Source organism: Micromonospora sp. NPDC048935 (assembly GCF_043197875.1).
Lineage (GTDB): Bacteria > Actinomycetota > Actinomycetes > Mycobacteriales > Micromonosporaceae > Micromonospora.
Genome location: NZ_JBICTZ010000001.1, coordinates 114,103 through 171,452, shown reverse-complemented (window position 1 = coordinate 171,452; position 57,350 = coordinate 114,103). Strand labels below are relative to the sequence as shown.

General features: G+C 71.3%; 49 protein-coding genes and 3 tRNA genes (2 of these 52 only partly in view). 18 read left to right on the top strand and 34 right to left on the bottom strand.

Features of this window, described 5'->3' with window-relative positions; all coding sequences use genetic code 11:
- Together ACGFIW_RS00780 and ACGFIW_RS00775 are read left to right on the top strand one after the other, a co-directional pair.
- Window positions 1-1,208, top strand: partial view of a CHAD domain-containing protein gene (locus ACGFIW_RS00780; protein ID WP_393310221.1) — the 3' portion only. The gene continues 313 nt to the left of window position 1, outside the view; 1,208 of the gene's 1,521 nt are visible here — the last part of the coding sequence; the start codon falls outside the window, past its left edge; its stop codon occupies window positions 1,206-1,208.
- Window positions 1,196-2,074, top strand: coding sequence for an NUDIX domain-containing protein (locus ACGFIW_RS00775; protein ID WP_393310219.1), 879 nt, complete (start codon window positions 1,196-1,198; stop codon window positions 2,072-2,074). The genes ACGFIW_RS00780 and ACGFIW_RS00775 overlap by 13 nt, the downstream gene beginning before the upstream one ends.
- A 21-nt stretch (window positions 2,075-2,095) precedes the next feature.
- Here ACGFIW_RS00775 and ACGFIW_RS00770 read toward each other — a convergent pair whose 3' ends face one another.
- From ACGFIW_RS00770 to leuC, 4 genes are all read right to left on the bottom strand, one after another.
- Window positions 2,096-4,072 carry an endonuclease/exonuclease/phosphatase family protein gene (locus ACGFIW_RS00770; protein ID WP_393310217.1) on the bottom strand — a complete coding sequence of 659 codons (1,977 nt, stop codon included), beginning with the start codon at window positions 4,070-4,072 and terminating at the stop codon, window positions 2,096-2,098.
- 141 nt (window positions 4,073-4,213) lie between these two features.
- Window positions 4,214-4,912, bottom strand: a complete 699-nt coding sequence (locus tag ACGFIW_RS00765) for an HU family DNA-binding protein (protein ID WP_393310215.1) — start codon at window positions 4,910-4,912, stop codon at window positions 4,214-4,216.
- A 172-nt stretch (window positions 4,913-5,084) separates the two neighbouring features.
- Window positions 5,085-5,672: a 3-isopropylmalate dehydratase small subunit gene (gene leuD / locus ACGFIW_RS00760; RefSeq protein WP_393310213.1), complete on the bottom strand. Its 588-nt coding sequence runs from the start codon at window positions 5,670-5,672 to the stop codon at window positions 5,085-5,087.
- Window positions 5,673-5,686: 14 nt separating this feature from the next.
- Window positions 5,687-7,132 (bottom strand): 3-isopropylmalate dehydratase large subunit, encoded by a 1,446-nt coding sequence (gene leuC / locus ACGFIW_RS00755; protein ID WP_393310211.1) that lies wholly within the window; start codon window positions 7,130-7,132, stop codon window positions 5,687-5,689.
- 49 nt (window positions 7,133-7,181) lie between these two features.
- On the opposite strand from leuC, the gene ACGFIW_RS00750 reads away from it, so the two are divergent.
- On the top strand, window positions 7,182-7,868 hold the full coding sequence (locus ACGFIW_RS00750; RefSeq protein WP_110562481.1) for an IclR family transcriptional regulator: 687 nt from the start codon (window positions 7,182-7,184) through the stop codon (window positions 7,866-7,868).
- Between the two features lie 176 nt (window positions 7,869-8,044).
- Here ACGFIW_RS00750 and ACGFIW_RS00745 read toward each other — a convergent pair.
- From ACGFIW_RS00745 to ACGFIW_RS00730, 4 genes are all read right to left on the bottom strand, one after another.
- A tRNA-Glu gene (locus tag ACGFIW_RS00745) sits at window positions 8,045-8,117 on the bottom strand.
- Between the two features lie 197 nt (window positions 8,118-8,314).
- A tRNA-Glu gene (locus tag ACGFIW_RS00740) sits at window positions 8,315-8,387 on the bottom strand.
- Between the two features lie 136 nt (window positions 8,388-8,523).
- Window positions 8,524-8,595: transfer RNA gene (locus ACGFIW_RS00735), tRNA-Gln, on the bottom strand.
- A 108-nt stretch (window positions 8,596-8,703) separates the two neighbouring features.
- Window positions 8,704-9,507, bottom strand: coding sequence for a fumarylacetoacetate hydrolase family protein (locus tag ACGFIW_RS00730; protein WP_393310209.1), 804 nt, complete (start codon window positions 9,505-9,507; stop codon window positions 8,704-8,706).
- Window positions 9,508-9,681: 174 nt separating this feature from the next.
- On the opposite strand from ACGFIW_RS00730, the gene ACGFIW_RS00725 reads away from it, so the two are divergent.
- Both ACGFIW_RS00725 and ACGFIW_RS00720 read left to right on the top strand, forming a co-directional pair.
- Complete coding sequence (locus tag ACGFIW_RS00725; protein WP_393310207.1) at window positions 9,682-11,184, top strand: hypothetical protein; 1,503 nt, start codon at window positions 9,682-9,684, stop codon at window positions 11,182-11,184.
- Window positions 11,185-11,218: 34 nt separating this feature from the next.
- Entirely contained in the window at window positions 11,219-12,085 is an 867-nt protein-coding gene (locus ACGFIW_RS00720) for a 3-methyladenine DNA glycosylase (protein WP_393310205.1), read from the top strand.
- A gap of 13 nt (window positions 12,086-12,098) precedes the next feature.
- Here the strand turns inward: ACGFIW_RS00720 and ACGFIW_RS00715 are convergent, their stop codons facing one another.
- From ACGFIW_RS00715 to ACGFIW_RS00675, 9 genes are all read right to left on the bottom strand, one after another.
- Window positions 12,099-12,695, bottom strand: a complete 597-nt coding sequence (locus tag ACGFIW_RS00715) for a TetR family transcriptional regulator (protein WP_393310203.1) — start codon at window positions 12,693-12,695, stop codon at window positions 12,099-12,101.
- A 73-nt stretch (window positions 12,696-12,768) separates the two neighbouring features.
- Window positions 12,769-13,758 carry an aldo/keto reductase gene (locus ACGFIW_RS00710; protein WP_393310201.1) on the bottom strand — a complete coding sequence of 330 codons (990 nt, stop codon included), beginning with the start codon at window positions 13,756-13,758 and terminating at the stop codon, window positions 12,769-12,771.
- 110 nt (window positions 13,759-13,868) lie between these two features.
- Window positions 13,869-14,294: an alternative ribosome rescue aminoacyl-tRNA hydrolase ArfB gene (gene arfB / locus ACGFIW_RS00705; RefSeq protein WP_393310199.1), complete on the bottom strand. Its 426-nt coding sequence runs from the start codon at window positions 14,292-14,294 to the stop codon at window positions 13,869-13,871.
- A 34-nt stretch (window positions 14,295-14,328) separates the two neighbouring features.
- Entirely contained in the window at window positions 14,329-14,625 is a 297-nt protein-coding gene (locus tag ACGFIW_RS00700) for a hypothetical protein (RefSeq protein ID WP_393310197.1), read from the bottom strand.
- Between the two features lie 99 nt (window positions 14,626-14,724).
- Complete coding sequence (locus tag ACGFIW_RS00695) at window positions 14,725-15,579, bottom strand: S1C family serine protease (protein WP_393310195.1); 855 nt, start codon at window positions 15,577-15,579, stop codon at window positions 14,725-14,727.
- Between the two features lie 38 nt (window positions 15,580-15,617).
- On the bottom strand, window positions 15,618-16,577 hold the full coding sequence (locus tag ACGFIW_RS00690; protein WP_393310193.1) for a VWA domain-containing protein: 960 nt from the start codon (window positions 16,575-16,577) through the stop codon (window positions 15,618-15,620).
- Entirely contained in the window at window positions 16,574-17,584 is a 1,011-nt protein-coding gene (locus ACGFIW_RS00685; RefSeq protein WP_393310191.1) for a DUF58 domain-containing protein, read from the bottom strand. The genes ACGFIW_RS00690 and ACGFIW_RS00685 overlap by 4 nt, the downstream gene beginning before the upstream one ends.
- Window positions 17,581-18,630 carry a MoxR family ATPase gene (locus ACGFIW_RS00680; RefSeq protein ID WP_357522202.1) on the bottom strand — a complete coding sequence of 350 codons (1,050 nt, stop codon included), beginning with the start codon at window positions 18,628-18,630 and terminating at the stop codon, window positions 17,581-17,583. The genes ACGFIW_RS00685 and ACGFIW_RS00680 overlap by 4 nt, the downstream gene beginning before the upstream one ends.
- 658 nt (window positions 18,631-19,288) lie before the next feature.
- Window positions 19,289-19,798, bottom strand: a complete 510-nt coding sequence (locus ACGFIW_RS00675) for a hypothetical protein (RefSeq protein WP_393310189.1) — start codon at window positions 19,796-19,798, stop codon at window positions 19,289-19,291.
- 411 nt (window positions 19,799-20,209) lie between these two features.
- On the opposite strand from ACGFIW_RS00675, the gene ACGFIW_RS00670 reads away from it, so the two are divergent.
- Window positions 20,210-21,148: an endonuclease/exonuclease/phosphatase family protein gene (locus ACGFIW_RS00670; protein ID WP_393311206.1), complete on the top strand. Its 939-nt coding sequence runs from the start codon at window positions 20,210-20,212 to the stop codon at window positions 21,146-21,148.
- A gap of 106 nt (window positions 21,149-21,254) precedes the next feature.
- Here the strand turns inward: ACGFIW_RS00670 and cimA are convergent, their stop codons facing one another.
- Window positions 21,255-22,838, bottom strand: a complete 1,584-nt coding sequence (gene cimA / locus ACGFIW_RS00665) for a citramalate synthase (protein WP_393310187.1) — start codon at window positions 22,836-22,838, stop codon at window positions 21,255-21,257.
- Between the two features lie 330 nt (window positions 22,839-23,168).
- On the opposite strand from cimA, the gene ACGFIW_RS00660 reads away from it, so the two are divergent.
- The 3 genes from ACGFIW_RS00660 (at window position 23,169) to ACGFIW_RS00650 (ending at window position 25,127) form a co-directional block, all read left to right on the top strand.
- Window positions 23,169-23,699 carry a carboxymuconolactone decarboxylase family protein gene (locus ACGFIW_RS00660; protein ID WP_393310185.1) on the top strand — a complete coding sequence of 177 codons (531 nt, stop codon included), beginning with the start codon at window positions 23,169-23,171 and terminating at the stop codon, window positions 23,697-23,699.
- A 158-nt stretch (window positions 23,700-23,857) separates the two neighbouring features.
- The gene (locus ACGFIW_RS00655; protein ID WP_357071545.1) at window positions 23,858-24,316 is read left to right on the top strand and encodes a PRC-barrel domain containing protein; all 459 of its coding nucleotides are present in this window, start codon (window positions 23,858-23,860) and stop codon (window positions 24,314-24,316) included.
- Between the two features lie 55 nt (window positions 24,317-24,371).
- On the top strand, window positions 24,372-25,127 hold the full coding sequence (locus ACGFIW_RS00650) for a tyrosine-protein phosphatase (RefSeq protein WP_393310183.1): 756 nt from the start codon (window positions 24,372-24,374) through the stop codon (window positions 25,125-25,127).
- Between the two features lie 64 nt (window positions 25,128-25,191).
- Here the strand turns inward: ACGFIW_RS00650 and ACGFIW_RS00645 are convergent, their stop codons facing one another.
- Together ACGFIW_RS00645 and ACGFIW_RS00640 are read right to left on the bottom strand one after the other, a co-directional pair.
- Window positions 25,192-26,289, bottom strand: coding sequence for a branched-chain amino acid aminotransferase (locus ACGFIW_RS00645; protein ID WP_393310181.1), 1,098 nt, complete (start codon window positions 26,287-26,289; stop codon window positions 25,192-25,194).
- Between the two features lie 141 nt (window positions 26,290-26,430).
- Window positions 26,431-27,462: a 3-isopropylmalate dehydrogenase gene (locus ACGFIW_RS00640; RefSeq protein WP_393310179.1), complete on the bottom strand. Its 1,032-nt coding sequence runs from the start codon at window positions 27,460-27,462 to the stop codon at window positions 26,431-26,433.
- Window positions 27,463-27,689: 227 nt separating this feature from the next.
- Between ACGFIW_RS00640 and ACGFIW_RS00635 the strand changes: the two genes are divergently transcribed.
- Entirely contained in the window at window positions 27,690-28,532 is an 843-nt protein-coding gene (locus ACGFIW_RS00635; protein WP_393310177.1) for an FAD:protein FMN transferase, read from the top strand.
- 424 nt (window positions 28,533-28,956) lie between these two features.
- Entirely contained in the window at window positions 28,957-29,313 is a 357-nt protein-coding gene (locus tag ACGFIW_RS00630) for a hypothetical protein (RefSeq protein ID WP_357553867.1), read from the top strand.
- A gap of 114 nt (window positions 29,314-29,427) precedes the next feature.
- On the opposite strand, the gene serA is transcribed toward ACGFIW_RS00630, so the two are convergent.
- The 5 genes from serA to ACGFIW_RS00605 form a co-directional block, all read right to left on the bottom strand.
- A complete protein-coding gene (gene serA, locus ACGFIW_RS00625) occupies window positions 29,428-31,026 on the bottom strand; it encodes a phosphoglycerate dehydrogenase (protein WP_393310175.1) in 1,599 nt (532 codons plus the stop codon).
- Between the two features lie 539 nt (window positions 31,027-31,565).
- Complete coding sequence (gene ilvC, locus ACGFIW_RS00620; RefSeq protein ID WP_393310173.1) at window positions 31,566-32,579, bottom strand: ketol-acid reductoisomerase; 1,014 nt, start codon at window positions 32,577-32,579, stop codon at window positions 31,566-31,568.
- Window positions 32,580-32,671: 92 nt separating this feature from the next.
- Window positions 32,672-33,187: an acetolactate synthase small subunit gene (gene ilvN / locus ACGFIW_RS00615; RefSeq protein WP_088946549.1), complete on the bottom strand. Its 516-nt coding sequence runs from the start codon at window positions 33,185-33,187 to the stop codon at window positions 32,672-32,674.
- A complete protein-coding gene (locus tag ACGFIW_RS00610) occupies window positions 33,187-35,070 on the bottom strand; it encodes an acetolactate synthase large subunit (RefSeq protein ID WP_393310171.1) in 1,884 nt (627 codons plus the stop codon). The genes ilvN and ACGFIW_RS00610 overlap by 1 nt, the downstream gene beginning before the upstream one ends.
- 188 nt (window positions 35,071-35,258) lie before the next feature.
- Window positions 35,259-37,610: a putative bifunctional diguanylate cyclase/phosphodiesterase gene (locus tag ACGFIW_RS00605; RefSeq protein ID WP_393311205.1), complete on the bottom strand. Its 2,352-nt coding sequence runs from the start codon at window positions 37,608-37,610 to the stop codon at window positions 35,259-35,261.
- 129 nt (window positions 37,611-37,739) lie between these two features.
- On the opposite strand from ACGFIW_RS00605, the gene ilvD reads away from it, so the two are divergent.
- The 6 genes from ilvD to ACGFIW_RS00575 all read left to right on the top strand — a co-directional run bounded on the left by ilvD (window position 37,740) and on the right by ACGFIW_RS00575 (window position 42,290).
- Window positions 37,740-39,587, top strand: coding sequence for a dihydroxy-acid dehydratase (gene ilvD, locus ACGFIW_RS00600; RefSeq protein ID WP_393310169.1), 1,848 nt, complete (start codon window positions 37,740-37,742; stop codon window positions 39,585-39,587).
- 645 nt (window positions 39,588-40,232) lie between these two features.
- Window positions 40,233-40,661: a hypothetical protein gene (locus ACGFIW_RS00595; protein WP_393310167.1), complete on the top strand. Its 429-nt coding sequence runs from the start codon at window positions 40,233-40,235 to the stop codon at window positions 40,659-40,661.
- A gap of 33 nt (window positions 40,662-40,694) precedes the next feature.
- Window positions 40,695-40,958 carry a hypothetical protein gene (locus ACGFIW_RS00590; protein ID WP_393310165.1) on the top strand — a complete coding sequence of 88 codons (264 nt, stop codon included), beginning with the start codon at window positions 40,695-40,697 and terminating at the stop codon, window positions 40,956-40,958.
- Between the two features lie 15 nt (window positions 40,959-40,973).
- On the top strand, window positions 40,974-41,234 hold the full coding sequence (locus tag ACGFIW_RS00585; RefSeq protein WP_393310163.1) for a hypothetical protein: 261 nt from the start codon (window positions 40,974-40,976) through the stop codon (window positions 41,232-41,234).
- Window positions 41,231-41,878: a hypothetical protein gene (locus tag ACGFIW_RS00580; RefSeq protein WP_393310161.1), complete on the top strand. Its 648-nt coding sequence runs from the start codon at window positions 41,231-41,233 to the stop codon at window positions 41,876-41,878. Before ACGFIW_RS00585 ends, ACGFIW_RS00580 begins: the two co-directional genes overlap by 4 nt.
- The gene (locus ACGFIW_RS00575) at window positions 41,862-42,290 is read left to right on the top strand and encodes a hypothetical protein (RefSeq protein ID WP_393310159.1); all 429 of its coding nucleotides are present in this window, start codon (window positions 41,862-41,864) and stop codon (window positions 42,288-42,290) included. The genes ACGFIW_RS00580 and ACGFIW_RS00575 overlap by 17 nt, the downstream gene beginning before the upstream one ends.
- Before the next feature lie 111 nt (window positions 42,291-42,401).
- On the opposite strand, the gene ACGFIW_RS00570 is transcribed toward ACGFIW_RS00575, so the two are convergent.
- The 8 genes from ACGFIW_RS00570 to ACGFIW_RS00535 all read right to left on the bottom strand — a co-directional run bounded on the left by ACGFIW_RS00570 (window position 42,402) and on the right by ACGFIW_RS00535 (window position 54,879).
- Entirely contained in the window at window positions 42,402-43,907 is a 1,506-nt protein-coding gene (locus ACGFIW_RS00570; protein WP_393311204.1) for an HNH endonuclease, read from the bottom strand.
- Window positions 43,908-44,096: 189 nt separating this feature from the next.
- Complete coding sequence (locus ACGFIW_RS00565; protein WP_393310157.1) at window positions 44,097-46,097, bottom strand: DNA/RNA helicase domain-containing protein; 2,001 nt, start codon at window positions 46,095-46,097, stop codon at window positions 44,097-44,099.
- Window positions 46,098-46,208: 111 nt separating this feature from the next.
- Complete coding sequence (locus ACGFIW_RS00560; protein ID WP_393310155.1) at window positions 46,209-48,047, bottom strand: DNA/RNA helicase domain-containing protein; 1,839 nt, start codon at window positions 48,045-48,047, stop codon at window positions 46,209-46,211.
- 182 nt (window positions 48,048-48,229) lie between these two features.
- Window positions 48,230-48,610: a nucleotide pyrophosphohydrolase gene (locus ACGFIW_RS00555; protein ID WP_393310153.1), complete on the bottom strand. Its 381-nt coding sequence runs from the start codon at window positions 48,608-48,610 to the stop codon at window positions 48,230-48,232.
- Window positions 48,611-48,703: 93 nt separating this feature from the next.
- The gene (locus ACGFIW_RS00550) at window positions 48,704-49,522 is read right to left on the bottom strand and encodes a DUF3152 domain-containing protein (protein WP_393310151.1); all 819 of its coding nucleotides are present in this window, start codon (window positions 49,520-49,522) and stop codon (window positions 48,704-48,706) included.
- 794 nt (window positions 49,523-50,316) lie between these two features.
- Window positions 50,317-52,005, bottom strand: a complete 1,689-nt coding sequence (locus tag ACGFIW_RS00545) for a SulP family inorganic anion transporter (RefSeq protein ID WP_393310149.1) — start codon at window positions 52,003-52,005, stop codon at window positions 50,317-50,319.
- On the bottom strand, window positions 52,002-52,340 hold the full coding sequence (locus ACGFIW_RS00540; protein WP_357553879.1) for a metalloregulator ArsR/SmtB family transcription factor: 339 nt from the start codon (window positions 52,338-52,340) through the stop codon (window positions 52,002-52,004). Before ACGFIW_RS00540 ends, ACGFIW_RS00545 begins: the two co-directional genes overlap by 4 nt.
- Before the next feature lie 94 nt (window positions 52,341-52,434).
- Window positions 52,435-54,879 carry a glycoside hydrolase family 2 protein gene (locus tag ACGFIW_RS00535; protein ID WP_393310147.1) on the bottom strand — a complete coding sequence of 815 codons (2,445 nt, stop codon included), beginning with the start codon at window positions 54,877-54,879 and terminating at the stop codon, window positions 52,435-52,437.
- Window positions 54,880-54,984: 105 nt separating this feature from the next.
- On the opposite strand from ACGFIW_RS00535, the gene ACGFIW_RS00530 reads away from it, so the two are divergent.
- Complete coding sequence (locus ACGFIW_RS00530) at window positions 54,985-56,010, top strand: LacI family DNA-binding transcriptional regulator (RefSeq protein WP_393310145.1); 1,026 nt, start codon at window positions 54,985-54,987, stop codon at window positions 56,008-56,010.
- A gap of 6 nt (window positions 56,011-56,016) precedes the next feature.
- Here the strand turns inward: ACGFIW_RS00530 and ACGFIW_RS00525 are convergent, their stop codons facing one another.
- Window positions 56,017-57,350 carry the 3' portion of an EAL domain-containing protein gene (locus ACGFIW_RS00525; protein WP_393310143.1) on the bottom strand. The gene runs 1,057 nt beyond the window's last position, so only the last 1,334 of its 2,391 coding nucleotides appear in the window; its start codon lies beyond the right edge, outside the window; it ends in the stop codon at window positions 56,017-56,019.

Genomic DNA, 57,350 nt, shown 5'->3' with positions numbered 1-57,350 from the left:
CACCGCTGGCCCCGGTGACGGTGGTCCGGACGGTCCGGCACGCGTACGAGGTGTGTGACCGCGCCGGCACGGTGCTCGCCGAGGTGGTGGACGACCGGGTGACAGTGCTCGACGACGCCGGCACCGCCACCGGCACGTTCCGCGAGTTGGAGGTGGAGTTCAAGTCCGGCGACCGGGCGCTGCTCGACCGGGTCGGCGCGGTGCTGCGCGAGGCGGGCGCCCAGAGCGGCACGTTCACCCCGAAGCACGTACGGGCGTTGGGCGCGCCGGCGCAGGCAGAGCCGGACCTGGTCGCGCCGGCCGGGTTGGCCGCCGAGCCGAGCGCCGGCGACGTGGTGACCGAGGCGCTCCGCAAGGAGATCCGCCGACTGTTGGCGCACGACCCGCTGGTCCGGCTGCGCGCCCCGGCGGGCGGTGGCGACACCGCCGTGCACCAGATGCGGGTGGCCTGCCGACGACTGCGCAGCGATCTGCGTACCTTCAAGCCGTTGCTCCGCAGGGCCTGGTCCCGCCCGCTGCGCGACGAGCTGCGCTGGTTGGCCGGTGTCCTCGGCGCGGCCCGCGACGCCGAGGTGCTGCGCGAGCGGCTGCGCGACACCGCGAGCGCCGACCCGCTCGGCCCGCTCGACCAGGGCGCGGTGGACCGGCTGGACGAGGTGCTCGCCCAACGGCAGCGGCGGGCGCAGGCCGGCATCGACGAGGCGCTGCGCTCCCCGCGCTACCTGGCCCTGGTGGACTCGCTGGTGTTGGCCGCCGCCGCGCCCCGGCTCACCCGCGGGGCGGCTGCCCCTGCCGCGCAGGTGCTGCCCGCGCTGGTGGCCCGGCCCTGGCGGCGGCTGACCGGGCCGGACGGCGTCGACGGGCTCGACGCCCAGTCACCCGACGACCGCTGGCACGCCGTCCGCAAGGAGGGCAAACAGGCCCGGTACGCGGTGAACGCGGTGGCCTCGACCGTCGGCAAGGGTGCGCGCCGGCTGTCCCGGGCCCTCGCCGGCGTGCAGGACGTGCTCGGCGAGCACCAGGATGCGGCGGTGGCGGCGGACACCTGGCTGGAGATCGCCGCCGAGCGGCCGGACGACCACGACCTGGCGGTCACCGCCGGGCGGCTGGCCGAGCGCGAACGCCAGTCGGTACGCCGGATGCGGGCCCGGTTCCCGGACGTCTGGCACCGGGCCACCCGACGGCGGCGGACCAGTTGGCTGCCGTGACCGGCATCCGGGCGGCGGGCGGGGTGCCCTGGCGGCCGTCGGCCGACGGTGTGCGCGTCTGCGTGGTGCACCGCCCCCGCTACGGCGACTGGACGCTGCCGAAGGGCAAGCTGGAGCCGGGTGAGCACGCACTCGCCGCCGCGGTCCGCGAGGTGGCCGAGGAGGCGGACGTGCGGGGCGTACCGCAGGTCCGGCTGCCGTCGGTGCGGTACCGCAGCGAGGGGCAGGCCAAGCTCGTCGACTACTGGTCGATGCTCGCGGTGGCCAGCGGCGGCTTCCAACCGGACACCGAGGTGGACGACATGCGCTGGCTCGCCGTGGACGACGCGATCCAGTTGGTCAGCTACCCGCACGACGCCGAGGTGTTGGCGGCGTTCGCCGCGCTGCCGGCGGTGACGGCGACTGTCGCGCTGGTCCGGCACGCGCACGCCGGGAAACGGGCCACCTGGTCCGGCCCGGACGTCGGCCGGCCCCTGGACGCCGAGGGGTGGGCCCAGGCGAGCGTGCTGGCCGGCCTGATCGCCCTGATCCGACCGGCCCGGCTGGTGTCGGCGTCGCCGCGACGCTGCGTGCAGACCCTGGGCCCGGCCGCCACGCTGCTCGACCTGCCGATCGAGGTCTGCGGCGACCTGGACGAGCCACAGCCCGGCCAGCAGCCCGACGAGCAGATCCTCGCCACCGCCGCCACGGTGCTGGGCTTGGCCAGCGCCGGTGGGCAGGTGGCGGTGTGCAGCCAGGGCAAGGTGCTGCCGGGTGCCCTGCAACGGTTGACCGGCCGCACCGACGAGGACTTCACCACCCCCAAGGGCGGCGGTTGGCTGCTCGCCTTCAGCGGCGACCGGTTGCTCGCCGCCGACCGCCTCTAGCGCCGCCGCGCTGGCGCACGGTCAGCGGGGCGGGAGGGTCAGGGTCACCGCGACCGGCAGGTGGTCGCTGGCCGTGCCGCGGGGCGCGACCGGGTTGGTGGCGGTGAGGCCGGGCGAGACGAAGACGTGGTCGATCTGCTCGCGCGGGTCGTCGGCGGGGCTCGTCGCCAGCGGCCGGGCGGCTGCCAACGCGTCGACCAGGCCGGCCGAGGTGAACTGTTCGAACGCCTCGTCACCCGGCTCCGTGTTCAGGTCGCCCGCCACCACCAGGGGCCGGCCGGCCGCGTACTCGGTGGCGAAGGTGGCGACCGCGCGGGCCTGGACCACCGGACCCTGCCCGGGTGGAGGTTGCAGGTGGGTGCTGACCACGGCGGTACGGACGCCGGCGCCGAGGTCCAGCGTGACGGCGAGTGCCTGCGCGCCGGTGGGTGCCCCGACGGCCGGCAGGGCACGGGTACGCAGGTCGGTGACCGGCCAACGGCTGAGCACCGCGTCGCCCCAGACCGGGTCCGCGGCCGGCCCGAAGACGTACGCCATGCCCAGCCGGTCGGCCAGCAGGTCCAGGGTGTCGTGCCCGCCATTAAGAAGCCAGGCCCGGTCCACCTCGCTGAGCACCACCACGTCGGGCCGTTGCCTGTCGACGGCCTCGGTGAGCCCGGTCAGGTCGAACCGTCCGTCCAGCCCGAAACCCATCCGGATGTTGTACGCCACCACGGTCAGCCGCTCCGGCGGACCTTCGCGGTTGCTGGCCACCGGCACGTCGTCGGCGAGCACCGGCGCGAGCAGGGCCAGCGCGGTGACCGCGGCCGTGGCCCGCAGCGGCGGAAACGGCCCGGGGAGGCGGTGCGCGACGGGACGGGCGGCGAACGCCACGACGGCGACCAGCACCGCCGCCAGCACGGGCACCGCCGCGTTGGGGTACCCGAGGTCGTAGGCGGAGTAGTACCCGACCGCCCCCAGCGCGAAGACGAGCATGCCGGTGGCGACCGCGTACCCCCGCCGGGCCGCCCACCGCCGGTCATCCCCGGCGGCGTCAGCGGTGCCGGCAGCGTCAGCGGTGCCGCCGTTCGGGTCGGTGGCGTCGTCGGTGCGGGCGAGGCAGGCGCCGAGACCGACGGCGGCCAGGAGGATGGCCGGGAGGAGCAGGTCACCCTGGTCGAGGGCGAACAGCACGGCGCCAGCCAACAGTGCCGCCGGCCCGTACGCTCGGCCCCACCGCTCGGGTGGCCGGGTCAGGGCGGTGTACAGGAACCCCGCGACCGCCACCGGCACCGGTGCCATGCCGAGCAGCGGCGAGCGCGCCACACCGTCACCGGCGACCAGGTACGACATCCCGGTCCGGGCCAGCGCCGGGGAGAGCGCCACCATCCCGGCCAGCAGCAGCGCCGGCCCGGCCAACAGCCAGGCCCGGACGCCACCAGCGCCCGCCCGCCCGCCGACCCCGGCCACGTCGGCCCGCGGCTCGTCGGCCCGCTCTGCCTCCGCCCGAGGGCCGGGTCGGATCGTGCCGAAGAGGAAGAGCGCCACGGCGACGCAGCTGAGCAGCCAGGCCACCCAGTCGCCCCGCCAGACCAGGTCGACGGTGTCCAGCACCGCGTGCAGGGCCGCGTTGACCGCCAACCCCAACGCCAGCCCCGGGACCGGGCGGTCGGTGTCGGCGGCGACACCGACCAGCCAGACCAGCCCGGCGAGCAGCCCGGCGGTGGCCAGCCAGAGCTGCGTACGCCCGCCGGGGGCGGTGGTGAGCACGAGCCGGGCGAGGGCGAGCACGACGGCGGCGACGACCGTGACCGGGCGGGCGCCCACCCGACGGACCACCGCGGGTGCGCCCAGCGCGAGCACGAACCAGCCGAGGGCGAACGCGCCCATCAGCTCGGCCGGGGTGGAGGCCGCCTGACCGAAGATGGTGATGATGCCGGGCAGCCAGACGCGCAGCACGTCGACGAGGAGCAGGACGCCCAGCGCGAGCGTCCCGGTGGTGACCTGGCGGTAGCGCACCGGCGCCCCATTTCCCGTCGGCGGACCGGCGGAGGGGGGCCGGCACGGCGATTCTGCGCGAGCGGGCCGATCGGGTCAACGGCTACCCGTACGCCGAAAGGGCGTCCACCAACGGGTGGACGCCCTTTCGGAGAAGGTCGGTCAGCGCTTGCTGGCCGCCTTCTTCGCCGGGGCCTTCTTGGCCGCCGTGCTCTTGCTCGCCGCCGCGGTGGTCTTCTTCGCCGCTGCCGACTTGGTCGCCGCGGTGGTCTTCTTCGCCGCGGTGGTCTTCTTGCTGGCGGCCGTCTTGGTCGCCGTGGTGCTCTTGCTCGCCTTGGCCGGGGCGGTCTTCTTGCTGGCGGCCGTCTTGGTCGCCGTGGCGGTCTTGCTCGCCTTGGCCGGGGCGGTCTTCTTGCTGGCCGCCTTGGCCGTGGTGGCCTTGGCGCCCGTGGCCTTGGCGCTTGTCGCCTTGGCGCTTGTCGCCTTGCTGCCGGTCGTCTTGGTGCCCGCCGCCTTGGTGCCGGCCGTCTTGGCCGCGGCGGTGGTGGTGGCGGTCTTCTTCGCCGCCACCGTGGCCTTCGGCACCTTGCCGCTGGCCACCATCTCCTTGAAACCGGCGCCGGGGCGGAAGGTCGGGACGGATGTCTTCTTGACCTTCACCGCCTCGCCGGTCCGCGGGTTGCGCGCTGTTCGCGCGCCACGCACACGCTTTTCGAACGCTCCGAATCCGGTGATCGCCACCTTCTCGCCCTTGGTGACCGCCGCCTGGACCTCGGTGAGGACCGCCTCGAGGGCGTTCGTCGCCGTCTTCCGGTCCCCCAGGCGAACGGCGAGCGCCTCGATGAGCTCGGCCTTGTTCACGACTTCCTCCCGATTGTGCAACTGACTCGTCGCGAGCCATTCTGCGCGCACGTTATGCCCTGTGCTGCCGGGACACAAACATTCGGTAGAAAAAAGCCCTTGTGTCGTAACGGATTCACCCCCACCGGTCGGACCGGTGGGGGTGAAATCCGCTGTGCGGCCGGGCGTACGGCTATGCCACGGAGGGCAGGAACGGCAGTCGCCGGGCCTCGTAGGAGGCGATGTCGTCGACGTTGCGGAGGGTGAGTCCAATGTCGTCGAGGCCCTCCAGCAGCCGCCAGCGGCTGAAGTCGTCAAGCGGGAACGACCAGGTGGCGTCGCCGGCCCGGAGCTGGCGGGCGGTCAGGTCGACGGTCACCGGGGTGGTCGGATCCGCCTCGACCAGGTCCCACAGCTCTTCGACGGCTTTCAATTCCAGCTCGACCGGCAACAGACCTTCCTTGAGGGCGTTGCCCCGGAAGATGTCGCCGAAGCGTGGTGCCACCACCGCGCGGAAGCCCCAGTCCCGCAGGGCCCAGACGGCGTGCTCCCGAGAGGAGCCGGTGCCGAACTCCGGGCCGGCGAGCAGGATCGACGCACCGGAATAGCGTTCATCGTTGAGAACGAATGTCGGATCTTCCCGCCACGCGCTGAACAACCCGTCGGCGAAGCCCGTGCGGGTCACCCGCTTGAGGTACACGGCGGGGATGATCTGGTCGGTGTCCACGTTGGACCGCCGCAGCGGCACGGCCGTGCCGGTGTGGGTGGTGAACTTGTCCATCTCCTCGGTCCCTTCTACAGGTCGGCGGGGGCGGCCAGCCGGCCGACCACGGCGGTGGCGGCGGCGACCGGCGGGGAGACCAGGTGGGTGCGCCCACCCCGGCCCTGACGGCCCTCGAAGTTGCGGTTCGAGGTGGAGGCGGAGCGTTGGCCCGGCTTCAGCGTGTCGGGGTTCATCCCCAGGCACATGGAGCAGCCGGCGAACCGCCACTCGGCCCCGGCGTCGGCGAAGACCTTGTCCAGCCCCTCGGCCTCGGCGGCCTCCCGGACGGCTGCGGAACCGGGCACCACGAGCATCCGGACCCCGTCGGCGACCCGGTGGCCGCGCAGCACGTCGGCGGCGGCCCGCAGGTCCTCCAGTCGACCGTTGGTGCAGGACCCGACGAAGACCACGTCGATGGGCAGCTCCCGCAGCGGCGTGCCGGGGCGCAGGTCCATGTATTCCAGGGCGCGGCGGGCGGCGGTGCGCTCCGAGTCGGTGACGAAGTCCTCCGGGTCCGGCACCGGCGCGCTCAGCGGCGCCCCCTGCCCCGGGTTGGTGCCCCAGGTGACGAACGGGGTGATCCGGCTGGCGTCCAGTGTCACCTCGGCGTCGAAGCGGGCGCCCTCGTCGGTGGGCAGCGTCCGCCACCAGGCCAGCGCCGCGTCCCAGTCCGCGCCCTGCGGCGCGTTCGGCCGACCCTTGAGGTACGCGAAGGTGGTCTCGTCCGGCGCGATCATGCCGGCCTTGGCACCCCACTCGATGGACATGTTGGCGATCGTCATCCGCCCCTCCATGGAGAGGGCCTCGATCGCCTCGCCGCGGTACTCGACGATGTGCCCGCGCCCCCCGCCGGTGCCGACCTGGGTGATCAGCGCGAGCACCAGGTCCTTGGCGGTGACGCCGGGGGCGAGGCGGCCGGTGACGTTCACGGCCATCGTCTTCGGTCGGCTCTGCGGCAGCGTCTGGGTGGCCAGCACGTGCTCCACCTCGCTGGTGCCGATGCCGAAGGCAAGCGCGCCGAACGCGCCGTGCGTGGCGGTGTGCGAGTCGCCGCAGACGATCGTCATGCCCGGCTGGGTGACACCGAGCTGCGGGCCGATCACGTGCACGATGCCCTGGTTGTCGTCACCGAGCGGGTGCAGCCGCACCCCGAACTCGGCGCAGTTGCGGCGCAGCGTCTCGATCTGCGTACGCGACGTGGGGTCCTCGATGGTGAGCAGGTCACCACGGCGGAGGCGAAACGCCGGGTCGGCGTACCCGGTCGGGGTGTTGTGGTCCTCGGTCGCGAGGGTCAGGTCGGTACGACGCACCCGGCGCCCGGCGAGACGCAATCCGTCGAACGCCTGCGGGCTGGTCACCTCGTGCAGCAGGTGCAGGTCGATGAAGAGCAGGTCCGGCTCACCAGCGGCGGATCGTACGACGTGTGCGTCCCAGACCTTCTCGGCCAGGGTCCTCGGCTCAGGAGTGACTCCCACCATCTGGACATCCTAAATTCTGGGAGGTAAGTTTCGGCTTGTGGGACACAGTATGAGCGGTGTCGGCGTTCTCGACAAGGCGGTGGTCATCCTGGCCGCCTGTGTCGACGGCGCCAGCCTGGCCGAACTCGTTGATCGCACCAAGCTGCCCCGAGCCACCGCACATCGGCTGGCCCAGGCCCTGGAGATACACCGGATGCTGGTCCGGGACACCCAGGGCAGGTGGCGCCCCGGGCCTCGCCTGGGCGAGCTGGCGAACGCCGCACCGGACGTTCTGCTGACCGCTGCCGAGCCGTTGCTGGCCGCGCTGCGGGACGCCACCGGGGAGAGCGCCCAGCTCTATCTGCGCCGTGCCGACGAACGGATCTGCGTGGCGGCGGCGGAACGCGCCAGCGGCCTGCGGGACACCGTCCCGGTCGGCTCGGTGCTGCCGATGACCGCCGGCTCCGCGGCCCAGATCCTGCTCGCCTGGGAGCCACCGGAGGCGGTGATGCCGCTGCTGCCGCGCAGCAAGTTCACCGGGCGAACCCTCGCCGAGGTACGCCGCCGTGGCTGGGCGCAGAGCGTCGCCGAACGGGAGGCCGGTGTGGCGAGCGTCTCCGCCCCGATCCGTGACCGCACCGGCCGGGTGATCGCCTCGGTCAGCATCTCCGGCCCGATCGAACGCCTGGGCCGCCGCCCCGGCGAACGCCACGCCATGGCCGTAGTACGGGCCGGCCAACGCCTATCCGGCCTCTAACCCCACCCCCACCCCCACCCCCACCCACCCCACCCCACCCCCACCGGTCCGCGTTGATCATGGGGTTAGCGTGACGCGTGACGGCGTGTCGCGCCCGCTAACCCCATGATCACCCGGGCTGGGAGGCGTGGGAACGGGAAAGGCTCACCTCGCGGAGCGAGATGAGCCTTTGGGTGTAGCCCCGACCGGATTCGAACCGGCGCTACCGCCTTGAGAGGGCGGCGTCCTGGGCCGCTAGACGACGGGGCCAGAACTTCCTGTTCACCGCCCTCGCGAGCGGTGCGGATGTAGTCTAGCGGCACCGCCGGTTGCGGCGAGCGCGGGGTGCAGGCCCCGGCAGCCGGGGTTACCGGCCCGCGGCAGCGAGGCACGGGGAGCACGGCAGCTCCCGGGCCCATACCGCGAAAACAGCCCGCCTCACCAGGTGAGACGGGCTGTGCACGATGTAGCCCCGACCGGATTCGAACCGGCGCTACCGCCTTGAGAGGGCGGCGTCCTGGGCCGCTAGACGACGGGGCCAGAACCACTTTTCGCTCCCCCACCCCTGCGGGCGGAGGAGCTGCACTCTGCCGGAGACCACTCTCCGCCCCCCGGAGGGGCGGAGTCGAACTCCGTCAGAATCCAGCGTCCGGAATTCTCGCGAACTCCGGTAGCGCTGGGGTACCAGGACTCGAACCTAGACTAACTGAACCAGAATCAGTCGGGCTGCCAATTACCCCATACCCCATTGGCCCCTTGCGGCGCCGGGGGTGAACTTTACCCTCCCCGTGCCGGCAGGCCAAATCGGATCCCCCCGAACCGCCCGTGAGCTGCGGAAACAGGGGCATCCGACCGATCAGGCGACCGGAACCACCGGGTTGCTGAGCTCCCCGATGCCCTCGATCCGCACGGTGACCGTATCCCCCTCGACAAGCGGGCTAACCCCTGCCGGAGTGCCGGTGAGGACGACGTCACCGGGCAGCAGAGTCATCACGTGCGAGATGTACGACACGAGGCCCGGCACGTCGAAGACCATGTCCTTCGTGCGGCCGAGCTGGCGTACCTCCATCTCCTCCGGGTTGCGACCCACCTCACACCGGATCTCCAGGTCGGAGACGTCCAGGCCGGTGGTGATCCACGGGCCGATCGGGCAGAACGAGTCGAAGCCCTTGGCCCGGGTCCACTGCCCGTCGGAGCGCTGAAGGTCCCGAGCGGTGACGTCGTTGGCGCAGGTGTAGCCGAAGATGGCGCGTTCGGCGGCAGCCCGGTCGGCGCGGCGCGCGCCCGGCGCCCCGATCACCACCGCCAGCTCCGCCTCGTGCTCGACCTGCTTGGAGAAGATCGGCAGTCGGATGGCGTCCCGGGGGCCGATCACCGAGGTGGACGGCTTGAGGAAGAGCAGCGGCTCCCTGGGCACCTCGTTGCCGAGTTCGGCGGCGTGGTCGGCGTAGTTGCGACCGACACAGACCACCTTGCTGGGCAGGATCGGCGAGAGCAACCGAACGTCGGAAAGGGCCCACCGGGCCCCGCTGAAGGACAGATTGCCGAACGGGTGGCCCTCGATCTCGGCGATGGTCAGGCTCTCCGGCCCGGCCTCCGCTTCGCCTTCGACGGCACCGAACGACATTCCCTTGGCATGGGCGAAACGAGCGATACGCACCCGGCCAATCTAGCCCCGCCGGCACCTCCACCGGCCAGGACCGGCCGTGGGGTGTGCTCAACCCGTCAGCGGGCGGCAGCCTACCGGTGCGGGAGGTGACCGGGGCGGGGTTCCCGACTTCGTACCCGCACGGAGCCGGCGCGCCCCTAGCGTCGGCTCCGGAGGTTCGTTCGTATGCCTGCATCGACACGACACCACAGAGCCCTCGCAGTGGTCGTCCACTGCCTCGGCATCCTCGCCGCCGTGCCGGCCCTGCCGGCGGTGGCCCCGGAGGCGCCGCCCGCGCACGCACCACCGGCCGCGCCGCGACCACCTGCCACACCGACACCACCCGCCGCGCCAGTGCCGGTGAACGCGCACGCAGCACCGGCCACGCCCACACCACCACCGGGCGTCGCGACGCGACCGGGCGCCGTGCCGGCCGGGGTGGCGACGGTCGCGCCGGCGACGACCACGCGGCCACCTGTCGCGGTGGTCGCGCCGGTGGCCGTCGAACCCACCCCGCCCTCGGCGCCACCGGCGATGGGGCCTCCGTCCCGGGCACCGGCGTCGGCACCCCCGCAGCAGGTCACGGTGGCGGTCGCGCCGGAGACCAGCCCCGCACCGAGGTACCGGATCCAGGTGCGCAACGTGGGCAACGCACCTGTGGACACCACGGTGCGCCAGGAGTTGCCGGCCGGGTCGTCGCCGACCGCGATCAGCGCAGGCGGACGGTCCACCCGGGCTGGCGGGTCGACCACCGAGGTGACCTGGCGGTTGAGGCTGCCGGCGCACAGCAGCACCACGCTGGGCACCGCGCTCGCCGCGACCGCGCCCGGTCAGCCGCTGACCGCGCCGGCCTGCGCGTTCACCAGTGACGGCACCCGTCCGTACGACTGCGCCACGGCAACCTGGAAGGCGGCGGCGGCCCCGGCGGCCGAGGTCACCGAGGCGCCGCCCTGGCGGCGGTACCCGGTGCTGCTCGCCGGCCTGGCGGTCCTGCTGCTGATCGGCGCCGCCCTGGCGTGGGTGTGGCGACGGCGGCGCGCGGGCCGGGTCAGGGCCGCCGCACTGGCCAGCGGGGGCGGGCCCGACGGTGGTCGCGGGACGATCTATCCGCGCCCGGCAGCCCCGGGTGCGCCGCGGCGTCGGCGTACCCCGCCGGTCTGGTTGGTGGTGGGCGCGGCCGTGGTGCTCCTCGCGGGCATCGTCGGCACCGCGGGTTGGACGGCGACCCGGCGGGTCTCGGCGATCGACACGCAGAAGCAGCCCACCAGCGGCGCGTGGATGGGCAACGGGGTCACCGGGCCGGTGGGTGTGCCACTTCGCGAGTCGGCGTTCGAGTTCACCGTGTACCGGATGTCCTGCGGCACGGCCGGGACGGCCGGCGGCGGTGCCGCCCCGGCCAACGGCCGACGTTGCCAGGCCACCGTGGGCGTGCGCAACGTCACAGGTGACCAGCAGCCCTGGCACGGTCAGTTGCAACGGGCGTACCTGCCCGGCGGGCGCTGGGTGAGCACCGACGAGTCGGCCACCCGGGCGGCCAACCTGGGTCGGGACATCTTCGCCGACCCGATGGCGGCGGGCAGCCGGATGGTGCTGCCGCTGGTGTTCCCGGTCGACGGACGGGACGCGCCCCAGCAGTTGGAGCTGCGCAGCGGGGTGTTCTCCGCCGGCGTGCGGGTGCACATGCCCTGACCGGGTGCGCGGGCGGCGGTCGTACCCTGGGTGCGTGACCGCCGCCCTCGCCCCCGCCGTGCTCGACGCGGCGGCGTGGCAGGCCCGCCGGCGTGCCCACGAGGAGCGGGTGGACGTCTGGTTGACCCCGCACCTGGCCCGCCGGCGCCGCGGTGAGCGGCATCCGGTGGCCGACTTCCTGTTCACCTACTACTCGCACCGCCCGGCCCAGCTCCGTCGCTGGCACCCGGGCGCCGGGGTCGAGCTGCGCGACGCCGATCCGGCCGGGTTCGGCCGGGACTACCGCGCCACCACCGCCGGGGTCACCCTCGACACCGATGGGGTACGCGGGCGGCGAAGCGAGTCGATCGCCTGGATCCGTTCCCTGCTGACGGCCACCGCCGGGCGGGCGCCACACTTCGGCTGCTTCGGCATGCACGAGTGGGCGATGGTCTACCGGCAGACCCACGAGGAGCTGCGGCACAACGCCTGGCCGCTGCGGCTGACCCCGGAACGGACCGCCGCGGTGGTCGAGGAGCGGGGCGTGCGGTGCAGCCACTTCGACGCGTTCCGGTTCTTCACACCGCCGGCCCGTTCGTTGAATCTGCTCACCCCGACCCGGGAGACGCAGCACGCACTCGACCAGCCGGGCTGCCTGCACGCCAACATGGATCTGTACAAGTGGGCGTACAAGTTGTCGCCGCTGGTGCCGTCCGAGCTGGTCGCGGACTGCTTCGAGCTGGCTCGGGAGATCCGCACCCTGGACATGCGGGCCAGCCCGTACGACCTGGCCGCGCTGGGTTACCCGGCGGTGCGGGTGGAGACCGCCGACGGGCGGGCGGAGTACGCCGCCGCGCAGCGCGGGTTCGCCGAGCGCGCCGCCGTGCTGCGCGACCGACTGCTCGCCGCCGTCCCGCTCTGATCGAGGGTTCGGCTCACCCGGCCGTGCGGGTACGCAGCCCGTCGACGAGCAGGTCGACAACTGCCGACAGGTCGTCGTCGAGGCCGGGGTCGGTCCACTCGGTGCGGTGGGACGGGTGGTGGAACCGAGCCGTGGCCTGGAGCAGCGCCCGCCCGGCCACCGCCGCGTCGGGCACGCTGAACTCTCCGGCCGCCACCCCGTCCGCGACGATCAGGCTGAGCTGACCGGCGAGCACCTCCAGGTGGTTGGCGACGGCACCCTCGGAGAGCGTGGCGAGCTGGTGGAAGTTGTCGAACAGCTCCGGGTCCTCCCGGGCCATCCGGCGTTTGGTGCCGCTCAGCTCGGCCAGCCACCGACGCAGCCGCTGGGCGGCCGGCTCGGGGCCGGTGCCCACGTCGATCAGTGGGGTGGAGACCCGGGCCAGCCAACGTTCGGCGACCGCCTCGCGCAGGGCCGCCTTGCTGGCGAAGTGCCGGTAGACGCTGCCGTGGCTGACGCCCAGCGCACGTGCGACGTCCAGCACCGTGGCCTTCGCCGGCCCGTACCGGCGCAGCACCTCCTCGGCGGTGTCGAGGATGCGGTCGGCGGTCAGGGCGGTGGCGTCGCTCATCAGCCCAGCCTCCCTGACCGCGCGGGCAACCGTGGCGCGGCCCCCCGACCTGCGGTCGCGCCACGGCCTGCGGTCATGCGCGCTCGCTGTCCAGGAAGGCCATCTGCGCCTCGTCGTAACGGGAGCCGGCCGCCGCGCCGGCCGGGACGGCGGCCTCGATGGCGGCCAGGTCCGCCTCGGTCAGGGTGACGGTCGCGGCGCCCAGCGCCTCGGTGAGCCGCTCCCGGGTGCGGGCGCCGATCACCGGCACGATTGTCGCGCCGCGGGACAGCACCCAGGCGATGGCGATCTGCGCCACGGTGACGCCGCGCGCCTCGGCGATGGCGCGCAGCGCGTCCACCAGGGCGAGGTTGCGGTCCAGGTTCGCACCGGCGAACCTGGGCAGGTGGTTACGGAAGTCGATGCCCTTGGTCTGCCGTCCGGGCTGCCAGTGGCCACTGATCAGGCCACGGGAGAGCACCCCGTACGCGGTGATCCCCACGCCCAGTTCGCGGGCCGTCGGCAGGATCGCGGCCTCCGGGTCGCGGGAGATCAGGGAGTACTCGATCTGGAGGTCGCTGATCGGGTGCACCGCGTGTGCCCGGCGCAGCGTCTCCGCACCCACCTCGGACAGGCCGATGTGCCGGACGTGGCCGGCCTCGACCAGCTCGGCCAGAGTGCCCACCACCTCCTCCACCGGGACGTCCGGGGAGAGCCGGGCGGGCCGGTAGATGTCCACGTGGTCGGTGCCGAGCCGGCGCAGCGTGTACGCCAGGAAGTTCTTGATCGCGACCGGCCGGACGTCGATGCCGTTCCAACCGCCCTCGGCGTCGCGAAGCGCACCGAATTTGACGCTGATCACCGCGTTGTCCCGGTTTCGGCCGCGCAGCGCGTCGCGCAGCAGCATCTCGTTGTGGCCCATGCCATAGAAGTCGCCGGTGTCCAGCAGGGTGATGCCGGCGTCCAGGGCGGCGTGGATGGTGGCGATGCCCTCGGCCTCGTCGGCGGCGCCGTACAGGTCGGACATGCCCATCAGGCCGAGCCCGAGGGCGGAGACGGTGGGGCCGAGGGAGCGGGTGTCCATGGGGGTGTCCTCTCATCGTGGATTACCCGACGACCGTACAGCATCTGGATGACAGATTCCATATTTTGTCACTGACGGGTGTGGTGCTCCGCCGACGTCAGAACGGATCGTCAGTCGTCGTCGGCGCGGCGGTCCCGTTTGCGCTGGGACTGACGCTTCTTCTCGGCCAGCCGGCGCTCCTTGGCCCCACGGGACGGGCGGGTCGCCCGGCGGGCCGGCGGTGGGGGTGCGGCGGCCTCCCGCAGCAGCGCGGTCATCCGCTCCCGGGCCGCCTCCCGATTGGCCAGCTGGGCTCGATGCTCGCTGGCGGCGATCGTCAGCACCCCGTCGACCAGGCGGTTCGCCAGCCGGTCGAGTGCCCGCGACCGCAGCCACTCGGGCACGGCCGGTGAGTTGGCCACGTCGTAGCTCAACTCGACCCGGGAGTCGGCGGTGTTCACACCCTGCCCACCCGGCCCCGACGAGCGGGAGAAGCGTTCCCGCAGCTCCCCGGCGGGAACGATCCACCGATCGGTCACCCGCAGTCCGTCGTCCACGCCCCGAGGCTAACCCGCGACGACCCGCCAGGGCTCATCGGTGCGGGGTCCTGCTCTGCGTCGGCGACTGGCTGGGCGCCGGCCCGGCGGCTTCCTCGTCGGAGCCGACCGCCGCGTACGCCACCGCGCCGAAGAGCAGCAGCGCGATCACCCCGGCCTTCACGGCGACCCCACGGATCAGTGACCAGGCGCCGCGACGGGCGCCCGGCACCGACTTCCGGACCGTCTGGTAGTCGTTCCACCCGCGGCGGGCCCGGGCGTATGCCGATCCCACCGCACATCCGATGACCAGGCCCACCACCAGGAGGACCGCGAGAAGAGGACGCTCCACCTCCGCCAGTATCCATACCGACAGTAGTATTTCCATGGCCCGATGCCGTCCCGCCGGATATCTGACAGTGGCAGCGTGTCGCCGGGCTCTCTGCGCAGGTCAGCCGCCCTTGCCGATGATCGTGTCGGCGGTCTGCTGCACCTGTTCGATCGGGATGGCGAACCCGATGCCGATCGAACCGTTCCCGTCGATTGTCGCGATGGCGGTGTTCACGCCGACCACCTCCCCACGGGCGTTGACAAGCGGCCCACCCGAGTTGCCCGGGTTGATGGATGCGTCGGTCTGCACCGCGCGGTGCCGATTGTTGCCCAGCCGCACCTGGCGGTCCAGGGCGCTGACAATCCCCGCGGTGACCGTTCCGGCCAGGCCGAGTGGCGAGCCCACCGCGAGCACCGGCTCGCCGACCCGGGTCGCGCCCGGCTTGGCCAGGGGCAGTGGGGTGAGACCGGCCGCCGCCGGCACCTTCAACACCGCCAGGTCGCTGCGTGGCTCCCGCCCGACCACGTCGGCGGCGAACCGGCGGCCGTCGGGCAACTCCACGGTCACCGGGCCGCCACCGCCCTTGGCCAGGATGTGATCGTTGGTGATCAGGTGCTGCTGGTCGTCCACCGCGAAGCCGGAGCCGGTCGCCGACCCGGCCGACGTACCGCCGGCCAACACCGACACCACCCCGGGTACGGTCCGCTCGGCCGCGGTGACCAGCTCGGCCGACACCGGGGCGGCGGACGCCGCAGCCGGGCCGCCAGCCCCGTCCCGGGCGGCCACCACGCCACCGGCGACGGCCCCCGAGACGGCGGAGAGCGCCACCACGGCCAGTGCGGCGAGCAGCCGTCGCGGCCTGCGCTCGCCCGGGTCACGCTCGGGCGTGTCCCACCAGCCGCGCCCGTCCGGGTCGAGTTGCGGTGAGATGAACCAGGGACCGCGCGGTTCACCCAGTCCGGTCTGTACTGCCATGCGTACTCCTCACGGTCGACGGCTGTGGTGCGCGGCGGTCAGGGCAGGCGGGAGAACCAGCGCATCGAACCGGCGGCCGCACCCATCGCGAACACCAGTCCGAGGCCGATGAACCGGGCCGAGACGTCCTGCCGCTCGGTGCGGTAGCCGACCGAACTGCCGATGTCGTCGTAGACGGCCCGCAGCTCGTCGGTGGTGCTGGCCTCGTGGAACATCCCGCCGGTCTCCTCGGCGACCGCCTTGAGGGTCTGCCCGTCGACCGGCACCTGGATGGGCCGCCCACCCCGGTCGACGAACCCCGACGGCGTCCCGAAGGAGATCGAGTGCACCGGCACCTCCGCCGTCACCGCCTCGGCTGCCGCCTCCATCGGGTCCATCCCGGAGGTGTTGGCGCCGTCGGAGAGCAGGATGATCCGGGCCGGTGGCGTCTCCTTCGCGGCCGCGCTGTCCAGGCTCTTGACCGCGCCGAGGGAGGTGTTGATGGCCTCGCCGATCGCGGTGCCCTGCACGCCGGTGATGCCCTCGGCGAGCCGGCCGATCCCCTCGTCGAGGGCGTCCCGGTCGGTACCCGGCGGCACCAGCACGGCCGCGCTGCCGGCGAACGCGACGAGCCCCACGTTGAACTCGTCGGGCAGTCCCTCGACGAAGCGTCGGGCGGCCTGCTTCGCCGCGGCCAACCGGTCCGGGTCCACATCGGTGGCGAGCATCGACGTGGACACGTCCACCGCCACCATCACCGTGGCCCGCTCCCGGGGCACCCGGACCTCCGCGCTGGGGCGGGCGAACCCGACGACAAGCAGGGCCAGCATCGCCAGGAAGAGCCCGGCCGGCACGTGCCGACGCCAGGCGGGCCGCTCCGGCGCCACCCGGTCCAGCAGTCGCAGGTTGGTGAAGCGGACCGCGTACCGGCTGCGCCCGCGCTGCATCAGCAGGTACACGCCGACGAGAACGAGCACACCGAGCAGCAGCCAGAGTCGCAGCGGCGACTGCCAGGTCACGCGACACCTCCCCGTGCCGGGCCGGCCGGCGCGGCGGCCAGCCGACGCTGGGCGTGCACGTGCCGGACGATGTCCGCGCTCCAGTCCCCGTCGGTGCGCAGGGGCAGATGGGTGGCCCCGCTGCGGCGCACCGAACCGTGGATCTGGTCGCGCTGGGCGGCGGCGGCCTGGGCGTACCGCTCGCGCAGCCGACGGTCCGATGTGCACACCTCGCGGCGACGGCCGGTCTCCGGGTCCATCAGCGTGATCAGGCCGACGTCCGGTAACTCCAGCTCACGTGGGTCGGTGACCTCGATCGCCAACACCTGGTGCCGGGCGGCGAGCCGGCGCAGGGTCCGTTCCCAGGGCGCCGGCTGGCCGGGGTCGTCGGGCAGGCCGTCGAGGAAGTCGGAGACCACCACGACCAGACCACGCCGGTTGGCGACCCGGTGCAACGCGTCGAGCCCGTCGGCCAGGTCCGGCGGCCCCGCCGACCCCCACCCCGGCCGGTCGCCGGGCGCGGTGGGACGCGGGGCGGCGAGCAGCGTGCGCAGCAGAGCCAGCAGATGGGTACGCCCGCTGCGGGCCGGAAACCGGCGTACCCCGTCGGCCCGCAGTACCTGGGCGCCGAGCCGGTTGCCGACGCCCGCGGTCAGGAAACCGACCGCCGCGACCGCGGCCACGGCCAACTCCCGCTTGTCCAGCTCGGCGGTGCCGAACTCCATGCTGGCGCTGCCGTCGACAAGCAACCAGGTGGTCAGTTCCCGGTCGGCGTCGACCTGCCGGACGTGCGGCACGGCGGTGCGGGCCGTCACCGCCCAGTCCATCCGGCGGACCTCGTCCTCGCCCGGCCGGTACTCGCGGCTGCCCGCGGGTTCACTGCCCGGCCCGGGCAGCAGCCCGCGGTACTGGCCGTGCAGCAGGCCGTTCAGTCGGCGCGTGACGGTCAGCTCCAGACGACGTACCCGCTGATCCGGGGCCAACTCGGCCAGGCCCGGGTCGGCCGGCGCCACGTTCGCTCGTCTCATGCCGCCGCCAGATCCGGCGTCTGCTGCGGGTGACCGGTGGCCAACCGGGGCGGTGGCACCGCCTCGACCAACCGCCGCACCACGCTCTCGGCCGACACCCCGTCGGCCACCGCGTCGAAGGAGAGCACCAACCGGTGGGCGAGGACGTCGACGGCCAGGTCCCGCACGTCCTCGGGCAGCACGTACTCCCGGCCCCGCAGCAGCGCCTGGGCCCGAGCGGCCGCGACCAGGCCGAGGGTGGCCCGCGGGCTGGCACCGTACGCCAACAGTGGGGCGATCTCCGGCAGCCCGAACCGGCCCGGGTCACGGGTGGCGAGGATCAGCCGCACCACGTACTCGGCCAACGCGTGGTGGACGAACACCCGCTCGGCGTGGGCCTGGAGGTCCCGCAGTCGTTGCGCGTCGAGCACCGGACGCGGACTCGGCCGGTCGGTGCTCATCCGGTAGAGGATGGCCAGTTCGTCGGCGTCGCTGGGGTAGTCGACCACCACCTTCATCAGGAACCGGTCCCGCTGCGCCTCCGGGAGCTGGTAGACCCCCTCGGACTCGATCGGGTTCTGGGTGGCCAGCACCAGGAACGGTTGCGGTACCGGCCAACTGCGCCCACCGATGGAGACCTGCCGTTCCGCCATCGCCTCCAACAGCGCCGACTGCACCTTCGCCGGGGCGCGGTTGATCTCGTCGGCCAGCACCAGGTTGGCCATGATCGGGCCCAGTTCGATGTCGAAGGTCTCCTTGGAGGCCCGGTAGATCCGGGTGCCGACAATGTCGGAGGGGACCAGGTCCGGAGTGAACTGGATCCGCGAGAAGGTGCCGCCGACGACTGTGGCGAGGGTCTGCGCGGCCAGGGTCTTGGCCACACCGGGTACGCCCTCCAGGAGACAGTGCCCGTTGGCGATCAGTGCGGTGAGCAGGCGCTGGACGAGCCGATCCTGCCCGACGATCACGCGTTTGACCTCGAAGAGGGTCTGTTCCAGCTCGACGCCCGTCGGCTCGGGATCGACCGAGCTGGGCATGCTGGCCAGGGTGTCCGAGATGTCCGTCACGGTGCTTGCTTCCCTGGCCGGGGGCCCGGCAAACGTCGGATTGTGCGACCCGTACGGGCCCGGAGTGGCCGGAACAGGGACGAGTCGCACGGAAGCGCGACGATCGACACGAGCCCGCCGAAGAACCCTCAACCGTGCCGCCCCCGGACCGGGTCCATGGACCGCAACCGGGCCCAGGTTCAGGCCCGAGAACAAGACCCCGAGGCCGCAACCGCGACCGGGACCGGGACGGGGACGGGGACCGCGACCAGGACCAGAACCGGGACCAGGACCGCGACCAGGACCGCGACCAGGACCAGGACCAGAACCGCGACCAGGACCCCGACCGGGACCGGGACCCGGACCGGGACGCGACCGCGACCCGGACGGGGACCGGGACCGGGACCGGGACCGGGACCGCGACCACCAAGTCCACGGCCGACACGTCGCGATCAGGCCTTTGCGGTCCCGGCCCCGGCGACGCCCCGTGATCGACTCGGCTTTCTGGAAGTCGGTGCATCAGACCGGGGCGGACACCGCGCCTTTCAGGAAACCGAGTCGATCACGGTCCGCTGAGGGCCCGCGGCAACGCGCGGGCAACGCGCGGGCAACGCGCGGGCAACGCGCGGGCAGCGCGCGGCCCCCGCGCACGAAGCGCGGGGGCCGGCTGTCGATTCGATCAGGGCGTGTGGGTGAGCAGAGTGAAGCCCAGGTCGGCCGGCGCTCCCGCCGAGTTGCGGGTCTGGATGAAGACCGCGTTGGGCGTGCTCAGCCGCGGGGCGACCGCGACCTCACCAGCCGGCGGGATGCAGCAGGCGTCGAATCGGGAGATGGTGGCCAGGAAGGCACCCGCCGACACGTTGTAGCCGAACTGCACCTCGTACTGGCCGGTGCCGTACTTGAGCACCGTGCCGGTGCCGCGCGCCTTGGTGCCGTTGGCGTTGACGACGGTGAACCAGGTGGCAGCCGCCATCGTGGTGACCCCGCCCGCCTTCAGCGCGGCCTTCGCCGAGCGTGCGGACTCGGCGGTGACCGGCGGCTGGGTGTTGGTATCACGGACCGTCGGCTTGACGGCCGCCTGCGGTGCCTTCGCCGAGGGCTGGGCGATGGCGATCCCCCCACCGGCCAGGGTGAGCGCCAGGACAGCGAACGTGACCGCTGCCGCCTTGCGTCGGAAGGATTTTTCCATGACAGGTCCCCCTTGTGTGACCGTGCGAATTCGACCGACCCGCGGGGCGGGACGGATGACTGCCCATGAATAGGCGACGACGACATTGGGGTGCGGAAAACCTAGCCCACTGGCAACCGGTGAGGTTGATTTCTGAACGTTCTACATCCCATCTGAGCTGGGATTACTACTCAGAGTTGCGTCGTTTGAATCAGATGGAACGTAGCACCGCAAAAAGCCGGACGTCAATAGTTGATCTCACTTTATCGAGCTGTCAACCAGCCGTCAGATAATTGTGAAACGTGAGGGCTTTGCCACTCACGAAATGCATTCGGAGCGCCTACTAGGATCACCATCATGATCGTCGACGGTCCGACCAGGCCCACGCCCACTCCCGCGTCGAGGTGGTACCGCAGCGCTCGGCTCGGCACGGTGCTCTGCTGGGTGACGGTCGCGCCGACAGCCCTCTGGGCCGCCGTCCGACTGCTCGGCCTGGACCGGGGGCCGCTGGTGCAGGCGCTCGCCTTCACGCCGTACATCGCGGGTGTCAGCGTGCTGCCCCTGGCCCTCGCGCTCGCCCTGCGGCGATGGTGGCCGGCGGCGGTCGCGGCCCTGGCGGCGGTGGCGCTGCTCGGCGTCGTCGCACCCCGGGTGTTGGCCGATCCGCAGCCCGCGGCGGCCGGGCCGACCGTGCGGCTACTCACCGCCAACCTGCTCGCCGGCACCGGCGACGCGCGGACGTTGGTCGAGCTGGTCCGCCGGCACGAGGTGGACGTGCTCACCGTGCAGGAGTTCACGCCGGACGCGCAGGCCGCCCTGGATCAGCTCGGTCTCGACCGGCTGCTGCCGCACCGGCAGCTCAACCCGGAGGTCGGCACTCCCGGCTCCGGGCTCTACTCGCGGTGGCCGCTCACCGACGTCGGCCTCCGGCGCAACCTCAACGGCTGGGGCTTCACCCAGGCGTACGGGACGGTGGCGATCCCCGGCGCACCCCCGGTGCGGGTCGAGTCGGCGCACCCCTCCGCGCCGTACGCGCTGGACCAGGTCGGGTCCTGGCGTGCCGATCTGACCGCGCAACCACCGGCCACACCGGACGGCGGCGTGCAGATCCTCGCCGGGGACTTCAACGCGACCCTCGACCACGGCCCGCTGCGGGCCCTGCTGCGCACCGGTTACGTCGACGCCGCCGACGCCGCAGGCGAGGGCCTGGTCGGCACCTGGGGCCCGTACGACGGCGACCTCATCCCACCGGTCACCATCGACCACGTGCTTGTCGACCAGCGCATAGCGGTCCGCTCGGTGCGGGTGCTCGCCCTCCCCGGCAGCGACCACCGCCCCGTCCTCGCCACCCTCACCCTCCCCACCCCCTAAACCACCCCACCCTGGCGATCTTGCACTTTCTGCCCGGACACAGATGGCTAAAAGCCGCAAAACACCGACACAAAGTGCAAGATCGCGGGGGTGAGCGCGGGTGGGGTTAGACCGTGGTGGGGGCCAGGCCGTAGGTGAGGGCGTCGATCAGGGCGTGCCAGCTGGCCTCGACGACGTTGGGGTGTACGCCTACCGTCGTCCAGTCGCGGCCGGTGCCGTCGGCGGTCTCCAGTAGCACCCGGGTCACCGCGCCGGTGCCGTGGCTGCCCTCAAGGATGCGGACCTTGTAGTCGGCCAACTCGAAGGCGCGCAACTGTGGGTAGTGCCGGGCGAGCCCCACCCGCAGCGCCTCGTCGAGCGCGTTGACCGGGCCGTTGCCCTCGGCGGTGGCGATCACCCGCTCCCCACGTACCCGGATCTTGACGGTCGCCTCGGAGACCACCGAACCGTCCTCGCGGTGCTCGACGAGCACCCGGTACGACTCCAGAGTGAACGGTCGGGCCGGGCCGCCCTCCGGCAACTCGGAGCGGACCAGCAGCTCGAAGGAGGCATCGGCGGCCTCGAAGGACCACCCGCCGGCCTCCAACTCCTTGACCCGCTTGGTGACCCGGGTCAGCGCCTCCGGGCTGTCGGTCAGGTCCAGACCGAGCTCGCGGCTCTTGAGCTCGACGCTGGCCCGGCCGGCCATCTCGGTCACCAGGATCCGCATGTCGTTGCCCACCACCGACGGGTCCACGTGGTTGTAGAGCAACGGGTCGACCTTGATCGCGCTCGCGTGCAGCCCCGCCTTGTGGGCGAAGGCGGCGGCCCCGGCGTACGCCTGGTGGGTGTCGGGGGCGATGTTGGCGATCTCGGCGATGGCGTGCGAGACCCGCACCATCTGCGCCAGGCAGCCCTCCGGTAGGACCGGCATGCCGAGCTTGAGCTGGAGGTTGGCGGCGACCGCGAAGATGTCGGCGTTGCCCGGACGTTCGCCGTACCCGTTGGCGGTGCCCTGGACGTGGCGGACGCCCGCCTCCACGGCGGCGATCGTGTTGGCCACCGCGCAGGAGGTGTCGTTCTGTGCGTGCATGCCGAGCAGCCCGGGGTCGATCCCCAGCTTGTCGGTCAGATCGGCGATGACGGCGGTCACCTGGGACGGCAACATGCCGCCGTTGGTGTCGCAGAGCACCATCCGCTCGGCGCCGGCGGCCAAGGCGGTCTGCACCACGGCCGCGCCGTACGCGGGGTCGTGCCGGTAGCCGTCGAAGAAGTGTTCGCCGTCGACGAAGACCCGTCGGCCCTCGCGGACGAGGTGGCTGACGGTGTCGTGGATCATCGCCAGGTTCTCCGCGCCGGTGGTGCGCAGCGCCCGCTCGACGTGTCGGGTGTCGGCCTTGGCGACAAGCGTCACCGCCGGGGTCTGCGCGTCCAACAGGGCGCGCACCTGGGGGTCTTCGGCGACCGCGACACCGGCCTTGCGGGTGGAGCCGAACGCGACAAGCACGGCGTGCCGCAGGTCCAGCTCGGTGCGCGCCCGGCGGAAGAACTCGGTGTCCTTGGGCACCGCCCCCGGCCAGCCGCCCTCGATGAAGCCGACGCCGAACTCGTCGAGCAACCGGGCCACCGCCAGCTTGTCGACCACCGAGTAGGTGAGCCCCTCGCGCTGGGCGCCGTCGCGCAAGGTCGTGTCGTAGACCTGGAACGTCATCAGGATCCTTTCTCTGAGCAACAAAAAGACCTCCCGCGGGTGCGGGAGGTCTGCGCGCTCGGCGGAGGGGAAGGCCGGCGCGCTAGGTCGCAATAATCAGGTTGGTGCTGGTCACGCTCGCTACTTTGCCACCCTCCCCCGAATGTGGGAAGAACAATCCACATATCGGGACCATCACGGAGAGTGTCCCGAGTCGGCCGCTGCCAGGGCCCGGCTCGGGACGCGCCGCTGGTGACCGACCTCATCCGCCGCGCCGGCCACCTGCCGGCGAAGATGGTGACGCGGGAGGATCGGAACGGATCAGTCGCCAGCCGCGGAAGGGGGTCGAGAATGGGTCTGGACGCGGTCCAGGCGGCTCTGCCCGAGTACGCCAGGGACATCTCACTCAACCTGGGCGCCACGATCGGCGCCTCGCCGCTGACCCCGGTGCAGACCTGGGGCGCCGCACTGGCCTGCGCGGTCGCCGCCCGCAACCCGGTGCTGCTGCGGGAGATCGCGGCCGAGGCGCACGGGCACCTCGGGCCGGAGGGTGTCGAGGCGGCCAAGGGCGCTGCCGCGATCATGGCGATGACCAACATCTACTACCGGGCCACGCACCTCATCGGCGACGAGCAGTACGCCTCGATGCCGGCCCGCCTGCGGATGCAGCTCATCGCGCGCCCCGGTGTGGACAAGGGCGACTTCAAGCTCTGGTGCCTCGCCGTGTCGGCCATCACCGGCTGCGGTGTGTGCCTGGAGTCGCAGGAGAAGGCGCTGCGTCGCAGGGGCTTCACCCGGGAGCAGGTGCAGGAGACCCTGCGGATCTCCGCCGTGGTGCACGCCGCGGCGGTCACCCTGGACGCCGAGGCCGCCCTGGCCTGAGCAGGCACGTCTGCCGCACCTCCCGGCGCCACGGGTCGCCGCCGCATCTCGCGGCGTCGGCCCGCCGCCGTTTCCGGGCCCCGAAGGCCGGGTAGCTCCTGCGGGGACGACATACCCGCCTACGCCGAGACAATCGGCGACAGTCAGGAGTGAACGGCATGGACAGCATCGATCCGCACGCCACCCACGCCGGGCCGGACCCGCTGCGCGGCGGCGACCAGGGTGCCGTGCCCGGCGGCGCGCCGGCCGGCACGTTCGACCCCTGGCGGTACCGGGACCAGGCCGGGGTGGCCGACGCTGACCTGGTCGGCTACAAGGTCGAGGCCAGTGACGGCGGAGTCGGCAAGATCGACAGCGCCAGCCACGAGGTGGGCGGCAGCTACCTGGTGGTGGACACCGGCCCCTGGATCTTCGGCAAGAAGGTGATGCTGCCGGCCGGCACCGTCAACCAGGTCGACCACGACCAGCGCACCGTTTCCGTCGACCGGACCCGGGACCAGATCAAGGCCGCCCCGGAGTACGACGAGAGCAGCCACAGCGACCCGAGCTACCGGGACCAGCTGGGCGGCTACTACGACGAGACGTACGGCGCCCTCCCGCCGGGCACGGCCCGGTAACTGTTCGACCCGACGGCCGGTGGGGTACAGCCCCGCCGGCCGTTACCGTGTGCACGTGGACGCCATCGACGACAGCCGCCAGATCTCGTTGCCCGCCACCTTCAACTTCCGGGAGGTCGGTGGCTACCTCGGCCACGGCGGCCGACCCGTACGCCGGGGCCGGCTCTTCCGTTCCGACTCGCTGCACCGCCTCACCGAGCAGGACCAGGACGCGTTCGCCGCGATCGGGATCCGCACCGTCATCGACCTGCGCCGCCCCAGCGAGGTGCAGCGGGACGGGCGGGTGCCGGCGTACCAGGGGCTGACCTACCGCAACATCCACCCGGAGCACGAAGACTGGGCGGGCACACCGCACGAGGAGGGCGCCAGCCTGGCCCGTTACCTCGCGGACCGGTACGCCGACCTGGCCCAGACCGGCACCGCCGGGCTGGCCGAGGCGGTGGGCCTGATTGCCGACTCCGCGAACGCACCGGTGGTGGTGCACTGCGTCGCCGGCAAGGACCGCACCGGCATCGTCTGTGCGCTGACCCTCGCCGTGCTCGGTGTCGACGACGCGGACATCACCGCGGACTACGCGCTCAGCAGCGAGGCGTCGGCCCGGTTCAGTGCCTGGCTGAAGGCCACCAGCCCGACCAGCGGGGACGTGCCGGCACCGTTCCTGGCCTCGCCCGCCGAGGCGATGCAGATCTTCCTCGACGAGCTACGCGAGGGGCACGGCTCGATCGAGGCGTACCTGCGGCACGCCGGGGTGACCGACGAGCAGCTCGCCGCGCTCCGCGACCACCTGCTCGCCGGGCCGACCGAGGCGTAACCCGCCGGGGCCGAGCCGACTGTGCCGGCCCGTCCGCTGGGGACGGGCCGGCCAGCCACGTCGGTCAGAGGACCCGCCGCACCCAGCCGTACTCGTCGGCGGTCTTACCACGCTGGATGTCCATCAACTGCTCACGGAGGGTCATGGTGACCCGGCCGGGCTCGCCACCGCCGACCAGGAACTCGCCGTCCGGGGAGCGGACCTGACCGATCGGGGTGACCACCGCGGCGGTGCCGCAGGCGAACACCTCCTTCAGGCGACCGCTGGCGGCGTCGGCCTGCCAGTCGGCGAAGCTGACCGGCCGCTCCTCGACCCGGTGCCCGGCCGCCCCGGCCAGTGTGAGGACCGCGTCGCGGGTGATGCCCGGCAGGATCGTGCCGGTCAGCGGCGGGGTGACGATCGAGTTGTCGTCGTAGACGAAGAAGACGTTCATGCCGCCCAGCTCGTCCACGAAACGACGCTCCACCGCGTCCAGGAAGACGACCTGGTCGCAGCCCGCCTCGATCGCCTCGGCCTGGGCGGCCAGCGACGCGGCGTAGTTGCCGCCGCACTTGGCCGCGCCGGTGCCACCGGGTGCGGCCCGCGTGTAGTCGGGTGAGACCCAGACGGTGACCGGCTTGACGCCACCGCTGAAGTACGACTCGACCGGCGAGGCGATCACCATGTAGAGGTATTCGTTGGCCGGGCGGACGCCGAGGAAGACCTCGCTGGCGAACATGAACGGCCGCAGGTAGAGGCTGCCGTCCGCGCCGGTGGGGATCCAGTCCCGGTCGATCTCGATGAGCCTGTGCAGCGAGTCGACGAACACCTCGGGCGGAAGCACCGGCATCGCCATCCGCTGCGCCGAGGTGACGAAGCGGGCGGCGTTGGCATCCGGCCGGAACATCGTCACGCCACCATCGGCCGTCCGGTACGCCTTCAACCCCTCGAAGATCTCCTGCGCGTAGTGCAGCACCGCGCTGGCCGGGTCCATCGGAATCGGGCCGCGCGCCTCCACCCGGGCGTCGTACCAACCCTTGCCCTCGGCGTAACGCACGGTGACCATGTGGTCGGTGAAGACGCGGCCGAACCCGGGGTTGGCCAGCAGGGCGGCCCGATCGGCGGCCGATACCGGCGCGGGATTCGGACGGATCTCGAAGTCGAGCATGTCACCACCGCTCATCGCGCTGACCTCCCTGCGGGACAACGGCATGCGGGACCGCACACCGTATGGGCTGTGCCAGAAACTTACCCCGAACGGTCGTTCAGCGGGTAACGCCACTCGGGCTGGAAAGGGTGCCCGGCCAGGCCGGTGCCCGACCGGTCAGGCTACGGCGTGGGCGGCGAGCCGGTCGCCGACCTCTTCGGTACGCAGCGTCGTGCCCGGAGTACGGCTGGCCAGCTCGGCGGCGACCGCGGCGTTGACCCGGGCGGCGGACTCGCCGTGCCCGAGCTGCTCCAGCAGGAGCGCGGCGGAGAGCACGGCGGCGACCGGGTCGGCGATGCCTCGCCCGGCGATGTCCGGGGCGGAGCCGTGCACCGGCTCGAACATCGAGGGGTACGCGCCCTCGGGGTTGATGCAGCCGCTGGCGGCCAGCCCGATCCCACCGGTGACGGCGGCGGCGATGTCGGTGAGGATGTCGCCGAACAGGTTGTCGGTGACCACCACGTCGTAGCGCTGCGGCTGGGTGACCAGGAACATGGCGGCGGCGTCGACGTGCTGGTACTCGGTGGCGATGTCCGGGTACTCGGCCGCGACCGCGTCGAAGGTGCGCGACCACAGCGACCCGGCGTGGGTGAGCACGTTGGTCTTGTGCACCAGGGTGACCTTGCGCCGCTCACGGCGGCCGGCGCGGGCGAACGCGTCGCGGATCACCCGCTCCACGCCGTGCCGGGTGTTCAGGCTCTCCTCCGTGGCGACCTCGGCGGGGGTGTCCCGGTGCAGCGTTCCACCGGCCCCGGCGTAGAGACCCTCGGTGCCCTCACGCACCACCACGAGGTCGACCTCGCCCGGCTTCACACTGGCCAGCGGGCCGGCGACCCCGGGCCAGAGGCGGGAGGGACGCAGGTTGACGTACTGGTCGAAGGCGAACCGGAGCTTGAGCAACAGGCCCCGTTCGAGCACACCCGGCGGAACCGTCGGGTCACCGACCGCGCCGAGCAGGATCGCGTCGTGCCCGGCCAACTCGGTCAGCACCGAGTCGGGAAGGACCTCTCCGGTACGGTGCCAGCGGGCCGCGCCGAGGTCGTACTCGGTGGCCTGCACGCCGGGCAGCACCGCGTCGAGGACCTTGCGGGCCTGTGCGACCACCTCGGGCCCGATGCCGTCCCCGGCCACCACCGCGATCCGCGCCACGACCGCACTCCTCTGCTCAACGGTTCCGTTCTGGGCAACGGTACGTCGCCGTCCCGCCTCCCGGTACGCGGCGTCCAAAATCTGGGAAACAGTAATGCACAGCAGCCTCTCAGCTGGGATTCATGAGGCGATCATATGCGCTGCCTACCCTGGTGGTCGGCGGGTCGTGGGGGCCTGTCGACCACCGGCCGCGACGACGCGGCACCGAGTGCGAGGGGGCAGATGCGATGCGCATCGACGAGCAGCCGCGGACCCGCTGGCCGGACCCGTCGGCGTTCCGCAACCGCCGGCCGGACCTCCGCCTCGGCAGCCGCCGGCACCGCATCGACCCGGCCGGCGCCACCGAGGGCCGGATCGCGGTGCAGCACAGCGTCCGCACGGCGACCGCCGAATACACCCTGCTCCTCAGCGCCCCCGAGTGGCTCGGCCGCCGGGGCGTGGGCGAGGCCCTGCGGGACAGCGTCGCGGAGTTGCGCGCCATCGACCTCACCTACGGCCCCAACCGACCGGAGAGCCTGGTCTCCCGGCTGCGTCGAGGCGAGATCAGCCCGGACTCGTACCCCCCGCTCGCCGACCTGGTGGATCGCTGCGCGGCCATGCGCGCTGCCACCGACGGGTGGTTCGACGCCTGGGCGGTGCCCGGCGGCTTCGACCCGGGTGGCCTGCTCGGTGGCTGGGCTGTGGAACGCGTCGCGCAGAGGCTCCGGGCCGCCGGCATCCACGACTACGCCGTCGTGACCGGGGCCGACCTGGTCGTCCGTGGCCACGCACCGCACGGCGGGCCCTGGCGGGTCGCCGTGCACCACCCGACCGCACCCGAACGCGCGCCACTGGTGCTGGAGATGACCGCTGGCGCGGTCGGCACCTCCGGGGTGAGTGGGCGGCAGGGGCACGTGGTGGACCCGCACACCGGCGAGCCGGCCGACCAGCTCGTCGCCGCCACCGTCGTGGGCCCTGACCTGGCGGTCGCCGATGGCTACGCCACCGCGCTCTACGCCGCCGGCCCCACCGGCCTGGCGTGGTTCCGCGGCAACTCCGAGTATCGCGCGCTCTTCGCACACCGACGCTGAACGCATCAGCGCTGGGCACACCGACGCCGCACCGAGCCCGTCTCGCCGCGGCGTCCCGGCCCGATTCGCACCTCGGTCGCCCGCTGCCGGCGCGCACACCGCCCCGGTGGTCGACGGCCGGTCGGGCTTGCGATCGGCCCCCACGCTCTCGGCAACGACCGTGGGGGCCGATCAGCGACGAGTGCGCGTGGCTCGCACAATCGAGGGGTGCGGACCGGTCGGGTCGGACGTCGACCTCGCCACCCGAAGACGGGCCGGCGCCTCGCACTCGGCCAGTGACCGCAGTACGTACGCTAGCGAATCGACGCAACTCGACGCAAGAGTCTCTACACCGGACCGTCGTGACGGGAGACCCCGACCGCGGCGGTTGACCGGCGGCGAGGCAGTTTCGACATGGTGAACGGCGGATGGCACGCTATCCGCCGTGAGTTTCGATCTGAGCGTGTGGGCCCTGGAGGACGGGGCGACGCCCGAGGACGTACGGACAGCGGTCAACGGTTGCCGACAGGGGCGACACGTGGACCGTTACCCGGACCCGCGGGTGGTCGGCTTCTACCGGGCGATCACCGCCTCCTATCCGGACCGTCACCCCGGCGCGGACAGCCCGTGGGCGGTGGCTCCACTGCACGCCGCCCACGACCATGTCGAGCTGAACCTGCACCCGACCTGCGCGGACCAGGTGCTCCTGGACATCGAGCGGCTGGCCGGCGAGCACGGGTTGATGCTCTTCGACCCGCAGGACGGCTCGGTCTACCCGCCCCCGGCCCGGCTGCCCGGCTGATCGGCGGTCCGGCCCGGCGGGCCGGCTGGTCGACCCGGTGCGGGTTCGACCCCCACCCGGGGTACGACAAAGGGGCCCAGCGGATCGCCGGGCCCCCATGCCGCGTGCCGTGGACTACTCGTCGCGAAGGTCAGCGGCGCTGGCCGCGGTGGCGCCGATCGAGTCGGCGGCCGAGGTGAGCAGGTCGGCACCGAGCGCCTGGTCGACGGTGAGCGTCATCAGCGTCTCGCCGCCCGCCTCACGCCGAGCCACCTGCATGGCGGCGATGTTGATGCCCGACTCGCCGAGCAGGGTGCCGACCGTGCCGACGACACCGGGCCGGTCCGCGTAGCGCAGGAAGAGCAGGATGCCCTCGGCGCCGATCTCCACGTCGAAGCCGTCCACCTCGGTCAGCTTGAGCACGTCACGAGCACCCGAGTGGGTGACCGTGCCGGAGACACTTACCGTCCGGCCGTCCGGCAGGGCGCCGCGCACGGTGACCAGGGTGGGCTGCTCGGCCGTCTCGGCCAGGGTCGCCAGGGTGACCTCGACGCCACGCTCGGCGGCCAGGTGCGGGGCGTTGACGTAGGTGACCTGCTCCTCGACGACCGAGCTGAACAGACCCTTCGTCGCGGCGAGCTTGAGCACCGACACGTCGTGCGCGACGATCTCGCCACGGACCTCGACCGTGACGCTCGCGGCGACGCCGCCGGCGACCGCGGTGAACGCCCGGCCGAGCTTCTCGGCCAGCGGCAGCAGCGGACGCACGTCCTCGGCGACCACGCCGCCGGCCTGCACGTTGACCGCGTCCGGCACGAACTCGCCCTGCAACGCGAGCTTGACGCTCCTGGCCACGGCGAGACCGGCCTTGTCCTGCGCCTCGTTGGTGGAGGCGCCCAGGTGCGGGGTGGCCACCACGTTGTCGAAGGCGAACAGCGGCGAGGAGGTGCACGGCTCCTTGCTGTACACGTCGACGCCGGCACCGGCGACCCGGCCCTCGGCGATGGCGTTCGCGAGGGCCTGCTCGTCGACGAGGCCACCACGGGCGGCGTTGACGATGCGAACGCCGGGCTTGACGATCGCCAACTCCTTCTCACCGATCAGGCCCACCGTCTCCGGCGTCTTGGGCAGGTGGATGGAGATGAAGTCGCTCTCCCGCAGCAGCTCCTCCAACCCGACCAGGCGGACGCCGAGCTGCGCCGCACGGGCCGGCTGGATGTACGGGTCGTACGCGATCAGCCGGGTGCCGAACGCGGCGATGCGCTGTGCGAAGAGCACGCCGATGCGACCGAGCCCGACCACGCCGACGGTCTTGCCCTGCACCTCGACGCCCGTGTACTTCGACCGCTTCCACTCCCCCGCCTTGAGCGCGGCACTGGCGCTCGCCGTGTTGCGGGCGACGGCGAGCAGCAGCGCGACGGCCTGCTCGGCGGCCGAGACGATGTTGGAGGTGGGCGCGTTGACGACCATCACGCCCCGCGCCGTGGCGGCCGGCACCTCGACGTTGTCCAGTCCGACGCCCGCCCGGGCGACCACCTTGAGTCGCGGCGCGGCGGCGACCGCCTCCGCGTCGATCTGGGTCGCGCTGCGCACGATGACGGCGTCGGCCTCGGAGAGCGCCGAGAGCAGGGCCGGACGGTCGGTGCCGTCGACGTGACGGACGTCGAAGTCGTGGGCGAGCACCTCGATGGCGGCGGGGGCGAGTTCTTCGGCGATCAGTACGACAGGATTCATCGGTCCTCGTAGAGGTCGTGTTTGCGATCGGCGCGGCGGCCGGGCGCCGCACTGCGCCCTGCGCTGATCCGTGCCGTGGCCGTCAGGTGCCGGCTGCTGCACCTACCCGCGATCGTAGGGGCCGGGCCGGGCGGCGTGTTCTGGTCTGTGGGGTGAGTGCCCTCACACGCCCGGTCGAGCGACGGACATCGACTGTTCACGCGCTCGAAACGGTAACGCCCGCAGGACGCCGACCGCCGACGCCGCACGTGGTTACGCACGGGCGCGTCGACCGCCCGCGCGCCCACAACGCCAAGATCCGCGCAAGATCAGGGAAAAGCTGCCTCCTGAGCCCCCGAGGGGCCACCATCCCTGATCTTGACGCGGGCGCGAGCGCGGGGCGCGAGCGCGGGGCGCGAGCGCGGGCCTGAGCGCGGGGATGGGCGTGCCGGCGCGCGGGCGGGCGCCGACATGGGTGCCGCGGGGAGAGAGCCGCCGGCCCGGGCGCGGCGCTGGGGAGAGCGCCGGCCCGGGGCCGGTAGGAGTTGTCGTCCGAACCGTCAGGCGGTCTCGGTGATCGGGCGGTCGACCCAGCTCATCATGCCGCGCAGCTTCTTGCCGGTCTCCTCGATCGGGTGCGCCGCGCCCTCGGCCTGCCACTTGGTGAAGTTGGGCCGGCCGGCCTCGTCCTCAGCGACCCACTCGCGGGCGAACTCGCCGGACTGGATCTCGCCCAGGATCTTGCGCATCTCGTCCTTGACCCGGGAGTCGATGATGCGGTGGCCACGGGAGAGATCACCGTACTCGGCGGTGTCGGAGATGCTGTAGCGCATCTTCGCGATGCCGCCCTCGTACATGAGGTCGACGATCAGCTTCAGCTCGTGCAGGCACTCGAAGTAGGCGACCTCCGGGGCGTAGCCCGCCTCGGTGAGCACCTCGAACCCGGTCTGCACCAGCGCCGAGGCGCCGCCGCACAGCACCGCCTGCTCGCCGAAGAGGTCGGTCTCGGTCTCCTCGGTGAAGGTGGTCTTGATCGCGCCGGCGCGGGTGCCGCCGATCCCCTTGGCGTACGCGAGGGCGAGGGCGAACGCGTTGCCGCTGGCGTCCTGCTCGACGGCGACGAGGCAGGGCACGCCCTTGCCGTCGGCGTACTGGCGGCGGACCAGGTGGCCGGGGCCCTTCGGCGCGACCATCGCCACGTCCACGTCGGCCGGCGGCTTGATCAGGTCGTACCGGATGTTGAAGCCGTGGCCGAAGAAGATGGCCTTGCCCGGGGCAAGGTTCGGGGCGATGGACTCCGTGTAGATGGAGCGCTGCGCGGTGTCCGGTGCGAGCACCATGATCACGTCGGCCTCGGCGGACGCCTGCGCCGGCGTGAGAACCCGGAAGCCCTGCTCCTCGGCCTTGGGACGGCTCTTCGAGCCCTCCGGCAGACCGATCACCACGTCGACGCCCGAGTCACGCAGCGACAGCGCGTGGGCGTGACCCTGGCTGCCATAGCCGATCACCGCGACCTTCCTGGCCTGGATCAGGCCGAGGTCGGCATCGTCGTCGTAGTACACCTCAACGCTCATGAGAACTTCCCTTTCGTACGACGGCCGGGGCGGCCCGTCGTGGTCTGTGTTGATGGGGTCCGGGGCAGCCCACCGGGGCCGACCGGTGGCGGTCAGGCGGCCCGCAGCGCCGGCCCGGCGGTGATCGAACGCGAGCCGCGCCCGATCGCCACCAACCCGGACTGGACCATTTCCTTGATGCCGAAGGCTTCGAGATCGCGCAGCAGCGCGTCGAGTTTGTCCGGGGTGCCGGTGGCCTCGATGGTCAGCGTGTCCGGTGCGACGTCGACCACCCGGGCGCGGAACAGGTTGACGGTCTCCAGCACCTGGGACCGGGCGGACCGGTCGGCGCGGACCTTGACCAGCAGCAACTCCCGGGCGACCGAGACCTGCGGGTCCAGCTCGACGATCTTGAGCACGTTGACCAGCTTGTTGAGCTGTTTGGTGACCTGCTCCAACGGCGACGACTCGGCGTTGACCACGATGGTGATCCGGGAGACGTCCGGGTTCTCGGTCTCGCCCACGGCGAGACTGTCGATGTTGAACCCGCGCCGGGAGAACAGACCGGAGACCCGAGCGAGCACGCCGGGCTTGTTCTCCACGAGCACGGAGAGGGTGTGCATGGTCATTAAATGTCATCCTCGTCGAAGGTCGGGCGGACGCCGCGGGCGAACATGATCTCGTCGTTGCTGGTGCCGGCGGCCACCATCGGCCAGACCATCGCATCCTTGCCGACCACGAAGTCGATCACCACCGGAGCATCGTTGATCTCCATGGCGGCGGCGATGGTCTTGTCCACGTCGTCGGCATTCTCACAGCGCAACCCGACGCAGCCCAGCGCCTCCGCGAGCTTGACGAAGTCAGGAATGCGGTGCTTGTGCGTGCCGAGGTCGGTGTTGGAGTAGCGCTCGTTGTAGAACAGCGTCTGCCACTGCCGGACCATGCCGAGATTGCCGTTGTTGATGACAGCGATCTTGACCGGGATGCCCTCCAACGCGCAGGTGGCCAACTCCTGGTTGGTCATCTGGAAGCAGCCGTCACCGTCGACCGCCCAGACCACCGTGTCCGGCTTGCCGACCTTGGCCCCCATCGCCGCCGGCACCGCGTACCCCATCGTGCCGAGGCCGCCGGAATTCAACCAGGTGTACGGCTTCTCGTAGGAGATGAACTGGGACGCCCACATCTGGTGCTGGCCCACCCCGGCCACGAAGATCGTGTCCGGGCCGGCGATCTCGCCCAGCCGCTTGATCACGAACTGCGGGGAGAGCGTGCCGTCCGCCGGCTCGTCGTAGCCGAGCGGGTAGCGGTTGCGCAGGTCGTCCAGCTGCGTCCACCAGTCGCCCAGATCGGTGGTACGCCCCGCTGACCGTTCGACGGTCACCGCGGCGATCAGCTCGTCGATGACGTGCTTGGCGTCCCCGACGATCGGCACGTCCACGTGCCGGTTCTTGCCGATCTCGGCGGGGTCGATGTCCGCGTGGACCACCGTCGCGTCCGGGGCGAACGAGTCCAACTTTCCGGTGACCCGGTCGTCGAACCGCGCGCCGAGCGCGACGATCAGATCCGACTTCTGCAGGCCGTAGACCGCGGCGACCGTGCCGTGCATGCCGGGCATGCCCAGGTGCTGCTGATGCGAGTCGGGGAACGCGCCGAGCGCCATGAGCGTGGTGATGACCGGGATGCCGGTCAGCTCGGCCAACTGGCGCAGCCCGTCCGTGGCACCGGCCTTGAGCACCCCGCCACCGACGTAGAGCACCGGCCGGCGGGCGGCGGCCATCAGCCGCGCCGCCTCCCGGATCTGCTTGCCGTGCGGGTGCAGGGTGGGCCGGTAGCCGGGCAGGCCCAGGGTGGGCGGCCAGGTGAAGGTGGTCGACGCCTGGAGCACGTCCTTGGGGATGTCGACGAGCACCGGGCCGGGCCGGCCGGTGCTGGCCAGGTGGAACGCCTCGGCCAGCACCTGCGGGATCTCCTCGGCGTTCTGGACGAGGAAGTTGTGCTTGGTGATCGGCAGGGTGATGCCCTGGATGTCCGCCTCCTGGAAGGCGTCGGTGCCGATCATCGGTCGGGCCACCTGCCCGGTGATCGCCACCATCGCCACCGAGTCCATGTACGCGTCGGCGATCGGGGTGACCAGGTTCGTCGCGCCCGGGCCGGAGGTGGCCATGCAGACACCGACCTTGCCGGTGGCCTGCGCGTACCCGGTCGCCGCGTGCCCCGCGCCCTGCTCGTGCCGGACCAGGATGTGCCGGACGGAGGAGTCGTAGAGCGGGTCGTACGCCGGCAGGATCGCGCCGCCCGGAATGCCGAAGACGACGTCGACGCCGAGCGCCTCAAGGGACCGCACGAGCGAGCCGGCCCCGGAGACCTGGGCCGGAGCGGATGGCCGTACCGCCGGGGTGGCCGGGGTGGCCGCGGGGCGTGCGGCGGCCGGATCGACGTCGACGGTCGGGTCGGCGGCCGCGCGGGCTCGGCGGGCGGAGTGGGCGAGGGTCTCGGGCGTGGGTCTCGTCATGGCGGTTCTGGCCTTCGGCTGGAGTGGCTGGTGGCTAGTCAAGCGATGCGACACGGGCGGGGCCCGCCTCGCCAGGTTCCGATGGCAATAAAAACGGCCCTCGTGCAGATGCACGGGGCCAGCGCACTCTCAATGAGGGAGAGTGCGCTCAGGTAAGTACTCGCAGCGACCGGTACGACGACATGCGGCTAAGCCTGACGCATCTCACGCGATGAGTCAACTGCTCCCACATGTTGGTCAACGGATGTCGGCGCGTCGCCCGACGACGCGCCATCGGCAGGCGGCGTGACCTGTGCGTACCCACCCGGAACCCGGCGTGGCGCGGGCAGCGGCGCGGACCGCGCGCCCGGTGACGTGGCCGCCTCCAGCATCGCCTCCAGGTGCTCGGCCGGCACCCCCCAGCCGAAGAGCGCGCCCTGGCCGAACCGGCAACCGGCGGCCACCACCGCGGCCAGTTCGGTCGGCGCGGTCACCCCCTCGGCGATCACCTCCAGGCCCAACTGGTGGCCCAACCGCATCACGATGTCGACCATCGGGGCGAAGGCCGGGCCGTCCTGGTCGACCGGCCGGACCGGCTCGTGCTCGGCCACCAGGCTGTGGTCGATCTTCAGGATGTCGATCGGCAGCCGCCGCAACTGCCCCAGCGACGAGTAGCCGGCCCCGAAGTCGTCGAGCGCGATCCGCACGCCGGTCAACCGCAGCGCGGTGAGCCGTCGGATCAGCTCGTCCAGGTCGGTGGCGACCGCGTGCTCGGTGACCTCCAGCACCAGCCGCTGCGGCGGCACGTGGTGGGCGCGCAGCGCCTCGGCGACCTGGACCACGTACGCCGGGGCGTGCAGCTCGTGCGGGGAGACGTTTACCGAAACCCAGACGTCGTGGCCGTCCGCCAGCCAACGGGAGAGCTGGTAGCAGGCCTGGTGCAGCACCCAGGCCCCCAGCGGGGCGATCATGCCGCACTCCTCGGCGAGCGGGATGAACTCGTCGGGACCGACGTTGCCCAGCTCGGGGTGGTGCCAACGCAGCAGCGCCTCCGCGCCGACCGGCCGCACCGACGGCAGCGACGCCACCGGCTGGAAGGCCAACCGCAGCTCGTCGCGTTCGATGGCACCACGCAGTTCGTGCTCCACCGTCGTGCGTCGGCGCAGCAACCTGTCGTACGCGGCGTCGTAGCGTTCGATCCGGTTCTTTCCACGCTGCTTGGCGTAGCGCAGTGCCAGGTCGGCGTGGCGCAGCAGTAGCTCCACGTCCGGCTCTGCGGCCCACCCGGCCACCCCGATGCTCACCGACAGGAAGACCGGCCCCTCCGGCTCGTCGTACGGCCGGTTGAGCACCCCGAGCAGCCGCTCGGCGACGCGGTCCGCCTCGGCCGGTTGCCCCTGCATGAGGACGGCGAACTCGTCGCCGCCCAGTCGGGCCGCCACGTCACCGGGGCGCAGGTTGCCCCGGAGCCGCCGGCCCACCTCGGCCAGCACGGCGTCACCCACGTCGTGGCCACGCATGTCGTTGACGTTCTTGAAGCCGTCCAGGTCGAGACCGAGCAGCACGCACGGGGTGCCCGCCGCGGCGGCGGCGTGCAGTGCGCGCAGCAGCCCGCGCCGGTTGGCCAACGCGGTCAGCGGGTCGGTGTGCGCCAGCTCGCGAAAGTGCGCCTCCCCCTCGACCAGGCGGCCCGCGTACTCCCGGACGTCGCGAAGAGTGAGGTATTGCCGCGCCACCAGCGCGAAGCCCTCCACGCTGGCGGCCACGACGCCCGGGGCGGTGAAGCGACCGTCCTGGGCGAGGTGGTGCATCGCCGAGGCGGTCATCGCGATCATCGGGGCGATCCCGTACTCGCCGTCCCGACCGATCAGGTCAACCTCGGCCTGCCCCGGCCGGTCGGCGCAGTGCGCGGCGAGCGCGACGGCCAGCAGACCGACGGCGAGCACCGCCGCACCGGTCAGCGCCGTGGTCGGCCCGGCCTGGCAGAGCCCGGCGCTGAGACCCATCCCGCCGCAGGTGACCGCGCTGATGCCGAGGCCCAGCGCGGTGAGTCGCCGGCGGAGCGCGGCCCGGAAGATGACGGTCGCGACGAGGCCGGCTCCGAGCGCGGCACTCACCGTGGCCACCAGGATCGCCGGGCAGGCCATCGGGGTGGCCGCGCCGAGCAACCGGGTGGGCTCGGAGAAGAGGACCCAGCCGACGAACCACAGCGCCGCCGCCACGACCAACCCGTCCAGGGCGAGCCGGGCCCGGCCCGCCACGGTGGCGGCCACGCCCGGCAACCAGAGCAGACCGGCGGCGAAGGCCAGCCCACTCACCGTCGTGCCGATCGCCACAGCGGTCGCCCAGCCGCTGCGCTGCCCCTGCTCGGCGGACCAGTGGTGGTGGGCGCCGAGCGCGGCGACCACCCCGGCCAGCAGGCTGAGCAGTGCGACCCCGGCGGCCACCGCGAGCAGCACGTGTGCCGGCCGACGGGGCCCACCCCGCCGCCCGGCGATCGCGGTCAGCAGCACGGCGGCGGCAGCGGCGACGAGCCCGCTGAGCGCCGCGACAGCGACCATGCCCGGGGGGAGATGCACGCCTCCAAGAGTGCCGGATCGGCGCGCGCCTTGGGGGGCTGGGTGTGCATCTGTTGGGACACGGCGCATACGCGGGAGGGGCGGCGTGGCGACGGTGGCATGCTGGTATGTATGCCTGAGCTGCGATCGAGGACTTCCACACACGGTCGGACGATGGCCGGCGCCCGGGCACTCTGGCGGGCCACCGGGATGACCGACGACGATTTCGGCAAGCCGATCGTCGCCATCGCCAACAGTTTCACCCAGTTCGTGCCTGGTCACGTCCATCTCAAGGACATGGGTGGCCTGGTCGCCGACGCCGTCGCCGAGGCCGGCGGGGTGGGGCGGGAGTTCAACACCATCGCGGTCGACGACGGCATCGCGATGGGCCACGGCGGCATGCTCTACTCGCTGCCCAGCCGCGAGCTGATCGCCGACGCGGTGGAATACATGGTCAACGCGCACTGCGCGGACGCCCTGGTCTGCATCTCCAACTGCGACAAGATCACCCCTGGGATGCTGCTGGCCGCGTTGCGGCTCAACATCCCGACCGTCTTCGTCTCCGGTGGCCCCATGGAGGCCGGCAAGACGATGGCGATCGAGGGTGTCGTGCACAGCAAGATCGATCTGATCGACGCGATGATCGCCTCCTCGAACGAGTCGGTCACCGACGAGCAGCTCGGTGAGATCGAGCGCTCCGCCTGCCCGACCTGCGGCTCGTGCTCCGGCATGTTCACCGCCAACTCGATGAACTGCCTCACCGAGGCGATCGGGCTGGCGCTGCCCGGCAACGGTTCGACGCTGGCCACCCACGCCGCGCGCCGGTCGCTCTTCGTCGAGGCCGGCCGCACCGTCGTGGAGATCTCCAAGCGGTGGTACGACGGCGACGACGACTCGGTGCTGCCCCGTACGGTCGCCTCCAAGGCCGCCTTCGAGAACGCGGTCGCCCTGGACGTGGCGATGGGCGGCTCCACCAACACGGTGCTGCACCTGCTCGCCGCGGCCCGCGAGGCCGAGATGGACTTCGGCGTCACCGACATCGACGCCATCTCCCGGCGGGTGCCCTGCCTGGCCAAGGTCGCACCAAACTCCCCCAATTACCACATGGAGGACGTGCACCGGGCCGGCGGCATCCCGGCGATCCTCGGCGAGTTGGACCGGGCCGGGCAGCTCAACCGGGACGTGCACGCCGTGCACTCCCCCTCGCTGGCCCAGTGGCTGTCCGACTGGGACGTCCGCGGCGGCTCACCGACCCCGACGGCCGTCGAGCTGTTCCACGCCGCGCCGGGTGGCGTGCGTACCGTCGAGCCGTTCTCCACCACCAACCGCTGGTCGTCGCTGGACACCGACGCGGCCGGCGGCTGCATCCGGGACCTGGAGCACGCCTACTCCGCCGACGGCGGGCTGGCCATCCTGCACGGCAACCTGGCACCGGAAGGCTCCGTCGTGAAGACCGCCGGCGTGCCGGACGACTGCCTGACCTTCCGCGGCCCGGCGAAGGTCTACGAGTCGCAGGACGACGCGGTGACCGCGATCCTCGCCAAGCAGGTCGTCGCCGGGGACGTGGTGGTGATCCGCTACGAGGGGCCCAAGGGCGGCCCGGGCATGCAGGAGATGCTCTACCCCACGTCGTTCCTCAAGGGACGTGGGCTGGGCCGGTCCTGCGCGCTGCTCACCGACGGCCGCTTCTCCGGTGGCACCTCCGGGCTCTCCATCGGGCACGTCTCCCCCGAGGCGGCCTCCGGTGGGCTGATCGCCCTGGTCCGCGACGGCGACGAGGTCGTCATCGACATCCCGAACCGCTCGATCGAGCTGAACGTGTCCGCCGAGGAGTTGGAGGCGCGACGGGTGGCCGAGGAGAAGCGCGACAGGCCGTACACCCCGACCGACCGGCAGCGCCCGGTGTCGGCGGCGCTGCGCGCGTACGCCTCGATGGCCACCTCGGCCAGCGACGGCGCCTACCGCCGCGTCCCGGAGTAACCCCCGAGCCGGCGCGGACCCGGCGCCGCACGATCAACACGAGTTCCTTGATGCCGGGGTATCCGGGTCGGCGGGATAGCCCGATATCAAGGAACGCGTGTCGATCGGCCCGCGACAAGCACACCCGGGTAGACCGGCAGAAAGCTCGCGGCGGGATTTCCGCTCCGCCACCTCGGCCAGTCACACGATGCGCGCCATGCGACGCCGCATTCCGGCCCGGCGGACACGGCTGGTGCTCGACACCATCAGCTGCTGCCTGCGGACAGTCCGCGAGGCGTACATCTGCAACTCGAAGTCGTAGAAGTCGTCGAGGCCGTCCCCGACAGCCGGGCCACCGGGTTCGCCAGTCCGGCGCACGCGATCCCAGTGCCCGCTCACGGACGGTCCACCACCAGAGCCCGCCCCCGGCGGCCACAAGGACGAGGCTGGCCACGATCGAGGCAGCGGCCCACGGCTCGGAGACGACAGTCCCGGCGCCACCAACCGGAATGGCGGCCACGATGAGTGCCTTCGCCCTGGCCGTGCCACTGAATCCCCGCATGTCTGTCATTGAACGGTCACCCCGCAACCACGAGGCCCCGGCTATCCGGAAGGCGACGAGTTCGGCGATCTGATCCGCGCGATGGCACGGCGTGACTGGGCACGGTGGACCAACTCCTGGACGGGTTGGAGACCTCCGGTTGGCAGGGCGGAAACCAGGTGATCGGTGCGGCGTTCGCCATCGCTGTCGACGACCGCTTCGCCGCCGGGCACTCCGCCACCGACGTCGCTCGCTTCGTCGCCGAGACGCGCACCCCGTTCCCGGGTGCGGAGTCGCTGCCCACCCTAGAGATGGAGGGGCCCGTTCGCGCGGCCCTCGGTGAGGTTGGGCTGATCGATAATCTCAGTTCCGAGACGGCCCTACAGATGCAGATCGTGTTCCTCGGCAAGCTGTTGCAGGACCGCGATCTCACGGAGACGCAGCTTGAAAAGTTCGTCGCTGACGTGGAGCGTACGGCCGCCGACTACCTTGAACCAGCGGGACTGCGTATTGCCTCCATCTCCGATAGTGTCCGTCCGACCACGCAAACGTGAACTCCTTGGCGCGATCGGCAGACGGAGGGCGGCATGGCCAGCATCGAGGAAGTCAAGGCTGCGCTGATGCAGGCCGCCGAGCAGGGCAACGCCACGGTCGGCCAGATCCGGGCCGCCGCCGAGAACACCGAACAGATGCTGACCCGGCTACGTGCCATCTCCGCCGGCACCGGGCACCCGACGATCGCCGAGGCCATCGCCCGCGGTGAGCAGAGCAAGCAGCGCCTGGCCGAAGCCATGGCCCTCGTGCAGGGAAGCTCGGAGGCGGCCCGCCGCTACATCAGCGTCCTCGGCTGAGCCCCGACCACCGCGATGAGCGTTGGTAAGGTCAAGACGTCCCTTCGCGACGCCATTGAGGCCGCTCGCCAGGGACGGCGGGTGTTCGATCAGGCCGTCTCTGACGCGGAGGCAACGACCCAAACGGCGATCGCTCTCCTGCACGGCAGCCAGCACGCGGACGTGACAGCAGCCCGTCAGGCCCTTGCCGCCGCCCGAGCAGAGGTCGAACCCACCCGCCGCCGCTTCGACAGCACCGCCGAACACGCGGCCGACTACCTGACCCGGCTCGGATGACCGGCAGCATCGCCGAGTTGGTCGCGCAACTCCTCGCCGTACGCGCAAAGCTCGACACCGCTGCTGTCACGGCGCTGCGCGCCCGCACGGACGCCGAGCAGGCCCTGGCACGCCTGGCCGAAGTACAGCGGGGTAGCGGTGACCAGCGGTTGGGCGCGGCCATCGCGGACGCCGAGGTGGCCCGCGACAAAGCCGGCCGCTACGCCCGCCTCCTGGCCGACGCCGCCCGACACATCACCGGGTACGTCAAGACCATCGCCCCCGGTGCCGCGACCTCCGGGCCGGCCAGGGATGACGCGTCGCCGTCCGGGGAACGGCTGGTGACCGAGGCCGAGAGGCGTGGGCGACGGGCGGACATCGCTTGGCGCAAACAGATCCAAAAGGCCGACAACACCGAGGACAGCTTGAAGAACGCGGAGACCAACGCCAAGGAGGTCTTCAAGTTTTTCAAGCAACAACGGGACGGCGCCACAAGCGGCACGTCGAGCCCGCAACCTACGCCGGTTCAGGAACGGCAGCAGGTCGACAGCCCGGTGACCGCCGTGGTGATGGCAGCCGGCGCGTTGGCGGTGACCGCAAAGGCAATATGGAACCATGGCAAAGCTCGACGAGCGAGGAGGCGAGACGATGACGATCAAGGCTGAGTTGCCGGAGTACATCCGCACGATGGTGCGCGGTGATCACGCCGCCAACGACGCGGTCGAGGCAAGACTTGACGCCGAGGGGTGGGACGGGCTTCCCCGGTTCCTCGCAGCAGTCTTCTTTCTCGCCGTCGATCGCCGCTTCGGTGAAACCGCCGGGCGTTCCGAGGTCATCACGTTCGTCGGAGAGCTGCGAGCAGGACTCGCAGACGGCGGACCGGAGATCAACGCCGAAGCCGCCGAGATGCTCATCATGTCGGTCATCGATCCGTCGGTCGACTACTCAATCGATCAGGAGATGATCGGTCGCATCCAGGCGGCCACGGTGCAGACGATCCTGACAGATGAGAACCTGACGGACAGCGAGCTGGACGCCCTGCTGGCCGAGGCGGTCCGCATTTCCTCAGGATCCTGAGACGCGTGAGACGACGCTGACAGGGAAAACCGAGGCATTGCTCGTTCACACGGCGTCTGCCGACGTGGTGCGCTGCTCGCATGGATCCGCTTGCAAACCGACCACTACCAGCTAGTCCCCCCTGCCGCAGAACCGCCGATGATGTTGAAGGTTGTCGGGGTCGATCGGATGCTCTGCATGCAGCCGTAGCTCGCTAATCTTGTCGCCACTGACGGTCCATCGCACCGCCAGGTCGCTGTCGATGTAAATGGCGAAGGCGTCGAACTGGGCGTGATGGTTCGGGCAGAGACAGAGCACGTTGTCCATCCGGTCCGAGCCCTCGTGCGGTCTGCCCAGCCCTTTGATGTGGGCGGCCTCGCTGTAGTAACCATACCGAGTCGCCAGTCGGGTCTCGCACACCTGACAACGGTGCCCATGGAGTCGCTTGACCTTCTCGGCGATGGCCGAGCTACGAATGATGCGCTCGGTGTACACCGTTCGTCGCCTTGCCGGTCCTTGATCACCCATCTCGGATCCGGTGGTGTCCCCGGCGTCCAGAACCCCCGAAGCCGAGTTGTAGCCAGCGAGACCAACCTCCGCAAGGAACGCTGCTTGGTCAATGTCGGCCGGCAGCGAGGAGGACAGGACTGCCACCGCACGGCCCCGAGTCTCCGGATCACCCAGCAGAGCCGTCACCGCCGAGGCGAAGCCAACCAAGGGGGCATCCGCATCCACGGCACCTGGATTGGAGCCCTGCCTCCCATGGAAGCCGGACGGATCGACTGCCCAGAGTTCGCTCGCGACGACCTCCCGCAGCCCGTTATCAGGCAGCCTCCCGGAACTCTCCGCACCGCCCGGTCGGCTAACCGCCACGCCGTAGCGTTCGATGATCGAGTCAAGGCCGGACCTCAGGTGCTGTGGCTCTGCGGAATGGCCGTCACCGGAGGCGATCTGCCCGATGCTCCAGAGCGCGGTCAGAGGCAGGCGCCTAGCTGTCGGGTCCCCGTCGTACCCACGACAGGCATCGACGAGTTGCTCGAGCGCCTTGAACAATCGCTTGCGCGTCATCTTGGGAGAAGCGGTCGTATCGGATCCGCGGCGCGTCATCCCTGCCGCGACAAGCAGCGGTTGGATCGTGGCGTACTCAGCGGCACTGACCAGGGTGAGGCTCCGCAGCGGGACGCTCAGCCCGAACTGACGCAGGATCGGAGCAGCGGGAACGGGCTGCTCAAGGCGCTCGACGTCGCCGAGCGCCATCATGTGTTCCCAGGTCCGCCCGTCGTCGTCTGCCCCCCAGATCCGCTTGGCCACGGCAGGGTTGTGCAGGAGGTGCAGGATCCGGGCACGCGCGTAGAACGTCGTGTCGGCGTAGAAGAGCACGTCGTCGCCGACCCACCGGTCGCGCAGTGCTCGCGCCTTGTAGTTATTCACTTGGCTCGTCGGTGTCGACCCCCAGAAGCGAGCAACTCCGTCCGGATAGAGCGCGGCAAGTGGTTTCAGGTCGGGACCAAGCTCCGCCGCAACGTCCCGCAGGCGGATCCCCCGCTCGACCGAGCGTTTGTAGTTCTGCGGTCCACGGTCCTTGGCGCTACCTCGCGGCTGCAGGACCAGTTGAGGTACGCCGCTGACGTTCTCCATGTAATCCACACTCCCAAGTGGAGGGTCTCGTCTGCCAGCATCGCCGGGGGGTGAGAGCGAACTGGGGCCGGCGAACCGTTCGGGCCTGAGCGATCCATTGACTGTCACACCGGCCGTCGACCTGCTCGTCCTCGACCGGTGGCGGCATGGCACCCGCGCCAAGCAGAGCCCGACTTTCGACACGGTTGTTCAGCGCTCGTCGAGTTCGCCATCGGCACTGCCAGCCGCATTGTGCGCGGGTTGTTCCTCTCGAAGGGGGGGTCGAGGGCCGTTTCGGGCGACCTGGACGACGCCTGGCGCGGCCTGCACCCGGGTAAGGGGCGGTGGCACCAGGCCGGCGAGAAACTCCTGTGTCTCGGGATCCACCGAATGAATCAGCGTCCCTCGCATGCCCCGCGTCAGCAGGACCTTGTAGGCGTTGCGGATCAGCCGGTCCGCGCCCTCCGAGGCCCGCCCATTCTTGAATATCGCTTTGTCGTTGGATCTCGTCGGATCGCTGCGAAGCTGCCCGTCACGGAACACCAGGTCCGGGCCCAGAATCACACCGGACCACTCGTACTCGAAACCCTGTGCGGTGTAGATGCAGCCGATCTGGTCGAAACCCCGTGGATCGGTAGCCCAGTAGGAGCCAGACGGGATGCCCCTCGGTGGATGGTCGCCCGCCGCGTTCCACGGCCTCCGCCACCCGTTGATGGCCACGTCAAGAACAAGTTTGCCGCCGCGGGGTAACTCGTGCCAAGGCCAACAAAAGCCGGCCGAGATCCGAGCCGACTGGCCGGCGACGTGGCGGGGTCGCAGTAGATCCTCCATCTGCTGCGGTGAGGCGGCCAGCGCGACCCGGTAGTCGTCATCGACAGGCCACCGATAGGGGACACGTCCGGCCAGTCCCAACAGGTGCATCACCCAACGCTCGTACCGAGGGCTGCCGCCGCAGCGAAACTGCGCCCCGAGATGGATGTAGTCCACCTCGAGATCCAAGCTCTCCGCTGCCTCGCGGATCATCCGTACGCTTCCCACCTCGTTCGGACGAACCACCTGATCGTCATCGAGCAGGAACACCGGGACCTTGGCGACCGCGATCAGTTCGTGCACCTGCGGGACCTTCCCGGTGAACCCGCCGCGACGGGTTGACCTGCTACGGATGCGGTGGGCCTCATCGCAGATCAGCACGTCGAGGCTGTCCGGCGGCGATTTCATGAAGTCCAGAAAGTAGTTGAACACCGGAGCGGTCCGCTGCTCCCGGTCTCGGGGCTGCCGCCTGGCGTACTCCTGGACGGTTTTCTTGAACGCCTTGGACCCGGTGGCGTGAGCGACGGGCCGCTCCTCCCTGGCCAAGTCCGCCAGCAGTGTGAGCGCGATGGCGCTCTTGCCACTGCCCGGCCCACCGGAGACCAGCACGACCCGTTTGCGCCGCCCCTGGTCTGCCCAGCGGACCCCGCGCATGACCAGTTCGTAGGCGCTGCGCTGCTCGTCCAACAGCACGAGGTGCCGGCGACTCGCCACCTCTTCGGCCACGACGGCCAGAAGTTGCTTACTGGGCCGGACAGAAGCATTCAGCAACCGTTCCGCCGCTGCCCTATACCGCCACGGCGCGAACCGCTCCCGCAGGTAGGTGCGCAGATCCTCAGTCCGGTCCCGGGTGAAAACCATCCGCCGTTCGGCGGGCACCGTGAGGCTGTTAGTGGATAGGTCGGGGATCTGATGACGGTCGGCGTTGTGCAGGAACGCGAGACCGTGCACCGACTCCGGCCATTCCCACAGCACGGGCAAGAAGTCAGTGAGGTAGGAGCAGTAAGTTTGCACCTGCAGGGCGGGGTGCGGCTGCGGCTCTCGCATCCCAGGGGCCCGCACCAGGTTCTCCGCCTCGTCGTAGACGGTCGCCCAGCTCCACTGCTTGAGTTCCACCACGGCGTAGACCGGCCGGTTCGACGATCGCTCGGCGCCGGCGAGGATCACATCGATCCGTCGGCTGCTGCGGGGAAGCTGGCTCTCCACCAGCGCGTCGAGATCACCAAGCCCCGCCGCGGTGAGTTCTCTGGCCAGCGCAGGCAGGCTCTTCTCCCAGGACGAACGTTCGCTGGTATCCACCTGGAAGCCCGCAGCCGACAGATGGGCAGCCACCCGACCCGCCAACTGGTCCACCTCGGCAAGCTCAAGAATCTGCTTGGGTGTGGTCTGGAACGCCAGCACTGACAGGCCCCCGAGGCACGAAAATCTCGTGCGGTGGGGGCATGTCCTGTTCGGGAAGCCCGTCGATCCGCTGAACTGGCGATCACAGTATCGACGCGGCGAGACTTTTCGCTACCCGGCTTCGGCGTCGAATCTGATCTCCGGGGCCCGCCGAACCCGCACCAGATCGCGTAGGTACCCCTGCGTCTCCGGGTCGGTCGCGTACAGCACCGTGCCGCGCATGCCCCGGGTCAGCAAAACCTTGTAGGTGTTGCGGATCAAGCGGTCCACTTCCCCGTCGCCGACGGATTTGCGACTGCGGATGGCCGGATCCTTAGACTCCGCACGGCGAGTCACCAACTGCCCGTCGCGCGCCACCAGGTCCGGGCCGATGATGACCCCCGACCAGTCGTACTCGAAGCCCTGGGCGGTGTAGACACAGCCAACCTGGCCGAAGCCGTTCGGATCGGTGGCCCAGAATGCGCTCCCCGGCGCCTCTCCGACACTGCGTTCGCTCCGGACGTTCCACGGTCGCGCCCAGTCACCGATCGTCACGTCCGGGACCAAGGTGCCGTCAGGTCTCGGATCGCTCCATGGCCAGCAGTAGCCGGCCGACATCCTGGCCGTGCCGCCGGCTCTCTGCCGTTCGGCGAGGTACGCCTCCATCTCCTCCGGCGACTCGGCGACCCGCACGTCGAACCGGCCGTCGCCGGTCCAGACCGATGGCGCACCCCCGTCGAGGCCGAGCAGGTCAAGAACCCACTCCTCGTACGCCTCACTGCCGCCGCAGCGGAACTGGTCGTGCAGGGAGACCACGTCGACCTCCACGCCCAGCTTCTCCGCGAAGGCGGAAATGACCTCGACGCTGCCCAGCTCACCCGGCTTCACCACCTGATGCTCGTCGAGCAGGAAGACAGGCACCCTGGCGAGCGAGATGAGCTCTTCCAACTGCGGGCGGGCGACGTCCCGGCGGACCTTGGGTGTGTAGCGGTTGACCGACGTCTCCCGTACCCGGTGCGCCTCGTCGCAGATCAGCACCTCGATGTCGTTCGGATCTGCGTCCATGAAGCTGTTGAAGTACTTGAAGAGGCTCTGCAGTCGGGGGGATCCTTTGCCGGCGTAGCGACGCAGTGTCTGGGTGAAGGACCGCGAGCCGGTGGCGTGCAGCACCGACCGGTTCTGCCGCGCCAACTCTCCCAGGACAGAGAGGGCGATGACGCTCTTGCCGCTACCCGGACCACCCGCTACCAACACCGTGCGCTTGTGGTTCGCCGTCCGGGCCCGCTCGATAGCGTGCATGACCAACTCGTACGCCACATGCTGCTCATCGAGCAGGGTGAAGTGCGAGCGTTCCTTCAACTCGGCGGCGGCGTACTTCAGCAGATGCCGGCTGGGACGCACGGTGCTGGTCAGGAACCGATCCGCCGGGCCTGCGCCCGAAGCGGATGCGAATTGGCTGCGCAGGTAATCGAGCCACTGACCCCGACGCTGCCCGGTGAAGATCCGGCTCTGCTCGCTGGACGCTCGGTCGAGCAGGTCGGCAACGTCACGGTCCACCGCGTTGTGCAGGTAGGCGGCACCCCTCAACAGCTTCTGATCGCGGCCGAGTACGCCCAGAAAGTCGTTGAGGTAGCGGCAGTAGTCCTCTACCTGAATACCCGGATGCAGGCGTGGGCCATGGACCTGCTCAACAGCGACGAGCGTTTCGGAATCCTCGAAGGCCGTGGCATAGGACCACTGTTTGAGTTCGACGACGAGGTAGGAGTCGTCTCCGCTACGTGGATCAACACCGGCCAGCACCGCGTCGACGCGTCGGCTGGTCAACGGAAGTTGATACTCGACCAGTACCTCGACCTCGGCCAAGCCCGCGTCGGCGAGATCCTGCGCGAGCACCGGGAGGCTACGCGACCAGGACCGCTTCTCGGCGGGGCTCACCCCATGACCGCTGTGGCGGGCCCTCTCGTTCAGCACCTCCACCAGGGTGGCATCGCTAGCGAGACGCAACAGACCAGCAGCGGACGTACGATACGCCGACATCGACAGGTGCCCCCGGGCAGCACGGAGAGATCGTGCGGATGGGGGGCATATCCATGCATCGGAAGCCCGTCGGACCGCCTTACTGCCACGACTTTAACGGGAAGATCAACCAACGGCTACGACCGCGGCGCCTTCGCCGCGGAGCCCCTGGCGCTTTCCACCGGGTAGCGCCGGGCTGAGTCCGCCAGTTTGTCGCTCGCCGCTTCCACCAGGTCGATATCGAGGATGTCGGCGAGCCGGACGAGATAGATCATGACGTCGCCGATCTCGGCGCGCACCCGTGCGCCCGCCTGCGGGTCCGTCATCACCTGGGCAGCCTGCTCCGGCGTGAGCCATTGCAGCTCTGCCAGCAGTTCGCCCACCTCACCGGAGAGCGCCATCGCCAGATTCTTTGGCGTGTGGAACTGCTGCCACTCGCGCTCCTCGGCGAAACGCCGAAGTTGATCGGTGAGCCGGGCGACACCTGCGGCGGATCCTGCATCCGATTGGCTGCCCATACCTGAGATCCTCACTTGGCCGGGTTCGACCTTCTCATCATTGTCGCCCACACCGAGTGAGGCCAAGACCGAGGCAGGGTGGGGGTCGCCGACTCAGGAGGGTGCCCACGGACCGCTGATGAACTGGCCGTTCTTGGCGAACGGGCTGACGTTGGGCACGCACCCGCCCAGGTCGATCGTCTGGGTCATCATGACCGGGCCGGGCTCGCCGGGCCCGCCGCACTCCATGTGCGCGAAGCCGAGGAAATGGCCGAACTCGTGGTTGATGACGCCGGCGTGGTACTCCTCGATGCTGACCGGATATCCCGGCGAGCCCTGAAGCCAACGCCGCAGATTGATCATGATGGTCTTGCCGTACTTACAGGAGTAGACCCCCTCGGTGTCCACGCCGCTCGCACCGCACAGCCGGTCCACCGTCCTCGGCGTGGCGAGGCGGACATCCACGTCGATGCGTGACGTGCTGACCCGCTGGAAGGACCACGACGCACGGCTCAGGTTCACCGCCTCGTTCGTGACCGGGTGCTGCGCGGAACTGGCCCACCCGTTGGGCGCCGCCAACACCTGCTCGATGCTCTCGGCAAACTGGGTCGGCTTCCAGGCGGGGATGTCACCCCAGGCGATCCCCTTCTCCACCGAGACGCTGTAACGCACCCGTTTCTTGCCCTTGCCGATCACGCGACCGGTGCCGGAGGCGGTGGTGAAGGTGCCGGCGGCCCTGGTGGGAATCTCCGCGTCGGTCGGGATCCTCGGAGTCGGGCTGGATTTCGGCGTATCGCTGGGGCGCGGGTCACTCCAGCCTGCGCGCCCGGTTTCGGCGCCCCCGGACGCCGGCCCTGACGCCAGACCACAGGCGGCGGTCGCCATCACCACCGCCAACGAGATCGGCACGAGCAGCCGTCCGTTGATCCGCACGTTGCAACCTCCAGAAATCGATCACGATCAGATGAGCAACCGGAAGGCTACGTCACTGGAGGTAAGGAAAACGTCAGGGTGATCGGCATCGATACCCTGCCACACCTTGACAGAGCGGACATCATCCCCCGTTCCGCAACTACTTTCCGTGGTCGACACCTGACGCCGGGACGGTTCGCCGACGCCGATACGCATCTCCACGACAGAGCCATGGTGGTCATGACACGGGCCGTTGACATGGAGGTATCGGGCCGTGGGCGCCAGGAGGGAACTACTTCCTGGCAAACACCGTGTTGTCAGGGCACTGGGTGCCTCTGCTGATGTCGTCGGGGCGGCCGGGGTGCGAGGGATGGTCTGTTGTCCTTTGCTCTGCACCCGCGGATGCGACGGCTACTGTCCGCGACCGGCGCCTATAGGGGTGCAGAGCAAAGGGGGTCGGCCTGTGCACCCCACCATGGCAAGGGGACGGCCGGTGATCGCAGTGCGGGCAGTCCGAGTCGGCGAGACGGCCGCCGAGCCGGCAGTCGCAGGCACGCGGCCGGTTGCGCGTTCGGCAGTCCGGGCAGGGCCGCCAGTCGATGGGTTCACCCAGCCAGGACGGGTCGGCTGGTTGGTAGCCGCGGCCCACCCGCGTCGCCGTGGGCCGGGTCGACGCAGTCGGCGAGGACACGCTGCCAGGTGAGCGCTCCGAGCCGACGCGCCGCGCCGGGTGCCGGTGCTCGGGGCGGCGAACCGCAGCCCGCGCCGGACCGGCGATGCGTCGACGAGCGGCGGGTCTGCAGGAGACTCCTCCTTCAGACCCGCCGCTCGCCCGGGTCGGCTGTCGCGGGGAGCGCGGCCCCCCGGGCGTAGCGGATCGCGGCCGGGGTGTCGGGGAATACCAACCCTTCGCGGCGCAGGTCGTCGGCCACTCCGAGTGTGGTCAGCACCTGCTCGTGGGCGGCGGTGATGCCGGAGAGCAGGACGGTGATCCCGCGTCCGCGTAGCCGCCGGATCGCGTCACCGAGGACGTGCGCGCCGGTGGCGTCCATTGTGGTTACCCGGGACATCCGAAGGATGACGACGCGCACGTCGGCGACCTCGGAGAGTTCGAGCAGGAAGGTGTGGGCAGCGGCGAAGAAGAGCGGCCCGTCCAGGCGGTACGCGACGATGTGCTCGGTGAGTAGCGCGTACTCCTCGGCGCTGTGCTCTCCGGGGTCGAGGGGCACCTGTTCCAGCCGGGCGCTGCGGGCGACCGCGCGCAGGGCGAGCACCACGGCGACGCCGACGCCGACCGCCACGGCGATGACCAGGTCCCAGATCACCGTTACGGCGAAGGTGAGCACCAGCACGACCGCGTCACCTCGGGTGGCGCGGGCGAGCGCCCACAGCGAACCAGCCTCCACCATCCGGATGGTGGTGGCCAGCAGCACGCCGGCCAGGGCGGCGAGCGGGATCCGTCCGACCAGCGGCGCGGCGGCCAGCACGATCGCCGCGAGGGCAATGGCGTGGGTGAGAGCAGCCAGCTTCGAGGCCGCACCGGCGCGGACGTTCACGGCGGTACGGGCGATGGCGGCGGTGGCCGGAATGCCACCGAAGAGCGGGGCAGCGAGGTTGGCCAGCCCCTGGCCGAAGAGTTCCCGGTCGGGGTCGTGCCGTTCGCCGATGGTCATGCCGTCGGCGACGGTGGCGGAGAGGAGGCTCTCCAGGGCGGCGAGCGCGGCGACGGCGAGCGCGCTGGGCAGCAGCACGGCGATCGCGCCGAGGTCGAGGAAGTCGAGGGAGGGCACGGGTAGGCCGTGCGGCAGAGCGCCGATCCGGACCAGGTCGACCGGGACAAGCTCGGCGAGGACGGTCGCGGCGAGCACGCCGAGCAGCGAGAACGGCAGGCCGGGCCGCCACCGGGCACCCGCCAGCATCAGCACTGCGACGGCGACGGCCACCGCCAGCGCGGCCGGCTTCGGGTGTACGACGAACCGGGCGACCGCGTCGGCAGCAACGGCCCAGACCTTCTCGCCCTGCGCGTTGGTGACGCCTAGCGCGTTCGGCACCTGTTGCAGTGCGATGACCACGGCGATGCCAGCGGTGAAGCCCTCCAGCACCGGGGTGGGCAGGTAGCGGACGTACCGGCCCAGGCGGGCCACAGCGAGCACGATCAGCACCACTCCGGCCATCGCCCCGACCATGAGCACTCCGGTGACGCCGAACTGCTGCACCACCGGCACCAGCACCACGGTCATTGCCCCGGTCGGCCCGGAGACCTGGAGGTTGGAGCCGCCGAAGACCGCAGCCACCGCGCCGGCGATCACGGCGGTGACCAGCCCAGCCTGGGCGCCCAGTCCTGAGGTGACGCCGAACGCCAGCGCCAGTGGCAGCGCCACCACCGCCACGGTGAGCCCGGCCAGCAGGTCGCGGCGCGGTGAGCGGCGCACCGCTGCCCAGTCGGCCCGGCCCGGCAGAAGTCCGAGGGTCCGCTCGCGGGCCGCCAGTATGGCGGCGGTCACCGAGCGCCGCTCGTGGCGCGCAGCTCGTCGAGGAGGGCGTCCCGGTCGGTCAGGACCGCGCCGAGGATCCGTCGACCGGCGGCCAGCAGGTCGGCCACGTCGGGGGTGCTGAGCGCGTACATGACGAGGGGGCCGTCACGGTGTGAGGTGACCATCCCCGCACGGCGCAGCACGGCAAGCTGCTGGGAGAGGTTCGACGCCTCGACCTCGATCGCGGCGAGCAGGTCACGGACTGGCTTCGGGCCGTCCTGGAGCAGCTCCAGGACCCGGATGCGCACCGGATGGCCGAGGGTGCGGAAAAGCTCCGCCTTCGCCTGGTACAGCGGCACCGACATGGGCATCCCTCCGGATCAATACGAAGACTTTAGCACTTGAAGAAGTCTTCAACTTAGCCGGCCGGGTGGAGCGCGTGAGCGTGATCTTGGGGCATCAGTGGATGTCGTTGACGCAGCGCAGCACCGGGCGGGTGGTGAGGGCCGCCGCGTCCAACACAGCGTCGGCCCGCACGGTGAAGGTGACAGACTCACCCGGCAACAGGGTGACCAGCGCCGTGTCCACAGTGGCCGACGCGTCCAGCCGGTCCGGGAAGAGCGTCAGGTCGCGCAGCACCGTGCCCGCCGTGACGCGGACTCGCTGCCCACCCTCGACCGGCTCGACAGTCGCCTCCCAGACCGCCGACGGCCATTCCACCTCCCGGTCCTCGGCGAAGAACCACAGGGCGCGCTCCGCGGTGCCACCGGCCTCCGCGACCAGCAGCTCCCGCCGGGCCTGCTCCGGCCGCGCCAGGTCCGCCGGCAGCGCCAGCACCACCGAGGAGTACGCCGGGACGTCCAGGTCGACCGTCGTCTTCGCCCGGGGTTCACCCGCGAGGGTCAGCCGGGTCACCGAGGCCGACGCCTGCCAGGTCGTGCCGCCGTCGTTGACCGCGACGAGGGCCAGACCGCCGTCGCGGGGCTGCACGGTGAGGAGCCGATCGGCGTACGCGTGGCGCAGCGCGTACCACAGGGGTTTGCGACGGCCGTCGCCGTCGACGGCGGACCAGGAGGTGACCGGCCAGCAGTCGTTGAGCTGCCAGACGATGGTGCCCGCGCAGATGCCCCGGTGGGAGCGGAAGTGTTCCACCCCGAGTTGGATGGCTCGGGCCTGGTTGAGCTGCGTCAGGTAGTGCCAGTCGTCGAAGTCGGCCGGTGGGGGCAGGTGCGCGTCCAGCCCTCGCTGGAGTTTCGCGTCGCCGTTGGCCGCCTTCTGGTGGTGTGCCATGCCGGGTGAGTCGTGCGCGAGAGGTTCGTCGCTGAGTGCCCGGCGCAGGGTCGCGTACGCGGGTGGGGCCTGGTAGCCGAACTCGGCGACGAAGCGCGGCACGTACTCGCGGTATTTGGTGTAGTCGTCGGTGTTCCACACGTCCCAGATGTGGGTGGTGCCGTGGGCCGGGTCGTTGGGGTGGATCGTCTCGGTGCCCGACCAGGGGCTGCCCGGCCAGTACGGGCGGGTCGGGTCCAGCTCGGCGACGGTCCGGGGCAGCACGTCGAGGTAGTAGCCGCGCCCCCAGGTGCGCCCGGCCAGCGCCGGCTGCCAGTCCCAGTCGTGCCAGCCCCAGATGTTCTCGTTGTTGCCGGTCCACAGCACCAGCGACGGGTGCGGCGTCAGGCGGGTCACCTGCTCGGCGGCCTCGGCGGCCACCTCGCTGGCGAACGGCTCCTCCTCCGGGTACGCGGCGCAGGCGAAGAGGAAGTCCTGCTGGACGAGCAGGCCGCGCTCGTCGGCGAGGTCGTAGAAGTCCGCCGACTCGTACCGGCCGCCGCCCCAGACGCGCAGCAGGTTGACGTTGGCCCCGGCGGCCTGGTCGAACCGCTCGGCGAGCCGGTCCCGGGTGATCCGGGTGGGGAACGTGTCGTCCGGGATCCAGTTGACCCCGCGGACGAAGACCGGGACGTCGTTGACCGACAGAGCGAACGGGGTGCCGTGCTCGTCGGGCGTGGTGTCCACTCGCACCGAGCGGAAGCCGATCCGGTGTGACCAGGTGTCGAGCGTTTCGCCGGACGGGGCGTGCAGGGTCACCTCGATCGGGTGAAGCACCTGTTCGCCGTACCCCCGGGGCCACCAGAGCGCGGGCTCGCGGACGGTGAGGGTCAGCACGGCCGTGCGCTGCCCGGCCGGGACGACCACGTCGGCGCGGGCGCCGGCGACTGTCGCCCGGACGGTCAGCGGGACGTCCGCGACCCGCTCGACCTCGACGTGCAGTTCGACGCGGCCGTCCCGGCCGTCCACCGTGACAAGTGGACGGACCGCGGCCAGTCGGGCGGTGGACCAGGCGTGCAGGCTGATCTCCTGCCAGATGCCGGCGGTGACCAGGGTCGGCCCCCAGTCCCAGCCGAAGTTGCAGGCCATCTTGCGGATGAACTGGAACGGCTCCGGGTAGGCGTTGGGCCGGTCGCCGAGCCGCTCCCGCTGCGCCTCGGCGTAGCGGTACGCGGAGTCGAACGTGACGACCAGGTCGTTGTCGCCGTCGCGCAGCAGCGACCCGACGTCGAACCGGTAGCCACGGTGCATGTTCTCGGTCCGGCCGACCGTTTCACCGTTGACGGTGAGCGTGGCGACGGTGTCCAGGCCGGCGCAGACCAGGTCGACGCGGTCGTGGTCGCCGGCCGGGCGCCGGAAGCCCGTCCGGTAGTGCCAGTCGGTGCGCCCGATCCAGGCCAGGGCCAGCTCGTTGTCGTCCCGGTAGGGGTCGTCGATCAGCCCGGCGTCGAGCAGGTCGGTGTGCACGCAACCGGGCACGGTCGCCGGCACGGCCCGTCCGGCGATGTCGGCGGGCACCTGCGCTCCGGGTGCCGCCCGCAGGGTCCAACCGTCGTAGAGTGCCTCTCGGCTCACGGTTTCACCGCACCTTCTGCATCGAAAGACGTGGACTGAACCGGATAAGCTGAGCCACCGTATGGTGCACGATCCGGCCTGTCAACGGCCAGCGACCCAAGGAGCATGTCGGTGAAGCGGCCGACAATCGCCGACGTCGCCCAACGCGCCGGGGTGTCCAAGGGCGCCGTGTCGTACGCGCTGAACGGGCAGCCCGGGGTCTCCGAGGCCACCCGGCAGCGCATCCTGGCCATCGCCACGGAGATCGGGTTCAGCCCGAGCAGCGCCGCCCGCGCCCTCTCCGCGGCCACCGCCGGTGCGGTCGGCCTGGCCCTGTGCCGACCGGCCCGGATCCTCGGCGTCGAGCCGTTCTTCATGGCGCTGATCAGTGGCGTCGAGGCCGAACTGTCCGCCCGCTCGTACGCGCTGACCCTCCAGGTGGTGGCCGACCAGGACGCCGAGATCGCGGTCTACCGGCGCTGGTGGGGCGAGCGGCGGGTGGACGGGGTGCTCGTCTGCGACCTGCGCACCGACGACCGTCGCATCCCCGCACTCGAACAGCTCCAACTGCCCGCGGTGGTGATCGGCGGACCCGGCGGCACCGGCGCGCTGGCCAGCGTCTGGTCCGACGACGCGGCCGCGTTGACCGAGACGGTGGAATACCTGGCCGCGCTCGGGCACCGGCGCATCGCCCGGGTCGCCGGCCTGCCCGACCTGCGGCACACCGAGATCCGCACCGACGCGTTCACGGCGGTCTGTCAGCGGCTCGGCCTGGTCGACGCGGTGACCGTCTGGTCCGACTACAGCGGCGAGGAGGGTGGGCGGGCCACCCGCCGGCTGCTCAGCTCTGCCCAACGGCCCACCGCGGTCATCTACGACAACGACGTGATGGCCATCGCCGGGCTCTCCGTCGCCCAGGAGATGGGCCTCGGTGTTCCCACCGATCTGTCCATCGTGGCCTGGGACGACTCGCCGCTGTGCCGGCTGGTGCATCCACCGCTGACCGCGCTGGGCCGGGACATCCCGGCGTACGGCGCGCACGCCGCCCGGCAACTGCTCGCCGTCGTCGCCGGCCAGCCGGCCGGCCGGGTACAGGACGAGACAGCCCGCCTCACACCGCGCGGGAGCACCGCTGGACCGCGCGGGAGATGAACCGGTTCAGCGGGACGCGGAGGGAAACTCCTCGAAGTACGCCTCCACCCGCTCGGCCGTCGCCGGGCGGGCCAACGCGAACCCCTGCCCGTACCGGCAACCGCCCCGGCGCGCCCCCTCGACCTGGGTCGACGACTCCAACTCCTCGGCGACGATCTCCACGCCCAGCCGCTCACCGACGTTGACCACCACGTCGATCAGCGGTGGCTGCCCATCGGGCCGCGCGCCCACCAACTCCGGTCCCACCTTGAGCAGGTCGATCGGCAGGCGGCGAAGTTGCGCCAGCGAGGCGTGCTCGGCCCGGAAGTCGTCCAACGCGGTGCGGACGCCCAGCGACCGCAGCCCGGCCAGCCGGGCCACCACGGTCGGCAGGTCACCGGCCACCCGCGGCTCACTCACCTCCACCACCAGCCGCTCCGGCGGCACCCCGTACGCGGCCAACACGGCCGCGGTCCGCTGCACGAAGTCGGGCGTCGTCAGCTCCCGGGTCGTGACGTTGACCGCCATCCACAGCTCCCGGACGCCCACCGACCAGTCGGACAACTGCCGGCAGGCCCGGTCCAACACCCACCACTCCAACTCACCGACCAGGTCCAGATCCTCGGCGACCGGCAGCAGCTCGGCCGGAAGCACCGTGCCGAGGACCGGGCTCCGCCAGCGCAGCAGCGCCTCGGCGCCCACCGGTTGCCCGTCAGCCAGGTCGACCACCGGCTGGTAGACGAGATCCAACTCGCCACGGGCCACCGCACCGGGCAGCTCGCGTTCCAGGTCGAGCCGCCGCACCAACTGCTCCTCCAGGAACGCGTCGTACCACTCGACCCGGTCCCGGCCCAGTTGCACGGCCCGTCGCCGGGCCAGCTCGGCCTGTCGGAGCACGTCCGCCGGGCGGTCACCGCTCACCTCGGCCAGCCCGATACTGGTCTGCACCCGCACGACCGCACCGGCCACCTCGAAGGGCGGGGCGAGCGCGGCCAGCAGCCGGGTGCCCAGCGCGTACGCCAGCATTGGACCAGCGGGGGTGACCACGGCGAAGCCGGCAGCCGTGCACCCGGTGACCAGGTCGTCGGGAGCGATGACGGCACGGACCCGGTGCACCGCCTCGGCCAGCACGTCCTCCCGAGCGGTCGGACCGGCCCCGTCGGTGCCGTGCAGGTCCACCAACAGCAGGGCACCGGACGGCGCCGGCACGTCGCCGATCGCGGCGAGGGCGTCCAGCAGGGCCGCCCGGTCGCCCGGCGAACCCCCTCCCGCCGGAGCGGGCCGCCGGGTCAGCGCCGACCAGCCGCCGTCGTCCTCCGGCGACCAGGTCGAGCCGGGAGCGCTCGCGGTGAACGGGCCGC

What these genes read in the sequence shown, in the direction of transcription:
- ACGFIW_RS00575 (WP_393310159.1), top strand. Translation starts at nt 41,862, where the DNA reads ATGACGATCAAGGCTGAGTTGCCGGAGTACATCCGCACGATGGTGCGC.
- ACGFIW_RS00695 (WP_393310195.1), bottom strand. Translation starts at nt 15,579, where the DNA reads ATGGCAGTACAGACCGGACTGGGTGAACCGCGCGGTCCCTGGTTCATC.
- ACGFIW_RS00725 (WP_393310207.1), top strand. Translation starts at nt 9,682, where the DNA reads ATGCCTGCATCGACACGACACCACAGAGCCCTCGCAGTGGTCGTCCAC.
- ACGFIW_RS00715 (WP_393310203.1), bottom strand. Translation starts at nt 12,695, where the DNA reads ATGAGCGACGCCACCGCCCTGACCGCCGACCGCATCCTCGACACCGCC.
- ACGFIW_RS00585 (WP_393310163.1), top strand. Translation starts at nt 40,974, where the DNA reads ATGAGCGTTGGTAAGGTCAAGACGTCCCTTCGCGACGCCATTGAGGCC.
- ACGFIW_RS00645 (WP_393310181.1), bottom strand. Translation starts at nt 26,289, where the DNA reads ATGAGCGGTGGTGACATGCTCGACTTCGAGATCCGTCCGAATCCCGCG.
- ilvC (WP_393310173.1), bottom strand. Translation starts at nt 32,579, where the DNA reads ATGAGCGTTGAGGTGTACTACGACGACGATGCCGACCTCGGCCTGATC.
- ACGFIW_RS00675 (WP_393310189.1), bottom strand. Translation starts at nt 19,798, where the DNA reads ATGGAAAAATCCTTCCGACGCAAGGCGGCAGCGGTCACGTTCGCTGTC.
- leuC (WP_393310211.1), bottom strand. Translation starts at nt 7,132, where the DNA reads ATGGTGGGAGTCACTCCTGAGCCGAGGACCCTGGCCGAGAAGGTCTGG.
- ACGFIW_RS00580 (WP_393310161.1), top strand. Translation starts at nt 41,231, where the DNA reads ATGACCGGCAGCATCGCCGAGTTGGTCGCGCAACTCCTCGCCGTACGC.
- ACGFIW_RS00570 (WP_393311204.1), bottom strand. Translation starts at nt 43,907, where the DNA reads ATGGAGAACGTCAGCGGCGTACCTCAACTGGTCCTGCAGCCGCGAGGT.
- ACGFIW_RS00610 (WP_393310171.1), bottom strand. Translation starts at nt 35,070, where the DNA reads ATGACGAGACCCACGCCCGAGACCCTCGCCCACTCCGCCCGCCGAGCC.
- ACGFIW_RS00655 (WP_357071545.1), top strand. Translation starts at nt 23,858, where the DNA reads ATGGACAGCATCGATCCGCACGCCACCCACGCCGGGCCGGACCCGCTG.
- ACGFIW_RS00605 (WP_393311205.1), bottom strand. Translation starts at nt 37,610, where the DNA reads ATGGTCGCTGTCGCGGCGCTCAGCGGGCTCGTCGCCGCTGCCGCCGCC.
- serA (WP_393310175.1), bottom strand. Translation starts at nt 31,026, where the DNA reads ATGAATCCTGTCGTACTGATCGCCGAAGAACTCGCCCCCGCCGCCATC.
- ACGFIW_RS00635 (WP_393310177.1), top strand. Translation starts at nt 27,690, where the DNA reads ATGCGCATCGACGAGCAGCCGCGGACCCGCTGGCCGGACCCGTCGGCG.
- ACGFIW_RS00660 (WP_393310185.1), top strand. Translation starts at nt 23,169, where the DNA reads ATGGGTCTGGACGCGGTCCAGGCGGCTCTGCCCGAGTACGCCAGGGAC.
- ACGFIW_RS00530 (WP_393310145.1), top strand. Translation starts at nt 54,985, where the DNA reads ATGTCGGTGAAGCGGCCGACAATCGCCGACGTCGCCCAACGCGCCGGG.
- cimA (WP_393310187.1), bottom strand. Translation starts at nt 22,838, where the DNA reads ATGACGTTCCAGGTCTACGACACGACCTTGCGCGACGGCGCCCAGCGC.
- ilvD (WP_393310169.1), top strand. Translation starts at nt 37,740, where the DNA reads ATGCCTGAGCTGCGATCGAGGACTTCCACACACGGTCGGACGATGGCC.
- ACGFIW_RS00710 (WP_393310201.1), bottom strand. Translation starts at nt 13,758, where the DNA reads ATGGACACCCGCTCCCTCGGCCCCACCGTCTCCGCCCTCGGGCTCGGC.
- ACGFIW_RS00590 (WP_393310165.1), top strand. Translation starts at nt 40,695, where the DNA reads ATGGCCAGCATCGAGGAAGTCAAGGCTGCGCTGATGCAGGCCGCCGAG.
- ACGFIW_RS00685 (WP_393310191.1), bottom strand. Translation starts at nt 17,584, where the DNA reads ATGAGACGAGCGAACGTGGCGCCGGCCGACCCGGGCCTGGCCGAGTTG.
- ACGFIW_RS00555 (WP_393310153.1), bottom strand. Translation starts at nt 48,610, where the DNA reads ATGGGCAGCCAATCGGATGCAGGATCCGCCGCAGGTGTCGCCCGGCTC.
- leuD (WP_393310213.1), bottom strand. Translation starts at nt 5,672, where the DNA reads ATGGACAAGTTCACCACCCACACCGGCACGGCCGTGCCGCTGCGGCGG.
- ACGFIW_RS00750 (WP_110562481.1), top strand. Translation starts at nt 7,182, where the DNA reads ATGAGCGGTGTCGGCGTTCTCGACAAGGCGGTGGTCATCCTGGCCGCC.
- ilvN (WP_088946549.1), bottom strand. Translation starts at nt 33,187, where the DNA reads ATGACCATGCACACCCTCTCCGTGCTCGTGGAGAACAAGCCCGGCGTG.
- ACGFIW_RS00540 (WP_357553879.1), bottom strand. Translation starts at nt 52,340, where the DNA reads ATGTCGGTGCCGCTGTACCAGGCGAAGGCGGAGCTTTTCCGCACCCTC.